This is a genomic window from Paracoccus everestensis (genome assembly GCF_021491915.1).
GTDB classification, from domain to species: Bacteria; Pseudomonadota; Alphaproteobacteria; order Rhodobacterales; family Rhodobacteraceae; genus Paracoccus; species Paracoccus everestensis.
The window spans coordinates 1,075,687-1,132,036 of sequence record NZ_CP090836.1; the positions used below are offsets into that span (position 1 = coordinate 1,075,687).

Sequence of the window (56,350 nt, forward strand, 5' to 3'; positions counted from 1 at the left end):
ATTCCGGGCGAGATCCTGGAGGCGGCGCGGATGGACGGGGCGACCCTGCGCGACGAGATCCTGTATGTGCTGACGCCGATGGCGATCCCCGGCATCGCCTCCACGCTGCTTCTGAACATCATCCTGGCCTGGAACGAGGCGTTCTGGACGATCCAGCTGACCACCACGAACGCCGCGCCCCTGTCCGCCTTCATCGCCAGCTTTTCCAGCCCGCAGGGGCTGTTCTGGGCGAAACTCTCGGCGGCGTCCGTCATGGCGATCGCGCCGATCCTGGTCCTGGGCTGGTTCAGCCAGAAACAACTGGTCCGCGGCCTGACCTTTGGCGCCGTGAAATAAGGGGAACATTCATGGGACAGATAACCCTGCAAGGCGTGGCCAAGCGGTTCGGAGAGGTCGAGGTGATCCCGCCCCTTGACCTGACCATCGAGGACGGCGAGTTCGTGGTCTTCGTCGGCCCATCCGGCTGCGGCAAGTCCACCCTCTTGCGCCTGATCGCGGGATTGGAGGACGTGAGCGGCGGGCGCATCGTGATCGACGGGGCGGATGCCACCGACGCATCCCCCGCCAAGCGCGGGCTGGCGATGGTGTTCCAGTCCTATGCGCTTTATCCGCATATGTCGGTGCGCAAGAACATCGCCTTTCCGATGAAGATGGCGGGGATGCCCAAGGCCGAACAGGAACGCCGGATCGAGGCTGCGGCCAAGGCGCTGAACCTGACCAACTACCTTGACGGCCGTCCCGGCCAGCTGTCGGGCGGGCAGCGCCAGCGCGTGGCCATCGGGCGGGCCATCGTGCGCGAACCGGCGGCCTTCCTGTTCGACGAGCCGCTGTCGAACCTGGACGCCGCGCTGCGCGTGGGGATGCGGCTCGAAATCAGCGAGCTGCACAACCGCCTGAAGACCACGATGATCTATGTCACCCATGACCAGGTCGAGGCGATGACCATGGCCGACAAGATCGTGGTCCTGCAAGCGGGCCGGATCGAGCAGGTCGGAACGCCGCTGGATCTGTATCACAGCCCCTGCAACGTCTTCGTGGCGGGCTTTATCGGCAGTCCCCGGATGAACCTGTTTTCCGGCGCCGTGGCTGCCGAATACGGTGCCACCACCATCGGCATCCGTCCCGAACATCTTCTCATCTCGGACCAGGGCGGCAAGTGGAAGGGCCGGGTTGGGGTCAGCGAACACCTGGGTTCCGACAGCTTCTTCTATGTCGAGCACACCGGCCTTGCCGAAACCGTCACCGTCCGGTCAAGCGGCGATATCGCCCTGCACCACGGCGATGATGTCTGGCTGACGCCGGACGAGGACAGGATTCACCGCTTTGGCCCGACAGGGGACCGTCTGTAGGAAAGGTTCGGCCATGGCCGTGACATTGAACGCATCCACCCTTGCCGACCTGCCCGATGCGGTCGGCCGCCCCGGATACGACCGCGCCGCGCTGCGTCCCGGCATTGTCCATGTCGGCGTCGGCAATTTCCACCGCGCCCACATGGCCTGCTATCTGGACCAGCTGTTCGAGATGGGCGAGGGCCAGGACTGGGCGCTGATCGGCGCGGGCGTCCGCCCCGGCGATGCCGCAATGCGCGACAGACTGGCCGCGCAGGACTGGCTGACCACGGTTGTCGAACTGGACCCGAACGGGCTGAACGCACGCGTGATCGGGTCGATGGTCGATTTCGTGCCGGTCGATCCCCAGGCGGTGATCGCCGCCATGGCCGATCCCGCCATCCGCATCGTGTCCCTGACCATCACCGAGGGCGGATATTACGTCGATGCCAAGACCGATGGCTTCGACGCGGCCCATCCCGATATCGCCCATGACGCGGCCCATCCCGATGCGCCGAAAACGGTGTTCGGCATGATCCTGGCCGCGCTGCGGCGCAGGCGCGATGCGGGGGCCGAGCCCTTTACCGTCATGTCCTGCGACAACCTGCCGGAAAACGGCCATGTCTGCGCGCGCACCGTGACCGAACTGGCGCAACTGTCCGACCCCGCGCTGGCCGACTGGATCCGGCGCAAGGTGGCATTCCCCAATTCCATGGTCGATTGCATCACCCCCGCCACGTCCGACCGGGAACGCGCGCTTGTCAGCGACCGCTTTGGCATCTCTGACGCCGTGCCCGTGGTGTGCGAGCCATTCCGCCAATGGGTGCTGGAGGATCATTTCCCCCAAGGCCGTCCGCCGCTGGAAAAGGTCGGTGCCGAATTTGTCGGCGATGTCAGCCAGCACGAATTGATGAAACTGCGGATTCTCAACGGCGGCCATGCGGCCATCGCCTATCCCTCCGCGCTGCTGGGCCACCACTTCGTCCATGACGCCATGGCCGATCCGCAGATCTCCGCATGGCTGCGAGCCTTGGAGGAACGGGAAATCATCCCGACCCTGCAGCCGATCCCCGGCGTCAGCTATGACGATTACCTGGACCTGATCGTCAGCCGCTTTGCCAATCCCGAGGTCGGCGACACCATCCCGCGCCTGTGCCTGGACGGGTCGAACCGGCAGCCGAAATTCATCCTGCCGACACTGGCCGATGCGCTGAAGAACGACGGCGACATCGACGGCTTGGCGCAAGAGGTGGCCTTCTGGTGCCGGTATTGCGAACGCACGGACGAGGCCGGAAACGAGATCGCGCCGAATGACGACAATAGCGACGCCTTGCGCGAATACGCGATCGCCGCGCGCCACGATCCGCTGGCATTTCTGGCGAATGAAACGGTGTTCGGACCGCTTGCCGCAAATCCGCGCTTTCAGGACGCCTTTGCCCGCAAGCTGAAGCTTGTGCAAACCCAGGGCGTCCGTGCGGCAATCGACGCCTACCTGTCGGGCGCGTGACAGGAACCGGCCCTGCGAAGGGCCGGCTCCCCGGCAATCAGGGCCGCAGGGTCTGGATGGTCACATAGCCCAAGGCAGGGCCGATCCATTGGCGCGACACGGCGATCTGGCCGCCCTGCACCATATAGCTGTTCTGGAAGCTGGTGCCGTGGCCCTCGCAGTTTTCCACTGTCACGCCAGGGTTCGGACCTGCGCCCACCGTGCAGGTGAACTGCAAGGGCCGCTCCAGCCCATCGCCCGAAAGATAGCGCATGATGCGCGTGCCGCTGCCCGATGCGCCCGCACGGATCAGCGCTTCGGTTCCCGGTTCGGCCACGGAAAGGTCGTTGCCCAGCCCCTTGGTGCCGACCAGCATTCCGTTCCGCAGGATCACTGCTTCCTCGGCCGGGGTCATATAGGTGCGCATGGCGCCGTTCTGCCCGGTCATCGCCATGATCTGGGTGCGGTTCAGGTTCTCGAACCCCGCCTGGATCAGCGGGCCTGAATTGATGCGCAAGGCCTCTGCCGCTGCCTCCTCGGGGGACTTCGCGGGCGCCGCCGGCTGATCGGGCGCGCGCCGTTCTGCGACCACTTGGGCGGCGGTCTGGGCCAGTGTTCCCAGCGCCCCGATGCCCCGGTCGTCATTGCCGCAGGCCGCAAGTCCGGCCATCAGGGACGCCGCCAGCGTGATCTTCAACGCGCCGTTCATCATCGCCAGAACCTCCCCCAGCCTTCGTAAAGTTCGACGGAATGGCTTTCGCGAACCCGTTCATGCAGCCGGTCGCTGACATTCAACTGCGCGCCGCCATCGCGCGACAACGACCGCAGATTGGCGTTGACCCGTTCGCGCGACGCCTGCCCGGTTGCCCAGCCCAGAGGGATCGACAGGGTGACGCCCTTATCGAAGCTGCCTTCGCCAAACTCCTCGGCCGAGAGATCCGTCTTGGTCGCATAAGCCCCGATTCGCCAGCCATTCGCGAATTCGCGCGAAACGCTGAAGGTCGCGCCCTTGTCGCCCGCAAGATACTTGCCAACATCCAGTTGCGCGGTGAAGCCCTGGGGAAATTCGTAATAGGCCGAAACGTGGCCCATCGTTACCTCATAGTCGCGGAAGTCGAACAACTGGTCGAAGTCGCGTTTCCTAACATGGTTGATTTCCGCGCCAAGGGCCAGCGGCGACCCTACGGGCTTCCACAACACTTCGGTCGAGACGCCGCCAAAGGCCCGTTCCAGCAGACCGGCAGTGACGCGGGTGTAAACGGTCGGCGTCGGCTTGGCGAAATAGGCAAGGGTCAGTTCCGGGATCACCGGGTCGGTGTTGCCGGAATACATCCGCGTGTCGGACCGCACCCGAGGCACGCCTTCGGGCGTGGTTTCCAGCGACGGATCCGCGAGGTATTCGTCATAGCTGACGCGGTTGCCATCGATGGTGGGGCCGCGCCGTTCGATATTGCCAAAGGCGCGCTGGCGCAAGGCGCCGGTCAGGACCAGACCAGGCACGATCTCGTAACTGGCGCGAGCCTGGGCGCCGGCTTCATACGTCACCCCGTCATTGGCGCTGAAGATGCCGAGGCTGAGATAGGGTTTGATGGACCAGCGGAAACGGGGATAAACCCCTTCGCTGCGCACCAGGCCCGGTGCGCTGGCCGGGGCATCCGTCAGGGTCGAGGCATTGGCGATCTGGCCTGCCTCGGTATTTTCCAGCCGTTCGATATCGGACCGCCGCACGGTCACCGAGGATGTCGGCACGCCGTCTGCGGTCGAGGTGATCACGAACGTCTCGACTGAAGGGGGCAGCGCGCGGGTCATCAGGCGTGCGGTGCGGCCGATGGCCTCGGCCTGGCTGATGAACCGGCGGTTGCGCAGCCGAACCTCGGCCCGGCTGGACGACAGCGCCATGCTTTCGAGGATCTGGCCTTCGTCGGCCATGGCATCGCCAAGGGCGGTCTGGATAGCGGGCTGCGCCGTGGGATCCTGCGCCCAGACGCCCGACCAGCCATCGGGATCGGCCTGCGGCGAGGGACGCGGCCGCACCGGGGCAGGGGCCTTTTCCAGACCCGATGGAAAGGCCGCCTGACGCGGGTTCAGCAGCAACGAGAATTGCGCGCCAAAGGTCTGTCCGCCGATCGTGTAAAGCCCGACCTCGTAATTCTGGCCAAAGCGGTAATAGGCGCCCAGGTTCACATTGCTGCCCGGTTCCTCGCCCTGCTGGTAAACCGCGCCATCGCTGTATTTTGCAAGATAATCGTTGTTCGAATATTCCGCGACCAGGTTCAGCCGGTCATTGACCTGCCAGTTGACCGAGGCAAAGGGCTTTGCCCCGCCCCGGAACCATTCATCGGCATTAAGCGTGCCGCCATTGTCATCGACGGAAATGATGCGGGGCTTGCCAGCCAGAACCCCCCAGCCCAAACCGGCGGATACGCGGACTGTGGGTGTCACCGACTTGGTGGCGACGATGTATTCGCCCGAATATACGCCGGTGCCCAGAAAATCCTGCAAGCCCACTGCGATTGCCGGACGCCATCCCTGTTCGTCCAGCACCTGATAACGCAGGTCCAGCGAACGGTCCGTGATGCTGTCATTGTCCGCCTCGGGAATGCCACGGACCCGCGAATAGCGCAGGACGGTGGTCAGCCTCGGCAGCGCCTGGAACACCACGCTGCTGCGGCGCCCGTAATCCGACCAGGACACCGTCGCGCCCAGCGTGCCGTCGGGCAGCGTTTCCGCCGTCGGCGTGTCGATGCCGCCTGCCAAGCCATAGGTGGACATATTCCGGGCATACATCGGTTCCGCGACCGCGGTCGTGCCAGCCGACCCCAGCACCAGGGCCACGGGCAGGGTCGTCGCCATCAGGCGTCTGATAAGGGGGGATCGGCGCATGGCGTGTCCTCGTTTTAGGCTTTTGGCCGGATCATAGACGGCAAACCGCCCCGCGGACAGCCCGGCAACGCATCATGGCTGCATGGTGCGTCACGGATGCCGCAGGGCGGTCAAACCGTCATTCGGCGGGTTCGGTCGTGGTCGTCGCGCCGGTGGTTCCGGCAGGCGGCAGGGTGCGCAGTTCCGGGACGATGGGCGTGGCCGCCGGGGCGTCGGCGGCAGGTGGCGGCGGCAGGTCAGCAGTGCCTTCGGATGCCGGGGCCGCAGGGGTGCTGCTTGCCGCCGGAGGCGTAGCCGGGGGTGTCGCGGCTTCCGGCGCAGGGGTTGCCGCCGGGCTTGCGGCGGCAGGCGTTTCCGAGGCCGGGGCAGGCGTTGCCGCAGGTGCTGCGGCAGGGCGGGTGGCCGCCGGACGCGTCGCCACGGGCGCTGCACGCGGCGCGGCGGGGGCAGGTGCGCGGATGGCGGCGACTGCCTGAGCGACCTCGGCCGTTGCCGCGCTTGCGCAACCCGTTTCCGAAATGCCCGACACGGTCAGGCGCGCGGTGAAGGGAAAGTCCTGGCCGGACATGCTGTCCTCGCATTTCGCCGCGCGGATGTTCAGCACAAAGGGACGGCCGGCATGAACGCCCACGTATTCGACGCCCTGGGCAAAGGCCAGGCGGTTCACGCGGATCGGGCGGCCCTTTTGGTTGTCGGGCGTCTTGTAGATCGCGGTGCTGCCTGCCACATCGACGGCCCAGAACGGCTCGTTTCCGCGCGCGCTGAAGGCTGCGGTGTTATAGGTGGTGGCCTCGGCCGTGGAAACGGGGCGGATTTCGGCCCCGGTTTCGATGGGCTGTTCCAGCGGCGACACGCCCGGCGGGCCTTTGTGTCCCTGGACCTGAGGCTCGGCCGTGCGGAGGCCGGGAAGGTTCGCGCCATCGCAGGCGGCAAGCGGCAGGGTCATCAGCGCGATGAATGCAAGACGCGGGGTCATCGGTCAGCCTTCTTTGGGGATCACTGTCGCGCCAGCGTTAGCAACCGCCGGGCGGCGGGGCAAGCGCGCGCGGAACGCTGCGGCGACTGCCCGCCGGATTGACCATCAACAATTCGGGACGTTGACCGCCAGGCCGCCCAGGGACGTTTCCTTGTATTTGTCCGACATATCGCGGCCGGTTTGGCGCATCGTCTCGATTGCGGCGTCCAGCGGCACGAAATGCGTGCCGTCGCCGCGCAGCGACAGGCTGGCCGCACTGACCGCCTTGATCGCCCCAAGCCCGTTGCGTTCGATGCAGGGCACCTGCACCAGGCCGCGCACCGGGTCGCAGGTCATGCCCAGATGATGTTCCAAGGCGATCTCGGCGGCGTTTTCCACCTGTTCGGGGATGCCGCCCAGAACCGCCGCCAATCCCGCCGCTGCCATGGCAGAGGCGCTGCCGACCTCGGCCTGGCAGCCCGCCTCGGCGCCGGAAATGCTGGCGTTGTGCTTGACCAGACCGCCGATCGCCGCCGCCGTCAGCAGGAATTCGGGAATGTCGCGTTCGGATGCGCCCGGCACATGGTGCAGCCAATAGCGGATCACGGCAGGCACCGTTCCCGCCGCGCCGTTGGTGGGGGCGGTCACGACCTGGCCGCCGGCCGCGTTTTCCTCGTTCACGGCCATGGCATAGGTCGACATCCAGTCGTTGATGACATGGGGCGCGGTCAGGTTCATGCCGCGTTCGGCCAGCAGCTTTTCATGGATCGCCTTGGCGCGGCGCTTGACCAACAGCCCGCCGGGCAGGATGCCGTCGGTGGTCAGCCCCCGGTCCATGCAGTCGCGCATGACCTGCCAGATGCGCATCAGGCCGTCGCGGATCTCGGCATCGCTGCGGTAAACCCGTTCGTTTTCGTGCTTCATCCGCGCGATGCTTTTGCCCGACGCCTTGGCCATGGCCAGCATCTCGGCGGCGCTTGCAAAGGGAAAGGGCACCGCAGGCGCGTCGTCGCTGCGCTTTTCGTTTCCCTTTCCGGCCAGTTCCTCGTCCGTCAAGACGAAGCCACCGCCGATGGAATAATAGATGCGGTGGAAGATCACGTCGCCCTGTGCGTCCGTGGCGGACAGGGTCATGCCGTTCGCATGGCCGGGCAGCGCATGGTCGAAATCGAAGCGCAGATCGCGGTCGGGATCGAAGACCAGATCGCCCAAGCCTTCGGGCGACAGCACATGGGTTTCGCGGTTCCGCGCCAGGGCAGCCTCGGCAGCCTCGGCATCCAGGGTTGCGGGGACGAACCCCGCAAGGCCCAGGATCGTCGCGCGGTCGGTGGCATGACCCTTGCCGGTAAAGGCGAGGCTGCCATGCAAGCTGGCTTTCAGCCCCTGCGCCCGGAACGGTTGCCGACGCAACTCGTCCAGAAAGCGCGCACCCGCGACCATCGGGCCCATGGTGTGGGACGACGAGGGGCCGACGCCCACCTTGAACAGATCGAAGACCGACAGGAACATGAGTCCCCCTTGTATTTCAGCCACCATCTAAGCATCTGGATGGCCAAAGACCATTCGGATTGCGACAGTTGGATAGGATCTTGGCGACACCTAGTCCCAAGCGGGCATTGCCTATGCAACAGGCAATCTGCGATAAATTCAGGCAATGATGCGGATGGTCGAATATGCGGCATATCCGGTCGGCAACGCCGTCTTGCGGGCGGCTCGGGGCAGGGCGAAGGAACAGGTCATGCAGATTGGCGACCCCATCATTCTTGGCGATACGCGGCTTGGCCCGCCGGTGTTTCTTGCGCCCATGGCGGGAATCACCGATTTGCCGTTTCGCCGCGCCGTTGCACGATACGGCGCAGGGCTGATGGTCAGCGAGATGGTCGCCTCGACAGAGATGGTGACGCCGCGCCCGTCCACGCGCGCCGCGGTTCGCGCCAAGGCGCTGACCGAAGGCGCGCTGCCCGTCAGCGTGCAGATCGCCGGACGCGAGGCCGGGGCGATGGCGGAAACCGCCCGCATTGTCCAGGGGATGGGTGCGCGGATCATCGACATCAACATGGGATGCCCGGCTAAGAAAGTGACGGGCGGGTTGTCGGGCGCGGCGCTGATGCGCGACCTGGATCATGCGCTGACCCTGATCGACGCGGTTGTGGGGGCGGTCTCGGTGCCCGTGACGCTGAAGATGCGGCTGGGATGGGACGACAATTGCCTGAATGCGCCTGATCTGGCCCGGCGTGCGAGCGACGCTGGTGTCAGGATGCTGACGGTGCATGGCCGGACGCGGGCGCAGTTCTACAAGGGCCAGGCCGACTGGACGCGGATCCGGGCGGTGGCGAACCTGCCGGGCCGCCCGCCGCTGGTCGCCAATGGCGACGTGGTGGACGGGGCATCCGCCCGCGCGGCGCTTGCGGCATCGGGCGCGGATGCGGTGATGGTCGGGCGGGGGGCGCAGGGCGCGCCTTGGCGGCTGGCGCAGATCGCCCATGACCTGGTGGACAGCCCCGCGCCGGATGTTCCGCAGGGGAACGCCCTGGCCGATGCGGTGGCCGAGCATTACGAGGATATTCTGGATTTCTATGGCACCGACCTGGGCCTGCGCGTCGCGCGCAAGCATCTGGGTTGGTATGCCGATGCGAACGGGGCGCCCTTGCGCGACCGGATGCTGCGCGCAGGCAGCCCTGCCGAAACCCTGGCCTTGATCCGCCTGTCCTTTGCTGATGCGCCGGTGGCCGCATGACCCGGCACAGCCCGGCCGGGTTTGACGAAGTGCATCCCGGTCCGGGCTGGGACAGCCTGCCGCTGCCCGCCCTGGTGCTGGACGATCAAGGCCGTGTCGCCGCCATGAACGACGCGGCGGAGGTCTGGCTCAATATGTCCCGCAACTCGACCGTCGGTCGGCCGCTGGACGGGGACGAGATGCAGACGCGGCTGCGCATCCATCCGTCCTTGTCGCCGCTGGTCTTTCGCGTCGTCCACAGCGACGAGGCGTTGTATCAGCCCAATGTCCGCTTCGAGATCGGCGACCGCGCGGGTGGCCATCAGGAACGCCGCGCCCTGGTCCATGCAGGGCCGGCGGCGCAGGTGGGCGGGGCCGTCACCCTGTTGCTGGTGCCGCAGGACGAGGCGGGCTTGCAGTCGCAAAACCGCGCCGTGCGCACCGCCGCCCGCAGCGCCATCGGCATGGCGGAAATGCTGGCGCACGAGATCAAGAACCCCTTGGCCGGCATTCGCGGCGCGGCCCAGCTGATCGGCATGAACGCCACGCCCGAGGACCGCGAGATGGCCGAGCTGATCGTCAGCGAATCGCGCCGCATCGTGTCACTGCTGGAACAGGTGGAACGGTTCGGCGACACCTCGGCCCCCAATCTGCGCGCGATCAACGTCCATGACGTGCTGGAAAAGGTGCGCCGGTCCGCAACGGTGGGCTTTGCAAAGTCGATAAGCATCGTTGCGGAATACGACCCCTCCCTGCCCGAGGCGCTGGCGGATGCCGACCAGTTGACCCAGGTCTGCCTGAACCTGGTCAAGAACGCGGCCGAGGCGCTGACGGACACCGACCGCCCGGCGATCCGGCTGCGCAGCTTTTACGACCATACCCTGCGCCTGCCCCCCGACGAGTCTGACCCGACCGGCCGCCCGCTGCCCTTGCAGATCGAGATCGAGGACAACGGTCCCGGCCTGCCCCCCGCCATCGCCGACCAGGTGTTCGAGCCCTTTGTCTCGGGCCGGGAAAACGGCACCGGGCTGGGTCTGGCGCTTGTCAGCAAGATCATCACCGACCACAGCGCGCTGATCCGGGTGGATAGCCGCCCTGGCCGCACCGTTTTCCGCATCTCATTGCCCAAGGCATAAGGACCGACGCCATGGACGGAACCGTTCTGATCGCCGACGACGACCGCACCATCCGCACGGTGCTGACCCAGGCCCTGACCCGCGCCGGCTGCCGGGTCCATGCCACGGGCAGCCTGGCGCAACTGTCGAAATGGGTCGAGGAAGGGCGCGGCGATCTGGTCATCACCGACGTGATGATGCCCGACGGCAACGGCATCGACCGCATCCCCGCCATCCGCGAGGTGCGTCCCGATCTGCCGGTGATCGTGATCTCGGCCCAGAACACCATCGTTACCGCGATCCGCGCGACCGAGGCGGAGGCCTTTGAATACCTGCCCAAGCCCTTTGACCTGCCGGACCTCATGGCCAAGGCGAACCAGGCCTTGTCGCGCCGCCCGCGCAAGTCGGATCCGGTGCCCGACATCACCCTGGCCCCGCGCCCCGCCGCCGATCCCGCCATGCCGCTGATCGGCCACGCACCCGCGATGCAGGCCCTGTTCCGCATGGTGGCCCGCATCCTGAACGCCGACCTGCCGGTGTTGATCGCAGGCGAGCCCGGCGTGGGCAAGACCACCATCGCGCGGTCGTTCCACGACCTGTCGGACCGCCGCGACAATGGCCTGGCGATCCTGACATCCGCGGATGCCGGGGACGAGGCCATCACCCGCGCCGCCGACAAGGCGCGGGGCGGCACGATCGTCATCGAGAATCCGGCGGGCTTCGATCCCGCCGCGCAGGCCCGCCTGATTGGTCTAATCGAATCGCTGGAAAGCGGACCCGACCGCGCCATGGCCCCCCGCATCGTGGCAACTACCGGGCCGGACCCGCAAGCCGACGTTGCGGCAGGGCGGCTGCGGTCCGATCTTTATTACCGGCTGGCAGGGGTGACGGTGACGGTGCCGCCGCTCCGCGCACGGGTCGATGACATCCTGCCGCTGGCGGGCCATCTGCTGGCGCGCGCGGCAACGCAGGGACTGCCCGACCGCACCCTGGGCGACGATGCGGCAGGCCTTTTGCGCGCGCACGCCTTTCCCGGCAACGTGCGCGAACTGGAAAACATGATGCGCCGCCTGGCCCTGACCGCCAGCGGCCCCGCCATCACCGCCCCCGAGATGCGCGAGGCGCTGAGCCAGGGGGGCGGCACCCGCGCAGCCGCCATCCCTGTCACGCCGATGCCGGTGGCGCCTCTGGCGGCCGACAGCCCCGCAGCTGGCTTTCACCTGGGCAGCGGCAACGGCCCCTTGTCGGATTCCGTCGAGGCGCATCTGCAACGATACTTCGACCTGCACGGCGACAGCCTGCCGCCGCCGGGCCTGTATGATCGCATCCTCCACGAGATCGAGCGCCCGTTGCTGCAGGTCGCGTTGGACGCCACCGGCGGCAACCAGCTTAGATGCGCCGATCTGTTGGGAATAAACCGCAATACTCTGCGCAAGAAGCTGACCGATCTGAATATCGAGGTGACACGGCGCCGCAAACTGATGTAAAACCGCCACAGGGGGTAGCGCCAGCGTATCGGCGCTGCAACAGAAAGCCGCGTCAGACGGCAGGTGGGGGCAATGGCAGGCGCCACGTCAGGGCTGAGCTGGGACAGGCTCGCAAGCATCACATTGCCGCGTCACTGGCGCGGGGCCATGGCCGCTGGCGTGCTGGTGATCGGGATGATGCTGGCGGGCGCCACCATGACCGTGCTTGGGCCACTGGCCCAGGGCGCCGAAAGCCGGATGCTGCGGCTGATCCTGCTGCTGGATCTGGCCTATCTGATCGTGCTGATCGGCTTTATCGTCCTGCGTATGGCCCGGCTGATCACCGCGCGGCGCAATACCGCCGCCGGATCGCGGCTGCACGCGCGCCTTGTGCTGGTCTTTGCCGGGCTGGCCCTGATCCCCACGGTGTTGGTCGCGCTGTTCGCGGGCTTTCTGGTCAATATCGGGCTTGAGGGCTGGTTCTCGGGCCGGGTGCAGCAGGTGGTCACGACATCCCAAGCCGCCGCCGAGGCCTATCAGGAGGAACATCGCCGCGACCTGACCCAGGATGCGCGTGCCCTGGCCAATATCCTGACCCAGGCCGGACGCGCCAACCCGATAATCGAGGATGGGGAAATGCGTCAGCTTCTGGTCCAGGGCCAGGGGCTGATCCAGCGGGGCCTGCGCGAGGCCTATGTCATCAGCGGCACCGGCGAAATCCGCGCGCGCGGCGAACGGTCCTATCTGTTCTGGTACGAGGCGCCGGGCAGCGCCGATCTGGACCGCGCTCAGTCCGAGGGCGTCGCGCTGATCGAGGATTGGGACAACAACGAGTTCCGCGCCCTGGTGGCCCTGCCGCCGCTGGCCGACCGTTACCTGTATGTGACGCGCGACGTGGACGGCGCCCTGCTGGGCCTGGTGGACGACACGCGCGCGACCGTCGGCAGCTATCGCCAGTTGGAACAAACCCGCAGCCAGGTTCTGTTCGAATTCTCGCTGGTCTATCTAGCTTTCGCGCTGCTGCTGGTTGCTGCCGCCGTGATGTTGGGCTTGTGGTTCGCATCCCGCCTGTCACGGCCTATCGGGCTTTTGGCGCTTGCCAGCGAACAGGTGGGCCATGGAAACTTGGATGTGCAGGTGCCCGAACCCGACACCGGGGACGAGATCCAGACCCTCGGCCAGTCCTTCAACCGCATGACCCGCCAGTTGAAGGCCCAGCGAGAGGAGTTGATCGACAGCTATCGCATCAGCGACGAACAGCGGCGGCTGTTCGACAATGTGCTGTCTTCCGTCACGTCGGGGGTGATCGGGCTGGACGCAGCAGGGGAAATCGACTTCGTGAACCGGTCCGCCAGCCGCCTTCTGGGCCTGGATCCCAAGCGCGACATCGACGCCCTTCTGTCCGAGCTGGTGCCGGAATTCGAACCCTTGTTCGACCGCTTGTCCGCATCCGTGGCGGAAACCGTCCAGGATGAGGTGCGGCTGATGCGCGAAGGCCGCGTCGAAAGCCTGCTGGTGCGCATGGCGGTCCGGCGCGGCACCGATGGCGATCTTGAAGGCTATGTCGTGGCCTTTGACGACGTGACCGAGCTTGTGACCGCGCAGCGCATGGCCGCTTGGGGCGATGTAGCGCGAAGGGTCGCGCATGAAATCAAGAACCCGCTGACGCCCATTCAACTGTCCGCCGAACGCCTGCGCCGCAAGTTCGGCAAGTTGGCATCGCCCGAGGACAAGGCCTCCCTGGACCAGTACACCGATGTCATCATCCGCCAGACGGGCGATCTGCGCCGGATCGTGGATGAATTCAGCCGCTTTGCCCGGATGCCCGAACCCGACCGCGCGGAAACCGATCTTGCCGCGCTGTTGCGCGAGGTTGCGTTGCTGCAACAGGACGCGTTGAAAGGCGCACTGACCACGCAGATCCCCGCCGGGCCGGTGATCGTCGATTGCGACGCGGGAATGCTGCGGCAGGCTTTCACGAACTTGGTGAAGAACGCGGGGGAAGCCGTTGACGAAGTTCGGGGAAATCCGCCGGAAGGCTGGTCGGCAAGGGTCGCCGTCGCCATGAAGGCCGACCACGATGCAGTGACGATCCGCATTTCCGACAACGGCCCCGGCCTGCCCGCCGACCGGTCGCGCCTGTTCGAACCCTATGTGACCCTGAAATCCGGGGGCACGGGGCTGGGCCTGCCCATTGTCAAGAAGATCGTCGAGGAACACGGCGGCAGCCTGTCCCTGTCCGACAGGCCGGACGGGCAGGGGGCGATGGCCGAAATACGCCTGCCGCGGGAACGCCATCCCGTGCGCGGCGCACAACGCAAGACAAAAACAAAAGAAGATGAGGCAGCACCGATATGAGCGATATCCTGATCGTTGACGACGAACGCGATATCCGCGAACTGGTCGCGGATATCCTGAAGGACGAGGGGTTCGAGACGCGCCTGGCCGCGAACTCGGACGAGGCGATTGCCGCCCTCAATGACCGCCAGCCTGCGCTGATGGTTCTGGACATCTGGCTGAAGGACAGCCGGATGGACGGGATCGACATCCTCAAGCAGGTCAAGCGCAACAATCCCGACGTGCCGGTGATCATCATTTCCGGCCACGGCAACATCGAGATCGCGGTGGCCGCGATCAAGCAGGGCGCGTACGACTTCATCGAAAAGCCTTTCAACATCGACCAGTTGATGGTGGTGGTGAACCGCGCCATGGAAACCAGCCGGCTGCGCCGGGAAAACAGCACCCTGCGGCGCGGCGGCGACCGGGTGGCGGAAATGCTGGGCCATTCCGTTGCCTTCAAGCGCCTGCGCGACGCCCTGGACAAGGTGGCGAAATCAAATGGACGCGTCATGCTGGCAGGCGAGCCGGGCACCGGCAAGGAAATGGCCGCCCGCTATATCCACGCCCACAGCCCGCGTGCGAGCGCGCCCTTTGTCACGGTTCCCTGCGCCACGATCGAGCCGGAACGGATGGAGGAGGTTCTGTTCGGCCGCGAAACGCCCGAGCGCGGGATCGAACCCGGCCTGCTGGAACAGGCCCACGGCGGCGTCATCTATTTCGACGAAGTGGGCGATATGCCCATGGGAACGCAGCCGAAAATCCTGCGCGTGCTGACAGAACAGCAATTCGTGCGGGCAGGCGGCGCGGACCGTGTGCGCGTCGATCTGCGGGTGATTTCATCGACCAACCGTGACCTTCCGGCGGAGATCGCTGCGGGCCGGTTCCGCCAGGAACTCTACGACCGGCTGAACGTGGTGCCGGTGGCCGTGCCGTCGCTTGCCGAACGTCGCGACGACATTGCCCCGCTTGCGCGCCATTTCATCGACATCTGCCACCGCACGCAGGGCCTGACCCCGCGCAATCTGCCCGAGGAAACGATTGCCGCCCTTCAATCCATGCGGTGGCCCGGCAACATCCGTCAGTTGCGCAACGTGATCGAGCGCGTCCTGATCCTGGCCGAGGGGACCGGCCCGATCCAGCCCGCCGAACTGGAACCCCAGGGCGCCACGCCCGACAACAGCGACGCCCTTGCCCTGGGCCCCCAGATCACCGCCATGGCCCTGCGCGAGGCGCGCGAGATGTTCGAACGCGAATATCTCGTGGCACAGATCAACCGTTTCGGCGGCAATATCAGCCGCACCGCGCAGTTCGTGGGCATGGAACGCAGCGCCCTGCACCGCAAGTTGAAATCGCTGGGCGTGGTCGGCGGGATGCGGGCCGAAGATGAAATGCTGATGGGGAAATAGGCGCAGGCGATCCCGCCTGCAGGGCAGTTGCGCGCCGCAGACCATCGGCATAGGCATGGCGTGACGCAGCACTGCGGGCGGCAAGGGAACGGCCATGAAGATCATCATCTGCGGCGCGGGTCAGGTCGGCTGGCAGATTGCCCGGCATCTGTCGGGCGAAAGGAACGACGTCACCGTCATCGACAACAACGCCGACCTGATCCGCCGCGCCACGGATGCCTTGGACGTGCAGGGCGTCACGGGCTTTGCCAGCCATCCCGACATCCTGGACCAGGCAGGCGCGCGCGATGCCGACCTGATCATTGCCGCGACCCATTCGGACGAGGTGAACATGGTCACCTGCCAGGTCGCCCATTCGATCTTCCAGGTGCCGCGCAAGATCGCGCGCCTGCGCAGCAGCGCCTATCTGGATGCGATCTATTCGGATCTTTACAGCACGTCCCATCTGCCCATCGACGTGGTGATCAGCCCGGAAAGAGAGGTCGCGAACGCGGCCCTGCAACGGTTGTCGGCGCCGTCCACCTTTGACGTGGAAACCTTCATGGGCGGCAAGGTGCAGCTTCTGGGCATCCTGCTGGAAGATGACTGCCCCGCATTGAACACGCCCCTGCGCCAGTTGAACGAGCTGTTCTCTACCCTGCGCGCCATCGTCGTGGGCGTGCGCCGCCAGACGCGGCTGTTCGCGCCCGAGCCGGGGGACCAATTGTTTGCCCATGACCAGATCTATGTCTTTGCCCATCGCGAGGATGTGGGCCGCACGCTGGAAATCTTTGGCAAGCCGCCCTTAAAGCAGGAACGCATCGCCATCATCGGCGCGGGCAATGTGGGGCTGGCCGTGGCGCAGGCGTTGGAGGCACGGCCCGACCGAATCCGCGCCAAGCTGATCGAACGCGACCGTTCGCGCGCCGAATATGCTGCCGACCGGCTGGAACGGACCATCGTGCTGAACGGCGACGGCCTGTCCGCCGAATTGCTGGAGGAAGCTGCCGTCCCTACCGCCGACGCGGTGCTGGCGGTGACCGACGACGACAAGACCAATATCCTTGCGTCGGTCCGCGCCAAGCAGGCGGGGGCCAAGCTGGCCATTGCGCTGATCAACGATCCGACGATGGTGCCTTTGATGGATGTGCTGGACATCGACGCCTATATCAACCCGCGCGCCACCACCGTGTCCACGATCCTGCGCCATATCCGCCATGGCCGGGTGCGCGACATCTATTCCATCGGCGATGCCGAGGCCGAGGTGATCGAGGCGCAGGCCCTGTCCACGTCCCCCATATCGGGCCGGGCGATCCGCGACATCGAATTTCCCGAAGGCGTGCTGATCGGCGCCGTGCAAAAGGGCGACCGCATCGTCAAGCCCGCACCCGACACCCGGATCGAGGAGGGCGACGTGATCCTGATGTTCGCCCTGACCAAGGACGTCCCAGAAGTCGAGCGCCTGTTGCAGGTCTCGATCGACTTTTTCTGACCGGCCATGAACGCCTTGCTGCGCCTGCCGCTGTTTGTCCTGCTGGCCGCGATGATCGGGGCGTCGATGATGCTGCCCGCGGCCTACGCCTCGGTCAACAACAACGACGAACTGGCGCGCATCTTCCTTTACTCGGGACTGCTGGTGCTGGTCATGGCGGGGCTGATCGGGCTGGCGACATCCGCTAACCCGCATCAGACGCGGCCGCGTGACGCCCTGCTGACCATGCTGGCGGCTTATGCGGGGATGCCGCTGATCATGGCAGTCCCTTTCGCCGAGGCCATGCCCGACACGGGCCTGTTCAACGCCTGGTGGGAAATGACCTCGGCGCTGACCACAACCGGGGCGTCGCTTTATTCCGCCGACCTGCTGCCCATGCCCCTGCACCTGTGGCGGGCGCTGGCGGGCTGGATGGGGGGGTTCTTCATCCTGGTCGCCGCGACCGCGATCCTGGCCCCCCTGCACATCGGCGGCTTCGAGATCATGGCCCAGCCCTATGGGCGGCGCGAGCATTACGAACGCCTGCCCCGGTCTGCCGATCCGCTGGACAGGAACCCCCACCTGTCGGCCCCCGGTTTCCAGACGGTGCTTGTCCATCCTCATTACCGGCTTATGCGGTCCGCGATCGCGGTCTTTCCCGTTTATGCAGGCCTGACCCTGGCCCTTTGGCTGATCCTGCTGATGCTGGGCGATCCGGGGCTGATCGCGCTGTGCCGGGCCATGGGCACGCTGTCCACCAGCGGGATTTCCCCGGTCCTCGGCCCCCCCGGCACCAGTTCGGGCCTCGCAGGCGAAATGGCGGTCTTTCTGTTCCTGATCCCGGCCCTGTCGCGCCGCTTCTGGCCCGGTGGCGGCGAATTGCGCGCCAGCGACCGGCTGATCGACGATCCCGAGCTGAAGATGGCGGGCGGTTTCGTGGCCTTGGTCGCGCTGTCGCTGTTCGCCCGGCATTTCCTGGGCGCCATCGAAAGCGCCCGCGCGCCGGATGGTTCGTCCGAGATCGTGTATGACCTCAGGAACGGGCTTGCAGCCTTCTGGGGCGGGCTGTTCAACGGTCTCAGCTACCTGACCACCACCGGCTGGACCTCGATCGATTGGCAGGGCGCGCGGGCCTGGTCGGGCCTGACCTCGCCCGGTCTGATCCTGGCGGGGTTGGCGATGATGGGCGGCGGGGTCGCCACCACGGCGGGGGGCGTCAAGCTGCTGCGCGTTTATGCCTTGGCCCGGCATGGGCAGCGGGAAATGGAACGGATCGTCCATCCCAATTCCGTCGCGGGCGGCGGGCAGATCGCGCGGCGGCTGCGGCGCGAGGGGGCATACCTGGCCTTCATCTTCTTCATGCTGTTCGCCACATCCATCGCCGCCGTGGTGGCCCTGGTTTCCATCCAGCGGATCGAGATCGAGACGGCGACGATCCTGTCCATCGCCGCGCTGACCAATACCGGCCCCTTGGCCGCCGCGATCCCGCTGACCCCGGCGTTCCAGGCGACGGCGGGCATTGCCTCTGCCCCGTGGGAAGGGTGGTCCGGGCTTCCCCCCTTTACCAAGGCGGTGCTGGCCGGTGCGATGATCGTCGGGCGCATGGAAACGCTGGCGGTCCTTGCGCTGTTTTCGCCGCAGTTCTGGAGGCGTTGAGCGCCGAAAACCTCGGGCGCTTGCAAGCGTCCCATCAACCGCATAATGGTGAGTTCCGACCGGGACAGTTAAAAACGGAAAAAAAGAATGGCTGGCGACAAGCAAAACTTGCAGGACGCGTTTCTCAATCATGTCCGCAAGGCGAAGGTGCCCGTCACGATCTTCCTGATCAACGGCGTCAAATTACAGGGCGTCATCACCTGGTTCGACAATTTCTGCGTGCTTTTGCGCCGCGACGGCCAGTCCCAACTGGTCTATAAGCACGCCATCAGCACGATCATGCCGGGCCAACCCATTTCGCTTTATGAAGGCGAGGACTGATTGGCGGAACTTACCGCGACCGAGGCACGGCCAACCCGTGCCTATGTGATCCATCCCGATCTGGCCGCCCGCAACCAGCGGCGCGAACCCGAACACGCCCTGGCCGAGGCCGTGGCCCTGGCTCATGCCCTGCCGGGCATCGAGATAACCGGCGATGAGGTCGTGCGCCTGCGCAAGCCCGATCCGGGCCGTTTGTTCGGCAAGGGCAAGCTGGCCGAAATCGGCGAAAGGCTGGCCGCGGCCGAGGTTGATCTGGTGCTGGTCGATGGCCCGGTATCCCCGGTGCAGCAACGAAACCTGGAAAAGGACTGGGGCGTCAAGCTGCTGGACCGGACCGGGCTGATCCTGGAAATCTTTGCCGACCGGGCCCGCACCCGCGAAGGCGTGTTGCAGGTGGAACTGGCCGCGCTGTCCTATCAGCGCACGCGGCTGGTCCGCGCCTGGACCCACCTGGAACGGCAGCGCGGGGGCTTGGGCTTCGTGGGCGGTCCCGGCGAAACGCAGATCGAGGCCGACCGTCGCGCCATCGATGAACAGATGACCCGCCTTCGCCGCCAGCTTGAACGGGTGGTCAAGACCCGCACCCTGCACCGCGCCGCGCGCGCCAAGGTGCCTTATCCCATCGTGGCCCTTGTCGGTTATACCAATGCCGGAAAATCGACGCTGTTCAACCGCCTGACCGGGGCCGAGGTTCTTGCGAAGGATATGCTGTTCGCCACGCTGGACCCGACCATGCGGGCGATCCGCCTGCCGGGCGCCGGGGGCGGGCAGGGGCGCAGGATCATCCTGTCCGATACCGTGGGCTTCATCAGCGACCTGCCCACGGAACTGGTCGCCGCCTTCCGCGCCACGCTGGAGGAGGTTCTGGAAGCAGACCTGATCCTGCACGTCCGCGACATCAGCCACCCCGAGACCGAGGAACAGGCCGCCGACGTGGCCGAGATCCTTGAAAGCCTGGGCGTGGACGAGGACGTGGCCCTGATCGAGGTGTGGAACAAGATCGACGCGCTGTCCGCCGACACGCGCGCCGCGCTGCGCCGCACCGATGCACGCACCCAAGGCATCCAGGCCGTCAGCGCCCTGAGCGGCGAGGGCCTGGACGACCTGGTCGCCGCCATCGACGCGCATCTGACCGAAGCCCTGGATGAGCCGAAGACATCTGCCTTGGTCGTGCTTCCCTTCTCGGACGGCCGCCGCCGGGCCTGGCTGCACGAGGCAGGCGTCGTCGAACGCGAGGAAAGCGGCGAAAATGGCCTGACGCTGCACCTGCTGTGGACCGACCGTCAGAAGACGGGTTTCGAGGCCCTGAGCGCACCCGAGCGGGACGACGACGCGTAGGGTGCGTGCTTGCACGCACCTTTGTTGAGGCGGACCATGGTGCGTGCAAGCACGCACCCTACGGTCGAAAGCGGGGCACCCCTTTTCAGGCGACCCAATCCACCGGCGGGCGGCCCTGCTGTTCCAGCCATTTATTGATCTTCGAAAACGGCTTGCTGCCAAAGAACCCCCGCCGCGCCGACAGGGGCGAGGGATGCGCCGTCGCGATCACCAGATCCTGCGGGCGGGGCAGGCCCGCCATTGCCTTTTGCGCGTGCGCGCCCCACAGCAGGAATGCCAGGGGGCCGTGCTTTTGCGCCTCGGCCACGGCGTCGCGGGCCAGCCGGTCCCATCCCCAGGACGCGTGGCGCCCCGCATCACCCGGCGGCACCGACAGGGATGTGTTCAGCAGCAGCACGCCCTGCCGCGCCCATCCCGACAGGTCGCCCGTGGAAGGGACCGCGCCGATGTCGTCGCGGAGTTCGGCAAAGATGTTCTTCAGCGACCGGGGCAGGGCCACCTCGGGCGCGACCGAGAAGGCCAGCCCGTTCGCATGGCCCGGCGTGGGATAGGGATCCTGGCCCAGGATCACCACGCGCACCTGGTCCGGCGGCGTTGTATCCAGTGCGGCAAAGACCAGGGCGGGGCCGGGCAGCCAGTCGTCCAGTTCCTCCAGCCGGTCGCGGATCGCGGGCCAGTCCTGCTGGAAGAAGGGCAGGCGGTTCCAGGCCTTAGGCGGCTTCATGCCTCGGGCGTCCCGGTGACCTGGGCCAGGCGGGTCAGACGGTCCGTTGCCGCGCCGCTGTCGATGGATTCGGCGGCCATGGCAGCGCCCTCGCGCAGGTCCGCGGCGCGACCGGCAATCAACAGCGCCGCCGCCGCGTTCAACAGAACCGCATCGCGATAGGCGCTGCGTTCCCCGCCCAGCAGCGCACGAAAGGCGGCGGCGTTTTCATGAGGTTCGCCGCCGATGATCGCCTCGAACGGGTGACGGGGCAGGCCGGCATCCTCGGGCGTCACCATAAACTCGCTGATCTCGCCATCCTTAAGCGCCGCGACATGGGTTTCGCCAGCGATGCTGATCTCGTCCGTGCCGTCGGCCCCATGGACCAGCCAAGCGGCGTCGCTGCCCAGCTCCCGCAGCACCTCGGCCATGGGGCGTATCCAGTCGGCACTGAAGGCGCCGGTCAGCTGCCGCCGGACCGAGGCTGGATTCGTAAGCGGTCCCAACAGGTTGAAAACGGTTCTTGTGCCCAGTTCCGCGCGCGGCGGGCCGACATGGCGCATGGCCGGATGGTGCATCGTGGCCATCATGAAGCAGATGCCTGCCTCGTTGATCGCCTGCTGGGACACCTGCGGGCCGATCATCACGTTGATGCCCATCTGCGTCAGGGCATCGGCCGAACCTGATTTCGACGACAGGTTGCGATTGCCATGCTTGGCCACCGGCACGCCCGCCCCGGCCACCACGAATGCCGTCGCGGTCGAGATGTTCAGCGTGCCCTTGCAATCGCCGCCGGTCCCGACGATGTCGATGGCCCCTTCGGGCGCCGTGATGCGGTTCATCCGCTTGCGCATGGCGCGGACGGCGGCGGCGATTTCATCGACCGTCTCGCCCCGCACCCGCAGTGCCATCAGCAGGCCGCCGATCTGGGCCGGGGTTGCAGCACCGTCGAACAGGGCCGAGAACGCCGCTTCGGCTTCGTCCGCCGTCAGGGGCCGGGTTGCAGCGATGCCGATCAGCGGGCGGATGTCGGTCACGCTCATGCGGCCGCCTGTCGCGGGGCGCAGCGGGCCAGAAAGGTGCGGATCATCTCGTGCCCGTGTTCGGATGCAATGGATTCAGGGTGGAACTGCACGCCTTCGATGGGCAGCGCCTCGTGGACAAGACCCATGATGGTACCGTCATCGGATGTCGCCGTGACGCGCAGGCAATTAGGCAGGCTTTCGGGTTCCACTGTCAGCGAATGATAACGCGTGGCGACAAGGGGCGAGGCCAGCCCGGCAAAGACCCCGGTGCCGTCATGGCTGATGGCATCGGTCTTGCCATGCATGATGCGGTTGGCGCGCACCACCTTGCCGCCGAACGCCTCGCCAATGGCTTGGTGGCCCAGGCAGACGCCGAACAGCGGAATGGCGCGGTCGGCGGCCGTGCGGATCAGGTCCAGGCAGATGCCTGCCTGCGCGGGATCGCAGGGTCCGGGGGATATCACGATCCCGTCAGGCTTCATTGCCAGGGCCTCGTCCACGCTCAGGGCGTCGTTGCGGCGCACCACGACCTCGGCCCCGGCCTCGGCCAGGTAATGCACGAGGTTCCAGGTGAAGCTGTCATAGTTATCGATCAGAAGGATCATGATGGGCGCCCTGATATGGTGGCGGTTTCCCCGCCGGAACGGGTCCGCTATAGATGGGCCAAAGCGCGCCGGGGGGTCAAGACCGGCACGGATGCGAAGGGGCACATGGCACGCGGTTTCTGGACAGGTCTTCTGCATGGCGGTGTCATCAGCATCGCCGCCGTGGCCGTGTTGTCGCTGGCCGCGCCCTTGCCACGGCCAGAGGTCGAGCCTGCCGTGGAACCGACACCCCAGGCCGTGACAGTCGAACCCCGGCCAGCGCCGCAAGCCGGCGATGTCCCGCAGGCCGGATCGGTCGATCTGCCGCTCGGGTCCGAATTCGGGCGCGGCGGGGACGCGGCGCCGCGCCTGCCGGCGCCCCTGACGGCCGAGCGTCCCGTCCCCGCCGAGGCGCCTGCCGTCATGGCCCCCGCATCCGAACCGGCACCGGTGGCCGTAACCGCCGCCGAACCGCGCCCCCAACCGGCAGGAGAGCAGGACGGCCCGGTCCAGGCGGCCCCCGACACGGGCGAGGATGCGCCGCAACTGGACCGTCCCGCCGTCCTGGCGCAGCCCAGCCTGCCTGCAGCGCCCGACCGTGCCATGGCCGCCGACGCCCCCGATGCAGCACCCGCGATGCCGCTGGACCTGCCCGGCCGCGCGACACCGGGACCGGCTGTCCCCTCCTTGGACCTGTCGCTGCCCCCCGATCTGTCCGACCTGCAAGGATTGCCGCGTGACTGATATTGCCCGCCTGAACCCCGTCCTTGCCGCGACCGTTGCGCCCCCGGTGATGGAGGCGCGGCGGTGGCTGGCAGGCGTAAGCTTTCCCCCTGACCGCCCCCTGATCAATGTCAGCCAGGCCGCCCCGGTGGATCCCCCGCCGATGGCGCTGCGGCAGGCGATGGCCGAGGCGGCCTTGAACCGTCCCGAGGCGCATCTTTATGGTCCGGTGCTGGGCAACGCGGACCTGCGCGGCGCCGTCGCCGAGGAGTTTTCGCGCAGCTATGGCGGGGCGGTCGGGCCTGCGCAGGTGGCGATCACACAGGGCTGCAACCAGGCCTTTTGCGCCGCTATCACCACGCTGGCGCAAGCGGGGGATCAGGTGATCCTGCCGACGCCATGGTATTTCAATCACAAGATGTGGCTGGATATGCAGGGCATCCAGGCGGTGCCTTTGCCCTGCGGCGACGACCTGCTGCCTGATCCGGACCTGGCCGCCCGGCTGATCGGGCCGCGCTGCCGGGCCATCGTGCTGGTGACGCCCAACAATCCCTCGGGGGCGGAATATCCCGCCGATCTGGTCGCGCGGTTCTTCGATCTGGCGCAAAGCCGGGGCCTGGCGCTGATCCTGGACGAAACATACCGCGATTTCGACAGCCGCAGCGGTTTGCCGCATGATCTGCTGACGCGTCCCGGCTGGGACCGGACGGTGATCCAGCTTTACAGCTTTTCCAAGGCTTACCGGCTGACCGGGCATCGGGTGGGGGCCTTGATCGCGTCCGAAATGCGGATGGCACAGGTCGAGAAGTTCCTGGACACCGTCGCGATCTGCCCGTCCCAACTGGGCCAGATCGGCGCGCTGTGGGGGATGGGGAACCTGCGCGACTGGCTGGAGGGGGAACGGGCGGAAATCCTGGCGCGCCGCGATGCGACGGTGGCCGCATTGTCCGCCTTGCCGGGCTGGCGCGTGAAAAGCGCAGGAGCCTATTTCGCCTGGGTGCAGCATCCGCTGGCCGAATCCTCGACCGATCTGGCGCGGCGGATGGTGACGGATATCGGCGTGCTGGCGCTGCCCGGAACCATGTTCATGCCAGCGGACGATCCCGCCGGTTCCCGCCACCTGCGCATCGCCTTTGCCAATATCGACGCGGTCCAGATCGCTGCCCTGGCTGACCGGCTGCGCGGCCTTTCCGGCTGACAGGCTTGTCGCGGGGCCGCGCGCGCCCTAAAGAAACCCGACACGATCACGAAGGAAGGCCGGGCCATGAAGAACCTGCGGACACACGGGAAATCCACCATCGTCTGGGTGCTGATGGGCCTGATGGTTCTGGGCCTGGGCGGGTTCGGCGTGACCAGCTTTTCGGGCGGATCGACCGCCATCGGATCCGTCGGCGGCACGACGATCACCGCCGATGATTATGCCCGCGCGCTGCGCAACCAGATGAACGCCTATCAGCAGCAGACCGGCCAGGCGATCAGCATGGCGCAGGCCCAGGCCATCGGCCTGCCCCAGGCGGTCCAGTCGCAGCTTGTCACCGCCGCCGCCCTGGAAGAACAGGCCCGCCGGATCGGCGTGGCCGTGGGCGACGAACGGGTGCGCCAGACGATCCTGGACGCCCCTGCCTTCCGCGGACCGACCGGCAGCTTCGACCGCGCCGCCTATGCCGAGGTCTTGCGCCGCGAGAACCTGTCCGAGGCCGAGTTCGAACGGGAAATCCGCATGGACGAAGCCCGGCTGCTGATCCAGCGTGCCGTTGCAGGCGGTGTTGCCGCGCCCGAACCGGCGGTCGAGACGACTGCGAAATGGATCCTGGAACGCCGTGATGTGGCTTGGCGCAAACTGACGGCGGATATGCTGCCCGCCCCCATTGCCGAGCCGGACGAGGCGACGCTGACGGCCTGGCACAGCGCCAATGCCGACCGCTTCACCGCGCCCGAGATGCGCAAGATCACCTATGTCTGGCTGACGCCGGAAATGCTCGCGCCCGATGTGGACCTGGATCAGGACGCCTTGCGTGCGGCCTATGACGCGCGGATCGACGAATTCCAGCGGCCCGAACGCCGCCTGGTCAGCCGTCTTGTCTTTCCCACATCCGATGATGCCCAGGCCGCAAAGGCCCAGATCGACGCAGGCACCGCGCCCTTCGAGGCCTTTGTCCTGCAACGCGGATTGCAGCCCGAGGATGCCGAACTGGGCGAGGTGACCCAGGCCGATCTGGGCGCGGCGGGCGCGGCGGTCTTTGCACCGGGTGAAACCGGGGTCGTCGGCCCGATCGACACCGACCTTGGTTCCGCACTGTTCGCGATCCATGCCATCCTAGAGCCGGTCGACATCGCGTTCGAGGACGCGCAGAACGACCTGCGCGCCGAGGCCGCTTTGGACCGCGCCGCCCGTATCATCGAGGATCGCGCCGCCGAATACGAGGATCTGCTGGCAGGCGGCGCCTCGCTGGAACAGGTGGCCGAGGAAACCGAGTTGCAGCTTGGCACCCTTGAATGGTTTGCCGACGCCGCGCCCGCCGAAGGCAGCATCGCCGGTTACGAGGCGTTCCGCGCCCGTGCGGCGGAAACATCCGAGGCCGATTTCCCCGAACTGGTCAGCCTAGACGACGGCGGCGTCTTTGCCCTGCGCCTGGACCAGGTCGTTCCGCCGACCCTGCGCCCCTTCGAGGACGTGCGCGACGAGGTCGAGGCCGATTGGCGCCGGGCGGAAACGCATCGCCAGCTTCTGGCCCTGGCCGAGGAACAGCGCCTGTCTCCCGCCCCCGACCAGGGCCAGCCCGCCCCCGAATGGACCGAGGTGAAGGATATCACCCGCGACGGCTGGATCGAGGGCGTCCCGGCGGATGCCGTGGCCCGCGCCTTTGCCATCGCCGAGGTGGGCGAGGTCGAGATCGTGGACGCGGAAAACCGGGTGATCCTGCTGCGCCTTGACGCCATAGACGAGGCGGACCTGACGGGCGAGGACGGGCAGCGCATCACCGGCGCGGTCCAGGATCGCCTGGGGCAATCGCTGCAATCGGACATCTTCGACTATTACGCCCGCGCCGTGCAGCGCGAGGCCGGGATTACGCTGGACCAATCCGCCATCAACGCCATCAACGCGCAGGTCCAGTGATGGATCTGACACCCGATTTCGCCGCCTTCGAGGCGGCGTGGAAGGCCGGGCAGAACCAGCTTGTCACCATCCGACTGGCCGCCGACCTGGATACGCCCGTCAGCCTGATGCTGAAGCTGACGGATGCCGCGCCGATGTCCTTTATGCTGGAATCGGTTACGGGGGGCGAGGTTCGGGGCCGCTATTCCATCGTGGGCATGAAGCCCGACCTGATCTGGGACTGCCGCGATGGCCGCGCCCGGATCAACAGGCAGGCGCGGTTTTCGGACGACTTCCAGCCCGACGACCGCCCCGCGCTTGACAGCTTGCGCGCCCTGATCGCCGAAAGCCGGATCGAGGCGATGCCCGACGGCGTGCCGCCGGTGGCCGCGGGGCTGTTCGGATACCTGGGCTATGACATGATCCGGCTGGTCGAATATCTGCCGGACGTGAACCCCGATCCGCTGGACCTGCCCGACGCGATGCTGTTGCGCCCTTCCGTGGTCGCTGTCCTGGACGGCGTGAAGGGCGAGGTGACGCTGTGCGCGCCCGCCTGGCACGACGGGACGGACAATGCCCGCGCCGCCTATGCCCAGGCCGCGGAACGGGTGATGGATGCGCTGCGGTCGCTGGACCGCCAGCCGTCCGAGCCTCGGGCGTTGGGCCATGACGCCCGGATCGGCGAGCCGGTGTCGAATTTCTCCAAGGCCGGTTATCTGGCGGCGGTGGACAAGGCCAAGGATTACATCCGCGCGGGCGACATTTTCCAGGTCGTGCCCAGCCAACGCTGGCGCATGGATTTCCCCCTGCCGCCATTCGCGCTGTATCGCAGCTTGCGGCGCACCAATCCGTCGCCCTTCATGTTCTTCCTGAATCTGGGCGGGTTTCAGATCGTCGGGGCCAGCCCCGAGATCCTGGTGCGCCTGCGCGACGGAGAGGTGACGATCCGCCCCATTGCGGGAACAAGGCCGCGCGGCGCCGACGAGGCCGAGGACCGCGCCCTGGAAGCCGACCTGCTGTGCGATCACAAGGAACTGGCCGAACACCTGATGCTGCTGGATTTGGGCCGCAACGATGTGGGCCGCGTGGCAAGGCCGGGGACGGTGAAACCCACCGAACAGTTCGTGATCGAGCGTTACAGCCACGTCATGCACATCGTCAGCAACGTGGTGGGCGAATTGCGCAACGGAGAGGATGCGCTGTCTGCCCTGCTGGCAGGGCTGCCCGCTGGCACCGTATCGGGCGCGCCCAAGGTCCGCGCGATGCAGATCATCGACGAACTGGAACCCGAAAAGCGCGGCGTTTATGGCGGCGCGGTGGGTTATTTCGCGGCCAATGGCGAGATGGATATGTGCATCGCCCTTCGGACCGGCGTGCTGAAGGAGGGCGCATTGTATATCCAGGCAGGGGGTGGCGTCGTCTATGACAGCGACCCTGAATCCGAGTTCATGGAAACAGTGAACAAAAGCCGTGCCCTGCAACGCGCCGCCGAAGGCGCGGCACGTTTCGTTCGGGGCAACTGAACGACAAACGGCCCCCTCATCGGGGGCCGTCCGCGTCGTGGTAGGGCAAGAAATCAGTTGGCAGGCGCAGGCGTCGTGCCGTCCGCCGCAGGTGCCGCCGCATCGGATCCCATCGGCGGGGTAGCGGGGGTTTCCGCAGTATCTGCCGGGGCAGGGGCGCCGGTCGCGGCAGGATCGGCCATGGCGGGATCGGTGGTCGTGGACGCCGCCGAATCAGGCGTGGCCACGGGGGTTGCTGCCGGATCGCTGGTCATTGCCGGATCGGTGGCAACCGGTGCGCCGGGCATGGGCGCCGTCGTCATCGTGCCATCGGCTGCGGTGCCGTCCGTGGCCATGCCACCACCTGCGGTCGTTCCACCGGCCATGGCATCCGGGGCTGCTTCCTGTTCGCGGAAGACATATTCCGGCGCAGCCTCGGCTTCTTCCTGGGTCAGGTCGCTGGAGATCTGCTGGGCGTCATAGTTGATGGTCAGTTGATCCCACGGAACCGCGATCTGCTTTTCGCCGATCCCCAGGAAGCCGCCCACGCCGATCACGGCAGCTTTCATCGTGCCTGCTTCTGCATCGACGATCACGTCGTTGATTTCACCAATGGCATTGCCGTCGGGAGAATTGACGGTGGCATCGGTGATCCAGTCGATGCGCAGTTCGTTTTCGGCCTGCTGCTGTTCGACCTTGCCACTGGCTGCCACGGCGGCCGCGTCAGCTTCGTCTGCCGCAGCCTCGGTGTTCTCGGACGCGGGGACTTCGGCGGCGGGCGCAGTATCGGCGCCCATGGTGGTCGCATCGGTCGCGGGATCGGCGGGGGCAGGCGTCGTTGCGGTGTCTTGGGCCATCGCCTGGCCCATCATCAACGGCAGAACTAGGGCGGTGCTCAACATCAGCTTGTGCATGTCTTTCCTCCTGAAATGCCGCGCATAACAAGCGATGCGCGATTGAGGAGACAATGCCTTGTGGGCCTGTCGGTTCCGGCCGCAGGCCCAAAAACGCCCTGCCGGACTCTAGTCCTCGCCGCGATAGGGCTGGACGTATTGCAGCGCCATGTCCCACGGAAAGAAGATCCAGGTGTCCTGGCTGACCTCGGTCACATAGGTCTGGACCATCGGCTTGCCCTTGGGCTTGGCATAAACGGTGCCGAAATGCGCCTTGGGATACATATCGCGGATCAGTTCCAGGGTGCGGCCGGAATCGACCAGGTCGTCGATGACCAGAATCCCTTCGCCATCCCCCATCAGGGCGGGGTCGGGATGGTTCAGAACCTCAAGCTGGCCCTGGCCCGCCTCGGCCCCCACGCCCTTGTAGGACCGGATGGAAATCGAATCGATGGTGCGGATGTCCAGTTCGCGCGCGACGATCATGGCGGGCACCAGGCCCCCGCGCGTCACGGCCACGACGGCGCGCCAGTCGGTCCCGTCCAGGCGCCAGGCCAGGGCGCGGGCGTCACGATGCAACTGGTCCCAGCTGACATGGAAACCTTTTTCGTGGGGCAGGCGGTCGATCATGGCGTTCCCTTTCAATGGCGCAGGATCAGCGACAGGCCCAGCAACCCGATTGCCAGCCCCGCCACGCGGTCGATCCAGAGTTTGGCGGCATAATACCTGCGCCGCAGCCAAGGCAAAGCCATCAGCGACGCAAGGACGGTATAAAATGCCAGTTCCACCGAAACCGCCGTCGCATAGATCGCCAGCTTGTCGCCCGCCGACAGCAGCGCGGGGAAGATCGACAGAAGCACGGCCGAATAGAACAGCGCGGGCTTCGGATTCGACATATTCAGCATCATTCCGCCCAGGAAGCCCATTCCCCGGCTGCTTTCCGCCGGGTCGGGCAGGGGGTCGGGGGCGTGGCGCCACATCTTAAAGGCGATCCATGCCAGATAAGCGCCGCCGATCATTTTCAGTGCCACATAGGTCCACGGCAGGGTGCGAAAGACCACCGTCAGGCCCAGCAGCGCAAAGATGCACCATACCGATGCCCCGATCGCCAACCCCCAGCCATAGGGCAGGGCGCGCCTGCGGCCCAAGGCGAAGGCCCCCTGGCTGACCGCGATGACGCCGGGGCCGGGCGACAGGATCGCCACCGACAGGGTGCCCACGAACAAGGCAAGCTGGTCGGCGGTGATGGTCATGGCGCCCGGTCAGTCCTTCTTGACCGTCGCAATGTCGGGCGCGTCCACGGCCTTCATGCCCACTACATGATAGCCCGCATCTACGTGATGCGTTTCCCCCGTGACGCCCGCGCCCAGGTGCGACAGCAGATACAGCGCCGAATTGCCCACATCCTCGGTCGTGACATTGCGGCGCAGGGGGGAATTCAGTTCGTTCCACTTCATGATATAGCGGAAATCGCCGATGCCGCTGGCAGCCAGGGTCTTGATTGGACCGGCGCTGATCGCGTTCACGCGGATCCTGTCCTTGCCCAGATCTTCTGCCAGGTAACGCACCGATGCCTCCAGCGCCGCCTTGGCCACGCCCATCACGTTGTAATGCGGCATCACCCGTTCGGCGCCGTAATAGGTCAGCGTCAGCAAGCTGCCCCCGTCCGGCATCATGGCTGCGGCGTGCCGCGAAACCGCGGTGAAGGAATAGACGGAAATATCCATCGTCATCATGAAATTGTCACGGGTCGTGTCGCAGTAACGGCCGCGCAACTGGTCCTTGTCGGAAAAGCCGATCGCATGAACCACGAAATCGAGGGATTCCCATTCTTGGCGAAGGGTCTGGAACAGTGTCGCGATGGACGCCTCGTCGCTGACGTCGCAGGGCAGAACCAGGGACGATCCCAGTTGGGCTGCCAGCGGATCGACGCGCTTCTTCAGCGCCTCGCCCTGATAGGAGAAGGCAAGTTCCGCGCCCTGGGCCGCCACGGCCCGCGCGATGCCCCAGGCAATGGACTTGTCATTCGCCAATCCCATGATCAGGCCGCGCTTGCCAGCCATCAACCCATGCTTCTGCTCGCTTGACATGTGCGGTCTCTCGCGGTTTCAACCCTTTGTGAAAGGTGCTTAGGCCAAAGGGTTGCAAGCATCAAGCGCAAGGACACGCAGATGGCTGATCGAGACGGACTGTTCGCGGGCGACGACCCGTTCGACATCGCACGCCGCTGGCTGGCCGAGGCGGAAAAGACCGAACCCAACGACCCCAACGCCATCGCCCTTGCAACCGTGGACAGCGGCGGTATGCCCGACGTGCGCATGGTCCTTCTGAAGGACATCGAGGGGCAGGGCGCGGACGGCGGCTTTGTCTTTTACACCAACTATGACAGCGCCAAGGGCCAGCAGATCGCGGCAACCGGGAACGCCGCCTTTGTGATGCACTGGAAATCCCTGCGCCGGCAGATCCGGGTGCGCGGTTCTGTCACCCGCGTCGAGGGCGAACAGGCCGATGCCTATTACAACAGCCGCGCCTTGCAAAGCCGGATCGGCGCCTGGGCATCGCGCCAGTCGCAACCGCTGGAAAGCCGCGCGGCGCTGATGGCCGAAGCCGCCCGGCAGGGGTTGCGCCACGGCACCCATCCGCCCCGGCCCCCGTTCTGGGGCGGGTTCAGGATCGCGCCCCAGCAGATCGAGTTCTGGGCCGATGGCGCTTTCCGGTTGCATGACCGGTTCCGGTGGGACAAAGAGGCCTCCGGTGCATGGTTTGCCAAGCGGCTGTCACCCTAGGGCTTGACGAAAGGGTCTTGGTGGCTGACCATGGTTGATGGGCGCAGATTTTGCGCCGTTGTCTTCCGTGAACGACAGCTGATCGCAGGCGCAGGTATTGAACGGTTGGGTTGGTTGAATTCGGGGCAGGACAAGACGCGCTGAGCGCATGTGGTGGAATGATGACGGATGAGAAGGGACTGAAGCTTGTTTCCGGACTGGTCAAATGGTTTGACCCGACCAAGGGCTATGGCTTCATCCTGAACGAGGAAGGCGGCGCGGACATTCTGCTGCACGCCAACGTTCTCAGGAATTTCGGGCGCAGTTCTGTGGCCGACCAGTCACGCGTGACGGTCTGGATGCAGCCCACACAGCGCGGGCTGCAGGCGACCGAGGTTGTGTCGATCGAACCGCCCATCTCGGACGGGTCGGCACCCATTGCGGATCTGGACAACGGCATCATCGAACATCTCGAGGCGCTGCCGCTGCGGCCGGCCCGGGTCAAGTGGTTCGACAAGGCCAAGGGATTTGGCTTTGCCAATATCTTCGGCCATCCCGACGATGTTTTCCTCCATGTCGAGGTTTTGCGCCATTCCGGCTTTGCCGACCTTGCCATCGGCGAGGCGATCGGGATCCGTGTGGTCGAGGGCCCGCGCGGGCTGATGGCTGCGCAGGTCACAAGCTGGGATCGGGGCACGGAACAGGGCGCAAGCTCTCTTGCGGACGAAAATCTGGGTGACCAAGTCCAGGACATCAAGGATTTCATGGCGCATGTCGCCGAATAGGGCGGCGGTTGCCTTCCTTGTTCTATCGGCGGCTTTTGCAGCCCCCTGCGTCGCCGATATCCTATGCTCCCCCGACCAGGCCATTTTCCAGACAGATGGCGGCCCGGTTGCCTTTCAGGTGGAACTGGCCGACGACGAAGCCGAGCGCGCGCAGGGCCTGATGTATCGCCGCACCCTGGCGCAGGGCAGTGGCATGTTGTTCATCTATGACACGCCGCGCGCGGTCAGCTTCTGGATGCGCAACACCTATATCCCGCTGGATCTCGTTTTCCTGGACCAGGCGGGGGTAATCCGCCACATCCATCCCAACGCCGTGCCGCTGGACGAAACGCCCATTCCGGGCGCTGCCCCCGGCGATCCTGACCCCGACCGCCAGATGATCCTCGAGATCGGCGGGGGCGAGGCGGCGCGCATGGGCCTGGCCGTGGGGCAGCCCATGGCCCATCCCCGGCTGCATCAGGATTTGGCTGCACTTCCCTGCGGCTAGGGCTTTCCCCCGCCGACGCGATCCGCTAAACGGAACGCGTCGGGGCGTAGCGCAGCCTGGTAGCGCGACGGTTTTGGGTACCGTAGGCCGGAAGTTCGAATCTTCTCGCCCCGACCATCTTCCTTACTCGGCTGCCTTGACTGCCATCGGATTGTTCGGATGCGTGGTCCAGTTGGCATAGGTGCCGCGCCGGATGCCGGTGCGCAGGTCCATTTCGCCCACGGCCAGTTCGCGCATGTCGATGCAATTTTCCACCGGGCAGACGTCCAGGCACAGGTTGCAGGCGACGCATTCCTCCTCGATCACCTCGAAGACGCGGCCGGGCTTCATCGCGATGGCCTGGTGGCTGGTATCCTCGCAGGCGGCATAGCAGCGCCCGCATTTGATGCACAGATCCTGGTCGATCCGGGCCTTGGTCACATAGTTCAGGTTCAGTTGGTTCCAGTTGGTGACATTGGGCACCGCGCGCCCGATCAGGTCCGACATCGCCATGTCGTGGCTGTCCAGGTAATCCCGCAGGCCCGAGATCATTTCCTGCACCACCTTGAAGCCATAGGTCATCGCCGCCGTGCAGACCTGCACCGTGCCCGCCCCAAGCGCCATGAACTCGGCCGCGTCGCGCCAGGTCGTCACGCCGCCGATGCCGCTGATGGGCAAACCGTGGGTGGCGGGGTTGCGCGTGATCTCGGCCACCATGTTCAGCGCGATGGGCTTGACCGCCGGTCCGCAGTAGCCGCCATGCGCGCCCTTGCCGTCGATGGTGGGTTCGGGGGCGAACAGGTCCAGATCGACCGAGGTGATCGAGTTGATCGTGTTGATCAGGCTGACCGCATCGGCGCCGCCGCGCATCGCGGCCTCGGCTGGTTGGCGCACATCGGTGATGTTGGGGGTCAGTTTCACGATGCAGGGCATCCGGCTGTATTGCTTGACCCACCGCGTCACCATCTCGATGTATTCCGGCACCTGGCCCACGGCGCTGCCCATGCCGCGTTCGGACATCCCGTGGGGGCAGCCGAAGTTCAGTTCTACGCCATCGGCGCCGGTATCCTCGATCCGGGCCAGGATGTCGCGCCAGGATTGTTCGTCGCAAGGCACCATCAAGGAAATGACCAAGGCGCGGTCGGGATAGTCGCGCTTGACCGACTTGATCTCGCGCAGGTTCACCTCGAGCGGGCGGTCGGTGATCAGTTCGATGTTGTTGATCCCCAGGACGCGGCGGTCGGGTCCGTGGATCACGCCGTATCGAGGCCCGTTCACGTTGACGACGGGCGGGCCTTCGGAACCAAGCGTCTTCCACACCACGCCGCCCCAGCCGGCCTGAAAGGCGCGGCGGACGTTGTATTCCTTGTCCGTGGGGGGCGCTGATGCCAGCCAGAAGGGGTTCGGGGACTTGATGCCGATGAAATCGCTGCGCAGGTCTGCCATGATGAAAACTCCTCAGCCGGGGATTTCGACCGGGCGTCCGGTCAGGTGGGCGTCGATGTCTTCGGCGGCGTTGCGCCCTTCGGCCACGGCGGTGACGGTCAGGTCGTCGCCGCCCGTCGCGCAGTCGCCGCCTGCCCAGACGCCGGGGATGCTGGTGCGGCCCGGACCGGCCACGCCGATCTTGCCGCCATCCAGTGCCAAGGTGTCGGGCACGCCGTCCAAGCGCTGCCCGATTGCGCGGAACACCTGGTCGGCCTTGAGGCGGAAGCGATCGTCGGTCAGGTGCAGACCGCCATCGGGATCAACGGCGGTATAGGCGAACTCGGCCTCGACCACCGCGCCATTGCCGTGGATATTGACGGGGGCGGCATTGCAGACAAGCCGCACCCCAGCCTTGGTGGCGTGGTCCTGTTCGTGGCGGCTGGCGCCCATCTGCGACTGGTCGCGCCGATAAACGATGGTGACGTTTTCCGCCCCCAGCAGGCGTGCCTGAACGGCGGCATCCACCGCTGTCATGCCTCCGCCGATCACCACCACGTCGCGGCCCACCGCCAGGGCGGTCAGGTCACTGGCTTGGCGCAGGTCGCGGATAAAGCTGACCGCATCAAGGACATTGCGCCGTTCCTCGCCCTCGGCCCGCAGGGCGTTGACGCCGCCCAGGCCCATGCCCAGGAAGACCGCATCATATTCGGCCCGCAACGCTTCAAGCGTGATTTCTTGTCCAAGCCGGTGGTTGTGACGCAACTCGATCCCGCCGACGCCCAGGATCCAGTCCACCTCGGCCTGGGCGAAGCCGTCCACGGCCTTGTAGCTGGCGATACCGTATTCGTTAAGCCCCCCCGGCTTGGGCCGCGCCTCGAAGATCGTGACCTCGTGGCCCTTGGCGGCCAGGCGATGGGCGCAGGACAGGCCCGCCGGACCGGCGCCGACCACGGCAATCCGCTTGCCAGTGGGCGCGGCGCGGCGGAAGGGATGTGCGCCCTGGGCCATCAGCCCGTCGGTGGCATAGCGTTGCAGGGCGCCGATTTCCACCGGGTCGCCTTCGGCATCCATGCGGACGCAGGATCCCTCGCACAGGTTTTCCGTCGGGCAGACGCGGGCGCACATGCCGCCCAGGATATTGGCGTGAAAGATGGTCATGGCCGCTGCATCCGGCGTGCCGGTGGCGATCTGGCGAATGAACAGCGGGATGTCGATGCTGGTCGGGCAGGCCGTGACGCAGGGCGCGTCGTGGCAGAAGTAACAGCGGTCTGCCGCGACGCGGGCTTCGTGATCGGTCAAGGGCGGCGCGACATCGACGAAATTCGCCGCAAGTTCGTAGGGTGTAAGGCGACCGGGGACAACGCCCGGCGCCAGTCTTGCTTGGGACATTTGCGTCTCCTGGCTCACCTGTTGGCAAGAATCAGGCTGGCACAGGTCCAATTTTTTATCAAATGGTAAAACTTGCGCCGCCAGGCCTTGCGGATATTTCAGGCAGACGGGGGCCGTCGGCAAACCTGCAGCGCAAATGGGTGAGGCTGGACCGGACCACCAACGGAGGTGACCCGCGAAACCGCGCTGAGGAATGCGCAACGGGTCGGTCAGCAGCCCCCTTGCGTTCAGGCGATATAGCGGTCCTTGCGGTGGTTGACGGCAATCGTCAGGTTCAGGATAACCGCGCCCAGAAAGCTCCACCCCACGGTGATGGGGTCGCGCAAGGACAGGGCGACCAGAAACAGGCACGCATCGAAGATCAGCTGCACCCAGCCCGCCCGAAAGCCGGTTGCGTCCTGGACATACAGTCCCACGATGCCGATGCCGCCGAGGGACGATCCATGGCGGAACAGCGCGATCAGCCCCACGCCGGTCAGGCAGCCCACCAGCACGGCCCCCACGGCGGGATGGGTTTCCCCGAAATGCAGGTATTCGGGCAGGACCATCGACAGCGCCGACAGGATAGCAACGGCCAGAAAGCTTTTGGCGACAAAGGTCGGGCCGAAGCGTTTCCAGCCCAGCCAGTAAAAGGGCAGGTTGATGACAAAGAATACCGGGCCGAAGGCCCATCCGGTGCCATAGCAGATCAGGATCGCCAGCCCCGCCGTCTGCCCGGTGACGAATCCCAGATGCGTCAACAGCACCACGCTGACGGCGGCCATAAAGCTGCCAAAGGCAATGCCCTGGGCGTCCTCGGAAAAGCTGTGTCTGGGGGATGGCAGGCTCATGCAAGGTGCTATGGCGTGCTGTTTCACCGCTTGCAAGAAAGAAGGGGGGCTGTCTGCCCCCCATCTCCTTCGGAGATTCCCCCGAGGATATTTGCATGAAGAAGAAGCCCTAGTCGAAGGCGCGATCGGTGATGATGTGGTTGAATGCCCCTTCCGGTGCTTTCGAGATCACCGGATCGGATCCGCCCGCCATCAGCGTGTCCACGGTGCGCTGATAATCGGCCTCGTCCAGGGTGCCGTTGGACCCTGCGGTCAGCTTGCCGATTTCCGTGACCATGCGGACTTGGTGGTCCAGGGTCTGGGCGCCGGTCTCGTCGTTGTCCAGAACGATCTGGGCGGCTTCCTCGGGGGTTTCCTCGGCGTATTTCCAGCCCTTCATGCTGGCGCGGACGAACTTGACTAGGTCGGTGACCATGGCGTCGTCTTCCAGCGTGCTTTCCAGGACATAAAGGCCGTCTTCCAGCGTGGCGACGCCTTGGTCCTCGTATTTGAAGGTCACCAGATCGTCGGGTGCGATGCCGGCGTCCAGAACCTGGCCGTATTCGTTATAGGTCATGGTGCTGATGCAGGCTGCCTGCTTTTGCAGCAGGGGATCGACGTTGAAGCCTTGCTTCAGGACGGTCACGCCATCCGGCCCGCCCTCGGTCGAGAGGCCAAGCTGGCTCATCCAGGACAGGAAGGGGTATTCGTTGCCGGAAAACCAGACGCCCAGGGTCTTTCCCTTGAAGTCCGTTTTGGGGTCGGTGATGCCGCTTTCCTTGAGGCAGGTCAGCATCATGCCAGACGCCTTGAACGGCTGCGCGATGTTGACCAGCGGCAGGCCCTTTTCACGGGCTGCCAAGGCAGCGGGCATCCATTCGACGATCACGTCTGCGCCGCCGCCCGCCAGCACCTGGGTCGGCGCGATGTCCGGGCCGCCGGGCAGGATGGTGACGTCCAGGCCCTCTTCCTCGTAGAATCCCTTGTCCTTGGCGACGTAGTAGCCCGCGAACTGCGCCTGGGTGACCCATTTCAGTTGCAGGGTCAGTTCCTGCGCACCGGCGGAACCGGCGGCCAAGGCGATGGCGGTGCTCAGCATCAGTGTCTTCATCTTCCCTCTCCTGTGTTGGGGCTTACCCCCGTTGTCGGCGCTGCGACGGGTGCCAGAACGTCACCTTCTTTTCGATCAGCGCCACGATGCCATAGAACAGCGACCCGGCAATGGCCGCCACAAGGATTTCCCCCCAGACCAGCGGCAGATCCAGACGCCCCACCGCGGTCGAGCTGCGAAAGCCCATGCCCTTGGTCGGGCTGCCGAAGAACTCGGCCACGATGGCGCCGATCAGGGCCAGCGTGGTGGTGATCTTCAGGCCGTTGAACAGGAAGGGCATCGCGGCGGGCAGGCGCAGTTTCCAAAGGCTGGCCCCGTATGGCGCGGCCCAGGTCGCCATCAGGTCGCGCTGCATGGGATCGGTCGCGGCAAGGCCCGCCACCATGTTCACCAGGATCGGGAAGAACACCATCACCACGACCACTGCGGCCTTGGATTGCCAGTCGAAGCCGAACCACATCACCAGGATCGGCGCGATGCCGACGATGGGCAGGGCGGCGACGAAGTTGCCGATGGGCAGCAGCCCGCGTTGCAGGAAGGGGCTGCGGTCGATGACGATGGCGGTCAGCACGGCGGCAAGCGCACCGATCAGCCAGCCGGTCAGCGCGCCCTTCAGGATGGTTTGCACGAAATCGGTCCAGAGGATGGCGGTATTGGCAGCGAAGCTGGCGCCGATCTGGCTGGGGGCGGGCAGGATCACGGGCGGAATGGCATAGATGCGGACGATCATCTCCCACAGGATCAGGATCGTGGCGCCGAAGATCAGTGCCACTGCAAGGCGGGTCGCGCGGGTGTCAAAGCCCGACAGCCAGGTATTCAGGGCCAGTGCGCCAAGCCAGAGGGCGATGACGGGCAGCGCGCTCATCGCGCCAGTCCCATGCGGTGCAGCACTAGGCGTTCCAGCACGCCGATCAGCATGACGAGGATGGCGGCCAGGATTGCGGCGGCGAACAGCGCCGACCAGATCTGCACCGTCTGGCCGTAATAGCTGCCCGAAAGCAGCCGCGCGCCAAGCCCCGAGGTCGCGCCGGCGGGAAGCTCTCCGACAATTGTGCCGACAAGGGCGGCAGCAATGGCGACCTTGAGGCTGGCAAACAGGTAGGGCAGTGAACTGGGCAGGCGCAGCCGCCAGAATTGCTGCCTGCGGGACGCGTTCCAACTGTGCATCAGGTCCAATTGCATCGCGTCGGGCGTCCGCAGCCCCTTGACCATGCCGACCAGCACCGGAAAGAAGGACAGCCAGGCCGCGATCATCGCCTTTGGCAGCAGCCCGGTCACGCCCATGCTGGCAAAGACCACGATCACCATCGGCGCGATCGCCAAGATCGGCACCGTCTGGCTGGCGACCGCCCAGGGCATCACCGACTGGTCCATGGCGCGGTTGTGGACGATGCCCACAGCCAGCAGGATCCCCGCCGCCGTTCCGATGGCAAAGCCCGCCAGGGTGGCCGACAGCGTGACCCAGCCATGCCATACCAGACTGCGCTTGGAGGTGATCTTCTGCCCTGCGACGCCTTCCCACAAACCCATTGCCACCTGATGCGGCGCAGGCAGCACCGGACGTTCCAGGGTCAGGGTTTGGCGGACAAGATCCCCAGTGGTCAGAACGGTATCGGCCCGCGCCGCCTGGTCCTGAACCCAGGTCGAATTCATCCAGACCGCGGCCAGATACCAGATCGCGACAATGGCCAGCAGCACGGTCAGGATCGGCAGGACGCGCCCCAGGGCGCCCGGTCCAAAGAGGATCGCGGCCTCAGTCATAACTGTGCCCTTCGCGCAGGCCCTCGCGCACCTGCTGGGCAAGCGCGATGAATTCCGGCGTGTCGCGGATCTCCAGCGGGCGGTCGCGGGGCAGAGGGCTGTCGATCACCCGCGTGATCCGGCCCGGACGCGGCGACATGACGACGATCCTGGTGGACAGATACACCGCCTCGGGGATCGAATGCGTGACGAAGCCGATGGTCTTGCCGGTCTTCTTCCACAGATCCAGCAGCGCCTCGTTCAGGCGGTCGCGCACGATCTCGTCCAGGGCGCCGAAGGGTTCGTCCATCAGCAGGATGTCTGCGTCGAAGGCCAGGGCACGGGCGATGGAGGCGCGCTGCTGCATCCCACCGGACAACTGCCAGGGATACTTGGCACCGAAGCCGGTCAGGTCCACCAGATCCAGCACCCGCGCGATCCGCTGCGCGCGGTCGGGCCGGGAAAAGCCCATGATCTCCAACGGCAGGCTGATGTTTCCCGCAATCGTCCGCCAGGGATAAAGCCCCGGCGCCTGAAAAACGTAACCATAGGCCCGCTGGCGTCTTGCCTGATCGGGCGTCATGCCTGCGACCGCCAGAGTGCCGGCGGTCGGCGCCTCGAGTGCGGCAATGGCGCGCAAGAGGGTCGTCTTGCCGCAGCCGGAAGGGCCGATAAAGCTGACGAAGTCGCCCCGCTCTATGGTCAGGCTCACATCCTTCAGTGCGTGGACCGGACCGTCGGCCGTGTGGAAAGTCAGGGAGACGTCGCGGGCCTCGATGGCGGTCAACTCACACCCCGCTTGCCGGAATGCCGGACCGCTCTACCGGGCGCGGCGCGGTCAGTTCCTTCCAGGCCGAGAGCGCCCGGTTCACCGTGCCGCGCGGTTCCCGGGCGACGAACTCGCCGTGGCCCTCGCGGCTGTCCAGCGTGCCATCCGTCACCGCGACAACCCCCCGCGTCAGGACATAGCGCGGCAGGCCCTTGACCCGCTGCCCCTCGAACACGTTGTAGTCGATGGCCGATTGCTGGCTTCCGGCGCTGATGGTTTTCTCGGCCTCGGGATCCCAGACGACCAGATCGGCATCGCTGCCCACCAGCACCGCGCCCTTGCGCGGATACATCCCCAGGATCTTGGCAATATTGGTCGAGGTGACGGCCACGAATTCGTTGGGCGTCAGCCGCCCGGTCGCGACCCCATGCGTCCACAGCATCGGCATCCGATCCTCGAGACCACCCGTGCCGTTGGGGATCTTGGTGAAATCGCCCACTCCGGTCCGCTTCTGCGCCGTCGTAAAGGCGCAATGGTCGGTCGCCACCACAGACAAAGACCCCGATTGCAACCCGGCCCAAAGACTGTCCTGGTGCAGCTTGTTGCGGAAGGGCGGAGACATGACCCGCCGTGCCGCATGGTCCCAGTCCGCGTTGAAATACTCGCTTTCGTCCAGCGTCAGGTGCTGGATCAGCGGCTCTCCCCAGACGCGCTTGCCCTGCGACCGCGCCCGACGGATCGCCTCATGGCTGTCTTCGCAGGACACGTGGACGACATAAAGCGGCACTCCCGCCATGTCGGCCACCATGATGGCGCGGTTGGTGGCCTCGCCCTCGACCTGCGGGGGGCGGGAATAGGCATGGGCCTCGGGTCCGGTATTGCCCTCGGCCAGCAGGCGGGCGGACAGTTCGGCCACTACGTCGCCGTTTTCGGCATGAACCAGGGCCACGCCGCCCAAGTCGCCCACCCGGCGGAAGCTGCTGAACAACTCGTCGTCGTTCACCATCAGCGCGCCCTTGTAGGCCATGAAGTGCTTGAAGCTGGTGATGCCACGATCGACCACCGCCGCCATCTCGTCGAAGACCTGCTGGTCCCACCAGGTCACCGCCATGTGAAAGCTGTAATCGCAATGCGCGCGGCCCGACTTGTTGTCCCACATCTGCAGCGCGTCCAGAAGCCCCTGGCCGGGGGACGGCAGTGCGAAGTCCACCACCATCGTCGTCCCGCCCGCAAGCGCGGCGCGGGTGCCGCTGTCGAAATCATCGGCGGAATAGGTACCCATGAAGGGCATCTCCAGATGCGTGTGCGGGTCGATGCCGCCCGGCATGACATAGCAGCCCGTGGCGTCCAGCACCGTGTTTCCGGTCAGCCCCTGGCCGATGGCGGCGATGCGCCCGCCCTCGACCAGCACATCCGCCTTGTAGCTGAGATCGGCGGTGACGACCGTTCCGCCTCGAATGACCGTGCTCATCGTCGTCCCTTTCACTTTGGTCCAAATATCCCGGGGGTCCGGGGGCTGGCCCCCGGCCTTCGATCTCACCCCACCACCTCGGCCGCATCCAGCACAGCGTGCAGCAGCACATCCGCCCCGGCGCTTGCCCATTCCGGTGTGATCTCCTCGGCCTCGTTATGGGACAGGCCGTCCACGCAGGGGCACATGATCATCACGGTGGGCGCGACGCGGTTGATCCAGCAGGCGTCGTGGCCCGCGCCCGAGACGATGTTCATGTGGCTGTACCCAAGCCGCTCTGCCGCAGCCCGAACCGTCTGAACCAGGCCCGGATCGAAGGCCACCGGGTCGAAGTGACCGACCGGTTCGATGTCGATCCCCAAGCCCAGGTCGGCGGCGATCCGGGGCGCCTCGTCCTCCAGCCGGGCGCGCATGGCGGTCAGCTTGGCAAGATCGGGCGAACGGAAATCGACGGTAAAGACCGCGCGGCCCGGGATCACGTTGCGGCTGTTCGGCCAGACATTTGCCTGGCCCACGGCCCCCACCGCGTCGGGCTGGTGGTCCATGGCGATGCGGTGGACGGCCTCGATGATGCGCGCCATGCCCAGGCCCGCGTTGACGCGCATGGTCATGGGGGTCGATCCGGTATGCGCGTCCTTGCCGGTCAGCGTCACTTGCAGCCACCACAACCCCTGGCCATGGGTGACGACGCCGATCTGCTTGTTTTCCGCCTCGAGGATCGGGCCTTGTTCGATATGGTATTCGAACATCGCATGGATGCGGCGATCGCCCGGAGCCTCGGTCCCGCGCCAGCCGATGCGGTCCAGTTCGTCGCCGAACCGCTTGCCCTCGGCATCGGTGCGGCCGTTGGCGTAATCCTCGGTCAGGACGCCGGCGAACACGCCAGATGCCAGCATGGCAGGCGCAAAACGGCTGCCTTCCTCGTTCGTCCAGTTCACGACCACGATGGGGCGCCGCGTGGTCAGCCCCATGTCGCGGATCGACCGGATCACCTCCAGCCCCGACAGCACGCCAAGCACGCCGTCGTATTTGCCCCCCGTTGGCTGCGTATCCAGGTGGCTGCCGATATAAACCGGATCCAGGTCGGGTTCCGCGCCTTCAAGGCGCATGAACATATTGCCCATGCGGTCCAGATCCATGGCCATTCCCGCATCTTCGCACCACCGCTGGAACAGGGCGCGGCCTTCGGCATCGGCATCCGTCAGGGTCTGGCGGTTGTTGCCCCCCGCCACGCCGGGGCCGATCCCGGCCATCTGCATCAAGCTGTCCCACAGCCGTTCGCTGTCGATCCGCATATTGGCGGTCGCAATAGCCCCGCTGGCATCGCTCATCCGCTGTCCTTCCTGTCTGGCTGCCCCGTTCTGGCGCGGGGTTGGCGTGATTGGCCCGGGCACGGGCATTCACCCGTAAGCCCTTCCTTTATTGACCAAATGGTCAGGATCACGCTAGCACGGGGCAGGGTTCAGTCAAGCGTCCCGAACGGGGTGGCCTGCCTGCTGCCGAAAAACGCGCCATGGGGGAAGACATCGGAATGGCAGATCGCGTGCAGCCGCCCCTGACCCGCATCCAGCAGAAGAACCGCGACCTGATCTTGGAAGGGGCGCTGTCGGTTTTTTCCGTGAACGGCTTTCGCGGCGCAACCATCGACCAGATCGCCGAGGCTGCGGGCCTGTCGAAGCCCAACGTGCTGTATTACTTCGCGTCCAAGGACGACATCCACAAGACCCTGCTGACGACCCTGCTGGATATGTGGCTGGCCCCCATGATCCGCATCGACCCCGCGGGCGACCCGCTGGAGGAGGTGATGGCCTATGTCCGCGCCAAGCTGGAGATGTCGCGCCGCTTCCCCCGTGAAAGCCGCCTGTTTGCCTATGAAATCCTGCAAGGCGCGCCGCATCTGACCGAAATACTGGGCGGGGGCTTGCGCGACATGGTGGACCGCGCGGCAGAAATTCTGCAAGGCTGGATGGACGAGGGCCGCCTGGCCCCCATGGAGCCGCGCCACCTGATCTTTTCGATCTGGGCGCTGACCCAGCATTACGCGGATTTCGACGTGCAGGTGCGCGCCGTTCTTGGACCCGGCCATGATCCGTTCGTCGAAGCCGAGCCTTTCCTGGACAATCTTTACCGCATGATGCTGCGCGTCTAAGCCGGGCGTTGCGTCAGCATCCCTGCGGCGGGCTGGATCAGAGACAGGTTTTCACGCGCGGCAGCAACGAAATCGTCAACCTCTCCGCTGGCCCAGTCCTTAGTGGCGGCATTTGTGGCGGCGACGATGGCGGCAGCCAGGATCTCGATCTGGGCGGGCTTTGCATCGGGGCAGCGGCGGCGCAGCAGGTCGCGCATCTGCGCGCGGCGCGACAGGATCGTCGAATTGCGCAACGCGTCCAGTTTCGGGTCGGTGTTGGACAGCGCCAGGATATGAGCCAGCAATTCCCGTTCATCCAGAAAACGCGTCAGATGCACGGTGATCAGGCGGTCCAGATCCTCGATCATCGTGCCTTGGCCGTTCACGAATTGCTCGGACGCATCGGCCGGGTAATCGGGCGGCGGACCCATCATGGCCGCTTCCTTGTAGGGGTAATAGTTGAAGAACGTGCGGGTGCTGATCCCGGCTTCCTTTGCAATCGCCTCGGTCGTGACGTTTGCCAGCCCGTCGCGCACCGCCAACTGGATCGCTGTTGCCTGGATCTTCTTGGCAGTTCGATAACGACGGGTCATGTGCGGCATCTGCAGCTTCCGGTTGTCGCTTATTGCAATGAAATGGTGTCAGTAATAACGCGCCGCCGTCAAGGCGCTTCCCTCATGCGATTGATTCGGCAAGGCGCATGACGAAAAACGCCGCGCGCGCAGGGGCGGGCGGCGTTGAAGGCGGGCGGGTTCGGACGGTTGCGTTTCAGGCGCCCCAGTTGCGGACCGGGCCGCAATCCATATGGACGAAGTTCGACCGTGAATACTTGCCCACGCCCCCGGCGCGGCAGGACATCGCGGCGTTGTACATCTGGCCGACCGAGCGAGACTTCAACCGCAGGTCGGCGGCCTTGCCCACCATGTGCAGTGAATTGCGCGCAACGCCGCCCGAGGACCGCCGCAGCATCGCGTTCGTGCGCGGAGAGCGATAGCCCGACAGCATCATGTAGGGTTCGTTGGTTTGCAGCAGCCGGTGCGAGGCGGCGGCCACGTCGACCGTGCGGGGGTCGATCCCGATCACTTCCCCACTGCGCCAGTCACGCATGAAAATGTTGATCTCGTTCAGGGATTCCCGGATGTACTTGCCATCGACCCAGTAAACGGTGTCGAGGCTTTCTCCGGTTCGGCCGGAATACATGCGAATGCGGCGCATATCGCCCGCGCCCCGCAGCAATCCAAAGGCGTTGCCCATAACCGGTGCTGCCGCCACGGTTGTAGCCGCGAACACACCAAGAATGCCGCGACGTGAAAGAAGGTCGAATGTCATGTCAGATCGCCTGTCCCGCTTCGTCTTTTTTCCGCCACAATCCTTGCGACGCCGCCAAGGTTATCCTCGGTTAGCTAACAATATGTCAAAAGCCCGTGGGGTCAGAAACAGATTCCTGTATTCATCGGCATAATTTCAGAAAGTTAGGCGAAATCCTGCCGATGTCCACGCGCTGTGGCGCGATGGTCGCGACCCTGTGGCGCGGCTGCAACCATTGCCGGACAGTGCCCGTTCATTGTCCTGCATTTGCTGGTGGAAGCCTTTCCAAACTGGCAGAATCCAAGTCAATCAAGGGAAGATCATTGATGCGCGGTTGGGGATTTTTTGCTGCTATTGTATTGATCTTGGCTGGACAATCGGCGGTTGCACAGTCGCAGGTCGGATTGGCCCCGGCCGTGGGTGTTGCCGCCGCACCACGCCTGGATTTCAGTGCGCAGGACATGGAATTGGCCGGCCAAGCGGCGGCTGTTCCAGAACTGGCGGCCTATTACGGATCGCATGGGCTGCGGCCGATCTTCTTGGGAGAACGGGCGGGCGAATTGCGCGCGGCCCTGATCCAGGCGACTGCAACCGCCCCCCGGCACGGCATCCCGGCGGGGCGCTATGCTGCTGCATCCCTCTCATCCGATGCCGCCGACGTGACCGCCGAGGTCGGACAGGCGCGAATCCTTGTCCGCTATCTGCGCGACATGACCGGGGGAATGGTCCGCCCCGCGTCTGTCGATCCGCTGATCAAGCGAGAGGTGGCGCGTCCCCCGATCGACCGGCTGATCCGCGATTTTACCCTGGCCCCCGATCCCGGACAGTTCCTGCTGGATTTGCAGCCGCGCCACCCGGCCTATCTGGCGCTGCAGCGTGCCTTGGGCGCGGACAGCGGGCTGGCCGCCCCCGCCCATCTGCCGCGCGCACCCGAGGGGCTGTGGCGGCCCGGAATGCGCGATCCCGGGATCGTTTCGCTGCGTGCGCGCCTGGAATCCATCGGCTTTGGCGCCCCTGCGGCGGATCCCCATGCCTATGATGCCGCACTGGCCGACGCTGTCGCCCGCTTTCAGGCCGCAGCGGGCTTGCCGTCCGACGGCGTGGCTGGGCCGAAGACCATCGGCCATCTGAACGGGGACGTGCCGTCCGATGCCCGCAACCGCGCGATCGTCGTGGCCCTGGAACGGATGCGCTGGATGGGGTCCGAGGATCTGTCTGCCCGTCATGTCTGGGTCAACATCCCCGAATACACCGCCCGCATCGTGGAAAACGGGGCCGAGGTATTCCGCACCCGCGTCGTCGTGGGCCACACCGATCACGACCGGCAAACGCCCGAGTTTTCGGACGAAATCGAATATGTCGTGGCAAACCCCCGCTGGAACGTGCCCCGTTCCATCACGGTCAAGGAATACCTGCCGAAATTGCAGGCCAACCGCAATGCGGTGTCCCATCTGGATGTCGTGGACGGCAACGGCAATGTGATCGCCCGCGACCGCATCGACTTTGGCCGCTATACGGCGGCGAATTTCCCGTATCGGATGCGGCAGAAGGCCAGCGACGACAATGCCCTGGGGCTGGTCAAGTTCATCTTTCCGAACCCTTGGAACATCTATCTGCATGACACGCCCACCAAGCATCTGTTCGCGAACGCGGCCCGCGCCTATTCCCACGGCTGCATCCGCATCGGCGATCCCTTTGACCTGGCCTATGCGCTGCTGTCGAAACAGACCGCCGATCCGCAGGCCATGTTCCACCGCGCCGTGGATCGCGGCAAGGAAGCCTGGCTGAAGCTGACGCCTGCCGTCCCGGTGCACCTGGTCTATTTCACCGCCTTTCCCGATGCCGACGGCACCATCCGCCGGTTCGAGGATGTTTATGGCCGCGAGGCGCCCTTGTGGGACGCGATCCAGAAGGCCGGGCTGGATTCATAGGCTCGAAAAGTCTAAGCCCCATTCCGACAAGGGGGCGATCATGGCATTCACCATCGGGCAACTGGCGCAGGCACTGGACGCAAGGGGCTGGGGCGACCTGGATCTGCCGGTGACGGGCGCGGCCGAACCGCAGGCCACCGGCCCGGTCGGCCCCGAGGGCGGGGTGATCGCCATGGCCATGTCCCCGAAATATGCCGCGGCCCTGCAACCCGGCGGCATGGCGATCCTGGCCGAAGGAATGGACCCCGAGGCGCTCGGCCTCAGGGCCGCGATCTTTGCGCCGCGCCCGCGGCTGTTGATGGCGGGGTTGACGCGGGCGTTTGATCCCGGTCCCGACATCGCACCCGGCATCCATCCCACCGCGGTGATCGACCCCTCGGCCCAGGTCGGGGCAGATGCGGCCATCGGGCCGTTCGTGGTGATCGGCGCGGATGTCCAGATCGGGACGGGCGCCCGGATCGGGCCACACGTATCGATTGGCCGCGGGACGCATCTGGGCGATGATGTGCTGTTGCACGCGGGTGTGCGCATCGCGCATGGCGTCACCGTGGGCCACCGGCTGATCGCGCAATCGAACGCGGTGATCGGGGGCGATGGTTTTTCCTTTGTCACGCCCGAGGAATCGGGGATCGAGGAAATCCGCCGCACCCTTGGCGCACGCGAGGCCATCAAGCAGCAGCACTGGACGCGGATCCATTCGCTTGGCGGGGTTGAGATCGGCGACGACGTGGAGATCGGCGCGAACTCTACCATCGACCGGGGCACCATCCGCGCGACCCGCGTCGGCAACGGCACGAAGATCGACAACCTGGTGATGCTGGGCCACAATGTCTCGGTGGGCGACGATTGCCTGTTGTGTTCGCAGGTGGGCATTGCCGGGTCGGCGCGCGTCGGCAACCGCGTGGTTCTGGCCGGCAAGGTCGGGGTCAACGACAATATCGACGTGGGCGACGATGTGATCGCCGGCGGGGCCAGCAAGATTTTCACCCGTGTCCCGGCTGGCCGCGTAATCCTGGGCAATCCGGCGGTCAAGATGGAAACCCAGCTGGAAATTCAGAAGGCCGTTCGCCGCCTGCCGCGTTATGCCGAGCAACTGGCGCGGCTTCAGGAAACTGTTACACGATTGTTGGAAAAGGGCTGAGCAGGAGGCTTCATGACCGACCGGACCCAAGACCGCATCAGGGCAATCATCGCCGAACAGGCGATGCTGGAGCCCGACCAGATCAGCGACGATTCGACCCCGGAGGATCTGGGCATCGACAGCCTGGGGCTGGTCGAGGCGATCTTCGCGATCGAGGAGGAATTCGACATTTCCATCCCCTTCAACGCAAATGAACCCGACAAGTCGGATTTCGACATCTCGACCATGGGCACGATCATTGCCGCCGTCGAACGGCTGGTGGCGCAGAAGGCCGCATGAGTCCGAAAAAGGCGGGAAAGAAGGCCGAGGCATCGATAAGGCCGGACGGGCTGCGGCGGGTGGTCATCACCGGTGCGGGCACGATCAACGCGCTTGGCCATGACGTGCCGACAACGATGGCCGCGTTTCGCGACGGGCGCTGCGGCATCGGACCCTTGGAATTTCGTGACGTGGACCGGCTGTCGATCCAGATCGGCGCGCAGGTCCATCCCTGGCGGGCCGAGGATTACTTCAACCGCCAGCAAATCCTGCTCTATGACAAGTTCACGCAATTCGCCCTGCTGGCCGCCAAGCAGGCGGTGGCGCAGTCGGGACTGGATTTCCAGGGGGCGCTCGGGCTGCGGGCGGGCGTCATCTTGGGCACGGCGGGCGGCGGGCTGAACACCTGGGACGAAAATTACCGGACCGTTTACGAAGAAGGAAAGAACCGCGTCCATCCCTTCGTGGTCCCCAAGCTGATGAACAACGCCGCCGCCAGCCATGTCAGCATGGAGTTCGGCCTGCGCGGCCCGGCCTTTACGGTCGCCACCGCCTGCGCCAGTTCCAACCACGCGATGGGCTTGGCGTTCCAGATGGTTCGGTCTGGCGCCGCACAGGTCATGCTGTCCGGCGGGTCCGAGGCGATGCTGTGTTTCGGCGGCGTCAAGGCCTGGGAAGGGCTGCGCGTCATGTCCAAGGACGCCTGCCGCCCCTTTTCCGCCAACCGCAACGGCATGGTCCAGGGTGAGGGCGCGGGCGTCTTTGTCTTCGAGGATTACGAAAACGCCCGTGCGCGCGGTGCGGACATCCTGGCCGAGGTGGTGGGTTTTGCCATGTCGTCGGATGCCCAGGATATCGTCATGCCCTCCGCCCAGGGTGCCGAACGGGCCATCACGGCAACCTTGCAGGACGCAGGCCTCAATCCCGAGGATGTGGGCTATATCAATGCCCATGGCACCGGCACGGCCGCCAATGACAAGACCGAATGCGCCGCCGTTGCCCATGCCTTCGGCCACCACGCCGACCGTTTGATGATATCGTCCACCAAGGCGATGCACGGCCATATCATCGGCGGCACGGGGGCGGTGGAACTGCTTGCCTGTATCATGGCGCTGCGCGACGGGGTGATCGCGCCGACCATCGGTTATCAGGAAGCCGATCCCGAATGCGCGCTTGATGTGGTTCCAAACGAGGCACGGCAAGCGCGGGTCGATGCGGTGCTGTCCAATGCCTTTGCCTTTGGCGGACTGAATGCGGTGATCGCGCTGCGCCGAGTCTGAACATCAAAAAACCGCGCCCAAGAATGGGCGCGGTTTGCAATGCCGTCAATCGGATCAGTTGGCCGGTGCTTCCACAGGTGCTGCCGTAGGGGCCGGGTCAGCGGCAGGCGCGGGCGCCTCGGCATAGGCGGCCAGGGCGTCAAAGGCTGCGGTGAATCCCGCCAGAGACAATTTTAGTTGCACCGGGTTTTCACGGTCGCCCCCAAAAGGAAGCAGCGAGATCGTTGCGTCCTTGCCGCCCTTCAGGCTGGCAAGTTCGGCCTGGGTAAAGCCCATCCGCGAAATGCAGCCGACCGGCGCGCAGAAATTGAAAGGATAGCCGCGCGCCTCACCCGTGCCGACGGCAAAGCCCAGGCCCTGGACCAGATCGGTTTCCAGCGGGGCGATCATGGTCGCGCCTGCCGCAACCTCGCCATTGCGCAGCGGAATCAGGGTCATCTCGGCCACGGAATTGCCCTCGGAATCCTTCAGAAGCTGATACAGCTCGCACGGATCCTTGCCCTGCTCTGCCTTCAGGCAGCGGGTGGTCCAATCCTGGTGGGTTTCCTTGGCATAATACTGACCGACCTGCGGCCCCGCATCGGCGGCTGGGGCTGTCGCAGTGGGTGCCGCTGCCGGAGCGTCTGCCGCAGGGGCTTGCGGCGTTGCCGCGTCAGCGGCAGGCGCCGGGGCGTCGGCGGCCGGAGTTTCAGCAACTGGGGTTTCAGCAGCTGGAGTTTCAGGCGTGGTGGGGGCGGTGCTGTCCTGCGCGAAGGCCGGGGCCGCAATCAGGGCAAGCGCGGCCAAAACTGCCTGCGAGGGTTTGATAGGCATGGTTGTTTCGTCCCTTTGCTCAAAGCGTCGGGCGGGCGTATCATGTCCGATTTCATTTGTCAGGCGGCAACGGAAATCCCCGCGTTCACCATGGCTTGACTCCAAGGGAATGTGGCGAACTTCTGCCTGATCAGGCGTAAGAAGGTGAATGAAATTCAAAGGGTCGTGGCGCGAACCACGACCCTGACGCCTGACGGCGAACCTTTCCCTGCCGGACTGGCCGGTCATCATTGATCTGCACGCTAATCGCGGCGGCGTGATCCGTCAACTGTCCAGATGGTCAGGGCTCATCGCCAAAAAAAAGCCGCGCCCGAAGGCGCGGCAGTTCAACAGGGAGGAAGGTTCGCGCATCGACGACCTTGATGCCGAACGATTCCGATACTGGCATAAGGGGTTTAACATTGTATTGTCGGACCGAACGCCGCAACGGCGCGTGGCGCAACACAAGGCGGGGGCAGGCATGGCAGGCGTGGTGGACAGCCAGGCGAATACGGTTTTCCTGGGCGGCGGCGGTCCCGGCCATGCCGTCCCGCAAACCCTGCTGCTGAAATACGCCAACCGTCATGGCCTGATTGCCGGCGCGACCGGCACCGGCAAGACCGTCACCCTGCAAACCTTGGCCGAAAGCCTCTCGCTGGCGGGCGTTCCGGTGTTTCTGGCCGATGTGAAGGGCGATCTGGCGGGCCTGTCGCGCGCAGGTGATGCGAACGGCAAGCTGCATCAAGCCTTTGCCGAACGCGCGGCGCAGATCGGGCTGACGCTGGAATACCAGGCCTTTCCCGTCACGTTCTGGGATGTCTGGGGCAGGAAGGGCCACCCCGTCCGCACCACGCCCGCCGACATGGGACCGCTGCTCTTGTCGCGGCTGATGAACCTGACCGATGCCCAGGAAGGGGTGATGAACATCGCCTTTCGGGTGGCCGACGAACAGGGGCTGGCGTTGCTGGATTTGAAGGACTTGCAGGCGATGCTGGTCTGGGTGGGCCAGAACGCCGCTGATCTTTCGTTGCGCTACGGCAATGTCAGCACCGCCAGCGTGGGGGCGATCCAGCGGGCCTTGCTGGTTCTTGAAAACCAGGGCGGCGACAGCCTGTTCGGGGAACCCGCCCTGGACCTGTCCGACATCATCCGCCAGGACGCATCGGGCAAGGGGATGATCAACATCCTGGCCGCCGACCGGCTGATGCAGTCGCCCCGGTTATACGCGACCTTCCTGCTGTGGCTGTTGTCCGAACTGTTCGAGCAATTGCCCGAGATCGGCGATCCGGACCGCCCGCGCATCGCATTCTTTTTCGATGAAGCGCACCTGCTGTTCGACGACGCCCCCAAGGCATTGGTCGAAAAGGTCGAACAGGTCGCGCGGCTGATCCGGTCCAAGGGCGTCAGCGTCTGGTTCATCAGCCAGAACCCGACCGACATCCCCGAAGGCGTCCTGGGACAGCTTGGCACCCGCATCCAGCACGCGCTGCGCGCCTTTACCGGCAAGGACCAAAAAGCCCTGCGGATGGCTGCCGAAAACTATCGCGCCAATCCCGAATTCGACACCGCCGATGCCATCCAGAATGTCGGCACGGGCGAGGCGGTGACGTCGCTGCTGGAGGCCAAGGGCATCCCGGGCATGGTGCAGCGCACCCTGGTCCGCCCGCCTTTCAGCCGGATCGGCCCGGTCACCGAGGCCGAACGGGCGCAGGTCATGGACGCCTCTCCCATGGCGCTGAAATACGGACAGGCGATGGATCGCGAATCCGCCCACGAGGTGCTGGCGCGGCGTGCGGAAGATTCCGCGAAGGCAGGCGCCGCAGCCGAAGCAAAGGCCAGGGATACCGATGCCCTGTTCGACATGAGCCGCGACGAATACCGCAATGCCCGAAGGTACAAGCCGCGGGACGAAACACGCATCCGGTCGTCCCGCAGCGATTCGATCGTGGAAACCTTTGGCAAAAGCCTGGCCCGCCAGCTTGGCACGAAATCCGGCCAGGCCATCGTCAGGGGTGTGCTGGGATCGCTGTTCCGGGGGCGCTGAACCCTGCGCCCATCTGCGCCACCATCGCCGCACCGATTCGCGTGCCCGTCGTAACCGGCACCGGCGCATCGGCCACGGCCGCCCGCATTTCGGCCAGGATGGCGATCATCAACAGCACATGGCGGTGCATATCATAATCTGCCGTGCGTTGCAGGCGTGCATCGTTCAGCAACGTCTCCTCGGCCCGCAGGCGGGGCAGGGCGTTGCCCGCGGCAGGGCTGTGATCCAGGCGCAGCAGGCGCTTCAGGTCGCGGTCGCGGCGCCAGCCGGCCTGACCTTCGCGCGCGGCGCGGATCAGGATGCTGGGACGGCGCAGCGGTTCCGACACGGTGCGGGGGCGGAAGGCGATCACATTCGGCATATAGCTCATTTTTGAACTGTCCCATTCAGGTTGGCGAAATCACCTTCACACAACCATGACGGGTGTTGCCTTTGCCTTTATCGCAGCGTGCGCTGAGGCAACGTATCTTTAGGGTTTGTTAGGGAATGTTGCGGCTATCTGCTGATAGCAGCCGTTCATTAACCACGCTTAACGCAACCCAAGGTAGTTAGTTCCCCCGCTGCTGCCGAGGATGACAAGGGAAACGACATGACGCTTTTGACCGGTGATTTCGCCATCGACAGCCTTTCCGCGGAGCACCGTTCGCTGACCGAGGCCATAAGCAAGCCTGCGGCCGATCTGCCCGACGATGCGCGCCTGTACCTGCGCCATGTCGAGGAAGGCCAGTCGATCCGTGCCCTTGCGCGGTCCGAGGGATGCCACGCATCCACCATCCTGCGCCGCATCCGCCGGTTCGAGGCACGGCGCGACGATCCCCTGGTCGACGGCGCCCTGACTGACGGCGCGGACCGCCCCCGCCAGCTGGACGACCGCCAGGTGCTGCGCATTCTGCGCCGCCTGGCCGAACCGGGTGCCGTTGTTGTCACGGCGGACAGCATGGACAAGGCCATCATCAGCCGCGACGACATCAGGACCGCCGTCCTTGACCGCTGGATCGCCGAGGTCATGGCCTTGAAGGGCTGGGTCGTGCCATCCGCCGCGCCGGGCCGGGTCCAGCGTTACGCCATTGCCCCTGCAGGGCGTGACGCATTGCGCGGGATGCTGCGATCCCCCCGGCAGCGCAAGGCGGTCCCCGGTCCCGCCGATTTCAGCGAAGCCAGCCCCGTGATGCAGGGGGTGGCCAATGACAATGCCCCCGGCATGGCCGAGGCGCCTGCCGGTTTCGATCATGCCGACCGCCATCGGGTCTGGGAAAAGCGCGTCATCGAAGACCCCGAGGATGGCCGCCGCCGCCGCACTCGCGTCAATATTGCCGAAAGCCCCCTGCTGCTGCTGGCGCGGCGGCGCGACGGGGCGGGCAAGCCCTTTCTGTCCACCGGCATGGTGACGGCGGGTGAACGCCTGCGCGAGGATTTCGAACTGGCCCAGCTTGGGCCGCGCATCACGCAGAACTGGACCGGCTTCATGACATCGGGCATCGATGTCAGCCACAATGGCGGGGGGTATCGCGGTGGATCGGAATCGGCGCGCGACCGGGTTGCCTTGGCGCTGCGCGACCTTGGCCCCGGCATGGGCGACATCGTCCTGCGCGTCTGCTGTTTCCTGGAGGGGATCGAACTGACCGAACGCCGCCTGGGATGGTCGGCGCGGTCGGGCAAGATCGTGCTGCGTCTGGCACTGATGCGACTGGAACGGCATTATCAGGAAACCTATGGCAGCGGATCGCGTCTGATCGGATAAAGAAATAGGGGCGCCATTCGGCGCCCCTTTCCATAGCAGGTCACTGGTTAACGAAACGCATCCAAAGGGATCATTCGGCGGCGTGACGATGCGCTGCCTTTTCCGCACGCGCGGCGCGAATTCCTGCCGCATAGGCCGGGTTGATCCGCTCGAAGTGGACAAGTACCCGTTCCAGCACGTCTTCGTCCGCGCCCTCCATGGCGGCGGCAAGGTTCCTGTAAAGCCGTGCCCGTTCGTCATCGTTCAGCACCCGGTCATGCAGCGCACGGGGCTGTTCGTAATCGTCGATCAGCTGGCGGTGCGGCTGGCGCGCGGCCACGCCTTGCAGGCGCAGGGGGGGTTCGGCAAAGGACGGATCCTCGGTTGCGCCGCCACGGCTGTTGGGCTCGTAATAGGCGTCCCCGCTGCCCGTGACCTGGCCGAAGAAGTTCATCTGCCCGTCCTTGTGATAGTGATGGACCGGGCATTTCGGCGCGTTCACCGGCAGGTGTTCGTAATGCGTGCCCAGGCGGTAACGATGCGCGTCGGCATAGCTGAAGACGCGCGCCTGCAGCATCTTGTCAGGGCTATAGCCGATGCCGCGCACCTTGTTCGAGGGGCTGAAGGCCGCCTGCTCGATCTGCGCGAAATAGTTGTCGGCGTTGCGGTTCAGTTCGAACTGGCCGACCTCGATCAGCGGGTAATCCCCATGCGGCCAGACCTTGGTCAGGTCGAAGGGATCATAGGGGGTCTTTTCCGCGTCCAGTTCAGGCATGATCTGGACATACATGGTCCAGCGGGGGAACTCACCACGCTCGATCTTGCCGAACAGCGCCTCTTGATAGCCTTCGCGGGTATGGCCGATGATCTCGGCGGCCTCGCCATTGGTGTAATGGCGGTGGCCCTGCTGGGTCTTGAAGTGGAACTTGATCCAGAAGCGTTCCCCGTCCTTGTTCCAGAAGGAATAGGTGTGGCTGCCGAAGCCGTCCATGAAGGTCGGATCCTGCGGCAGGCCGCGGTCGGACATCAGGATCGTCACCTGATGCAGTGATTCGGGCACCTGGCCCCAGAAATCCCACATGGCCGTGGCGCTGCGCAGGTTGGTGCGGGGATGACGCTTTTGCGTATGGATGAAGTCGGGGAATTTCAGCGGATCGCGTACGAAGAAGACGGGCGTGTTGTTGCCCACCAAATCCCAGTTGCCCTCGTCGGTATAGAATTTCAGCGCAAAGCCGCGCACGTCGCGTTCATGGTCGGCCGCGCCCATTTCCCCTGCGACGGTCGAAAAGCGTGCCAGCATCGGGGTCGCCTTGCCAACCGCGCCAAAGATCGAGGCACAGCTGTATCGGCTGATGTCCTGCGTGACGGTGAAGGTGCCAAAGGCGCCCCAGCCCTTGGCATGGACCACGCGTTCCGGGATCCGTTCGCGGTTCTGATGCGCTAGTTTTTCCAGCAGCTGGTAATCCTGCATCAGCACCGGGCCGCGGTCGCCTGCGGTCTCGGTGTTCTGGTTCGACGCGATCGGTGCGCCTGCCGTTGTCGTCATCCGAGGGTTGCGGGTGGTATCCTGGCTCATGGTCCGGCTCCTTGCTTGGCTTGCTTGTTCCTTGCACACGGTCGGAATAATGAGAAATTGGATGATCCGATCCTATGAATAAGGTTTCCTGATGAACATCACCTTGCGGCAACTGCGATATTTCCTGTCGCTTGCGCAGCAGGGGCATTTCACCCGTGCGGCCGATGCAATGCACGTGACCCAGCCAGCCCTCTCGATGCAGATCCGCACGCTGGAGGAGCAGGTCGGCAGCCTGTTGGTCGAACGCACGCCGTCAGGCGTGGTGCTGACCCCGCAAGGGCGTGCGCTGGAAAGCCATGCGCGGCAGGTCATGGGGGCAATGGCGGGGCTGGAACAGGCGATGCGCCAGCCGGGGCAGGGCGGGCGGCTGATGCTGGGAATGATTCCCACCATCGCCCCCTATCTTCTGCCCGAGGCCTTGCCGCTTTTGCGGGCCCGCGACATTGGCCGCG

The 56,350-nt window shown here is 65.6% G+C and carries 52 protein-coding genes and 1 tRNA gene (2 of these 53 running past the window's edge); 28 read left to right on the forward strand and 25 right to left on the reverse strand.

Translation table 11 applies throughout. The features are described 5' to 3' along the window. The 3 genes in view from LZ585_RS05305 to LZ585_RS05315 are tightly spaced (at most 13 nt apart) and all read left to right on the forward strand, a layout consistent with a single transcriptional unit that may run on beyond the window. Positions 1–336, forward strand: the 3' end of a protein-coding gene (locus tag LZ585_RS05305) for a carbohydrate ABC transporter permease (protein ID WP_234855379.1). 489 nt of this gene lie to the left of the window's left edge; only the last 336 of its 825 coding nucleotides appear in the window; the start codon falls outside the window, past its left edge; the stop codon is at positions 334–336. 11 nt (positions 337–347) lie between these two features. Next, a complete protein-coding gene (locus LZ585_RS05310; RefSeq protein WP_234855380.1) occupies positions 348–1,349 on the forward strand; it encodes an ABC transporter ATP-binding protein in 1,002 nt (333 codons plus the stop codon). A 13-nt stretch (positions 1,350–1,362) separates the two neighbouring features. Beyond that, positions 1,363–2,835, forward strand: a complete 1,473-nt coding sequence (locus tag LZ585_RS05315) for a mannitol dehydrogenase family protein (protein ID WP_234855381.1) — start codon at positions 1,363–1,365, stop codon at positions 2,833–2,835. Positions 2,836–2,872: 37 nt separating this feature from the next. On the opposite strand, the gene LZ585_RS05320 is transcribed toward LZ585_RS05315, so the two are convergent. The 4 genes from LZ585_RS05320 to LZ585_RS05335 all read right to left on the reverse strand — a co-directional run bounded on the left by LZ585_RS05320 (position 2,873) and on the right by LZ585_RS05335 (position 8,161). Further along, entirely contained in the window at positions 2,873–3,526 is a 654-nt protein-coding gene (locus tag LZ585_RS05320; RefSeq protein ID WP_234855382.1) for a YjbF family lipoprotein, read from the reverse strand. Beyond that, positions 3,523–5,697 carry a YjbH domain-containing protein gene (locus tag LZ585_RS05325; protein ID WP_234855383.1) on the reverse strand — a complete coding sequence of 725 codons (2,175 nt, stop codon included), beginning with the start codon at positions 5,695–5,697 and terminating at the stop codon, positions 3,523–3,525. The genes LZ585_RS05320 and LZ585_RS05325 overlap by 4 nt, the downstream gene beginning before the upstream one ends. A 118-nt stretch (positions 5,698–5,815) precedes the next feature. Further along, a complete protein-coding gene (locus tag LZ585_RS05330) occupies positions 5,816–6,673 on the reverse strand; it encodes a COG3650 family protein (protein ID WP_234855384.1) in 858 nt (285 codons plus the stop codon). A 105-nt stretch (positions 6,674–6,778) separates the two neighbouring features. Further along, positions 6,779–8,161 carry an L-serine ammonia-lyase gene (locus LZ585_RS05335; protein WP_234855385.1) on the reverse strand — a complete coding sequence of 461 codons (1,383 nt, stop codon included), beginning with the start codon at positions 8,159–8,161 and terminating at the stop codon, positions 6,779–6,781. A 229-nt stretch (positions 8,162–8,390) separates the two neighbouring features. On the opposite strand from LZ585_RS05335, the gene dusB reads away from it, so the two are divergent. The 9 genes from dusB to hflX all read left to right on the forward strand — a co-directional run bounded on the left by dusB (position 8,391) and on the right by hflX (position 20,460). After that, positions 8,391–9,389, forward strand: a complete 999-nt coding sequence (gene dusB, locus LZ585_RS05340; RefSeq protein WP_234855386.1) for a tRNA dihydrouridine synthase DusB — start codon at positions 8,391–8,393, stop codon at positions 9,387–9,389. Next, positions 9,386–10,504 carry a two-component system sensor histidine kinase NtrB gene (locus tag LZ585_RS05345; protein ID WP_234855387.1) on the forward strand — a complete coding sequence of 373 codons (1,119 nt, stop codon included), beginning with the start codon at positions 9,386–9,388 and terminating at the stop codon, positions 10,502–10,504. Before dusB ends, LZ585_RS05345 begins: the two co-directional genes overlap by 4 nt. 11 nt (positions 10,505–10,515) lie before the next feature. Then, the gene (locus tag LZ585_RS05350) at positions 10,516–11,970 is read left to right on the forward strand and encodes a response regulator (RefSeq protein ID WP_234855388.1); all 1,455 of its coding nucleotides are present in this window, start codon (positions 10,516–10,518) and stop codon (positions 11,968–11,970) included. Positions 11,971–12,042: 72 nt separating this feature from the next. Further along, a complete protein-coding gene (locus tag LZ585_RS05355) occupies positions 12,043–14,307 on the forward strand; it encodes a sensor histidine kinase NtrY-like (RefSeq protein WP_234855389.1) in 2,265 nt (754 codons plus the stop codon). Then, the gene (ntrX, locus tag LZ585_RS05360) at positions 14,304–15,695 is read left to right on the forward strand and encodes a nitrogen assimilation response regulator NtrX (protein WP_234855390.1); all 1,392 of its coding nucleotides are present in this window, start codon (positions 14,304–14,306) and stop codon (positions 15,693–15,695) included. Before LZ585_RS05355 ends, ntrX begins: the two co-directional genes overlap by 4 nt. A 94-nt stretch (positions 15,696–15,789) precedes the next feature. Further along, a complete protein-coding gene (gene trkA, locus LZ585_RS05365; protein WP_234855391.1) occupies positions 15,790–17,166 on the forward strand; it encodes a Trk system potassium transporter TrkA in 1,377 nt (458 codons plus the stop codon). A 6-nt stretch (positions 17,167–17,172) separates the two neighbouring features. Beyond that, entirely contained in the window at positions 17,173–18,801 is a 1,629-nt protein-coding gene (locus tag LZ585_RS05370) for a potassium transporter TrkG (RefSeq protein ID WP_234855392.1), read from the forward strand. Between the two features lie 87 nt (positions 18,802–18,888). After that, positions 18,889–19,122 carry an RNA chaperone Hfq gene (gene hfq, locus LZ585_RS05375; protein ID WP_020949330.1) on the forward strand — a complete coding sequence of 78 codons (234 nt, stop codon included), beginning with the start codon at positions 18,889–18,891 and terminating at the stop codon, positions 19,120–19,122. Further along, positions 19,123–20,460, forward strand: coding sequence for a GTPase HflX (gene hflX, locus LZ585_RS05380; protein WP_234855393.1), 1,338 nt, complete (start codon positions 19,123–19,125; stop codon positions 20,458–20,460). 85 nt (positions 20,461–20,545) lie between these two features. Here hflX and LZ585_RS05385 read toward each other — a convergent pair whose 3' ends face one another. Genes LZ585_RS05385 through LZ585_RS05395 form a run of 3 tightly spaced genes read right to left on the reverse strand, consistent with a single transcriptional unit; the run spans position 20,546 to position 22,793 of the window. Beyond that, the gene (locus LZ585_RS05385) at positions 20,546–21,184 is read right to left on the reverse strand and encodes a uracil-DNA glycosylase (RefSeq protein ID WP_234855394.1); all 639 of its coding nucleotides are present in this window, start codon (positions 21,182–21,184) and stop codon (positions 20,546–20,548) included. Further along, positions 21,181–22,206 (reverse strand): anthranilate phosphoribosyltransferase, encoded by a 1,026-nt coding sequence (gene trpD / locus LZ585_RS05390; RefSeq protein WP_390625098.1) that lies wholly within the window; start codon positions 22,204–22,206, stop codon positions 21,181–21,183. Before trpD ends, LZ585_RS05385 begins: the two co-directional genes overlap by 4 nt. Beyond that, complete coding sequence (locus LZ585_RS05395; RefSeq protein ID WP_234855395.1) at positions 22,203–22,793, reverse strand: anthranilate synthase component II; 591 nt, start codon at positions 22,791–22,793, stop codon at positions 22,203–22,205. Before LZ585_RS05395 ends, trpD begins: the two co-directional genes overlap by 4 nt. Positions 22,794–22,898: 105 nt before the next feature. On the opposite strand from LZ585_RS05395, the gene LZ585_RS05400 reads away from it, so the two are divergent. The 4 genes from LZ585_RS05400 to trpE all read left to right on the forward strand — a co-directional run bounded on the left by LZ585_RS05400 (position 22,899) and on the right by trpE (position 28,115). Continuing rightward, positions 22,899–23,516, forward strand: coding sequence for a hypothetical protein (locus tag LZ585_RS05400; RefSeq protein WP_234855396.1), 618 nt, complete (start codon positions 22,899–22,901; stop codon positions 23,514–23,516). Continuing rightward, complete coding sequence (locus LZ585_RS05405; protein ID WP_390625099.1) at positions 23,509–24,693, forward strand: aminotransferase; 1,185 nt, start codon at positions 23,509–23,511, stop codon at positions 24,691–24,693. The genes LZ585_RS05400 and LZ585_RS05405 overlap by 8 nt, the downstream gene beginning before the upstream one ends. Positions 24,694–24,759: 66 nt before the next feature. After that, the gene (locus tag LZ585_RS05410; protein WP_234855397.1) at positions 24,760–26,613 is read left to right on the forward strand and encodes a peptidylprolyl isomerase; all 1,854 of its coding nucleotides are present in this window, start codon (positions 24,760–24,762) and stop codon (positions 26,611–26,613) included. Further along, complete coding sequence (gene trpE / locus LZ585_RS05415; protein ID WP_234855398.1) at positions 26,613–28,115, forward strand: anthranilate synthase component I; 1,503 nt, start codon at positions 26,613–26,615, stop codon at positions 28,113–28,115. Before LZ585_RS05410 ends, trpE begins: the two co-directional genes overlap by 1 nt. 53 nt (positions 28,116–28,168) lie before the next feature. Here the strand turns inward: trpE and LZ585_RS05420 are convergent, their stop codons facing one another. The 4 genes from LZ585_RS05420 to fabI all read right to left on the reverse strand — a co-directional run bounded on the left by LZ585_RS05420 (position 28,169) and on the right by fabI (position 31,077). Beyond that, on the reverse strand, positions 28,169–29,008 hold the full coding sequence (locus LZ585_RS05420) for a PRC-barrel domain-containing protein (protein WP_234855399.1): 840 nt from the start codon (positions 29,006–29,008) through the stop codon (positions 28,169–28,171). Between the two features lie 108 nt (positions 29,009–29,116). After that, positions 29,117–29,617, reverse strand: a complete 501-nt coding sequence (gpt, locus tag LZ585_RS05425; protein WP_234855400.1) for a xanthine phosphoribosyltransferase — start codon at positions 29,615–29,617, stop codon at positions 29,117–29,119. 11 nt (positions 29,618–29,628) lie between these two features. Then, the gene (locus tag LZ585_RS05430) at positions 29,629–30,240 is read right to left on the reverse strand and encodes a LysE family translocator (protein ID WP_234855401.1); all 612 of its coding nucleotides are present in this window, start codon (positions 30,238–30,240) and stop codon (positions 29,629–29,631) included. 9 nt (positions 30,241–30,249) lie between these two features. After that, the gene (fabI, locus tag LZ585_RS05435; protein WP_234855402.1) at positions 30,250–31,077 is read right to left on the reverse strand and encodes an enoyl-ACP reductase FabI; all 828 of its coding nucleotides are present in this window, start codon (positions 31,075–31,077) and stop codon (positions 30,250–30,252) included. 81 nt (positions 31,078–31,158) lie between these two features. Between fabI and pdxH the strand changes: the two genes are divergently transcribed. From pdxH to LZ585_RS05455, 4 genes are all read left to right on the forward strand, one after another. Beyond that, entirely contained in the window at positions 31,159–31,773 is a 615-nt protein-coding gene (pdxH, locus tag LZ585_RS05440; protein WP_234855403.1) for a pyridoxamine 5'-phosphate oxidase, read from the forward strand. Positions 31,774–31,931: 158 nt separating this feature from the next. Continuing rightward, entirely contained in the window at positions 31,932–32,537 is a 606-nt protein-coding gene (locus LZ585_RS05445; RefSeq protein WP_234855404.1) for a cold-shock protein, read from the forward strand. Further along, positions 32,524–33,024, forward strand: coding sequence for a DUF192 domain-containing protein (locus tag LZ585_RS05450; RefSeq protein WP_234855405.1), 501 nt, complete (start codon positions 32,524–32,526; stop codon positions 33,022–33,024). Before LZ585_RS05445 ends, LZ585_RS05450 begins: the two co-directional genes overlap by 14 nt. A gap of 40 nt (positions 33,025–33,064) precedes the next feature. After that, positions 33,065–33,141: transfer RNA gene (locus LZ585_RS05455), tRNA-Pro, on the forward strand. A 6-nt stretch (positions 33,142–33,147) separates the two neighbouring features. Here LZ585_RS05455 and preA read toward each other — a convergent pair. The 9 genes from preA to LZ585_RS05500 form a co-directional block, all read right to left on the reverse strand. Then, a complete protein-coding gene (gene preA / locus LZ585_RS05460) occupies positions 33,148–34,449 on the reverse strand; it encodes an NAD-dependent dihydropyrimidine dehydrogenase subunit PreA (protein WP_234855406.1) in 1,302 nt (433 codons plus the stop codon). A 12-nt stretch (positions 34,450–34,461) separates the two neighbouring features. After that, positions 34,462–35,820, reverse strand: a complete 1,359-nt coding sequence (locus tag LZ585_RS05465) for an NAD(P)-dependent oxidoreductase (RefSeq protein ID WP_234855407.1) — start codon at positions 35,818–35,820, stop codon at positions 34,462–34,464. A gap of 227 nt (positions 35,821–36,047) precedes the next feature. Next, positions 36,048–36,650, reverse strand: coding sequence for a YitT family protein (locus LZ585_RS05470; protein ID WP_234855408.1), 603 nt, complete (start codon positions 36,648–36,650; stop codon positions 36,048–36,050). Between the two features lie 109 nt (positions 36,651–36,759). Further along, positions 36,760–37,740: an ABC transporter substrate-binding protein gene (locus LZ585_RS05475; protein WP_234855409.1), complete on the reverse strand. Its 981-nt coding sequence runs from the start codon at positions 37,738–37,740 to the stop codon at positions 36,760–36,762. 22 nt (positions 37,741–37,762) lie between these two features. Next, a complete protein-coding gene (locus tag LZ585_RS05480) occupies positions 37,763–38,605 on the reverse strand; it encodes an ABC transporter permease (protein ID WP_234855410.1) in 843 nt (280 codons plus the stop codon). Further along, complete coding sequence (locus LZ585_RS05485) at positions 38,602–39,501, reverse strand: ABC transporter permease (protein ID WP_390625100.1); 900 nt, start codon at positions 39,499–39,501, stop codon at positions 38,602–38,604. The genes LZ585_RS05480 and LZ585_RS05485 overlap by 4 nt, the downstream gene beginning before the upstream one ends. After that, positions 39,494–40,267, reverse strand: coding sequence for an ABC transporter ATP-binding protein (locus LZ585_RS05490; RefSeq protein WP_234855411.1), 774 nt, complete (start codon positions 40,265–40,267; stop codon positions 39,494–39,496). Before LZ585_RS05490 ends, LZ585_RS05485 begins: the two co-directional genes overlap by 8 nt. Position 40,268: 1 nt before the next feature. Beyond that, entirely contained in the window at positions 40,269–41,720 is a 1,452-nt protein-coding gene (gene hydA / locus LZ585_RS05495; RefSeq protein WP_234855412.1) for a dihydropyrimidinase, read from the reverse strand. 65 nt (positions 41,721–41,785) lie between these two features. Continuing rightward, positions 41,786–43,051 (reverse strand): Zn-dependent hydrolase, encoded by a 1,266-nt coding sequence (locus LZ585_RS05500; RefSeq protein ID WP_234855413.1) that lies wholly within the window; start codon positions 43,049–43,051, stop codon positions 41,786–41,788. A 200-nt stretch (positions 43,052–43,251) separates the two neighbouring features. Between LZ585_RS05500 and LZ585_RS05505 the strand changes: the two genes are divergently transcribed. Continuing rightward, positions 43,252–43,869, forward strand: a complete 618-nt coding sequence (locus tag LZ585_RS05505) for a TetR family transcriptional regulator C-terminal domain-containing protein (protein ID WP_234855414.1) — start codon at positions 43,252–43,254, stop codon at positions 43,867–43,869. Here LZ585_RS05505 and LZ585_RS05510 read toward each other — a convergent pair. Beyond that, positions 43,866–44,441, reverse strand: a complete 576-nt coding sequence (locus LZ585_RS05510; RefSeq protein ID WP_234855415.1) for a TetR/AcrR family transcriptional regulator — start codon at positions 44,439–44,441, stop codon at positions 43,866–43,868. The genes LZ585_RS05505 and LZ585_RS05510 overlap by 4 nt on opposite strands. 175 nt (positions 44,442–44,616) lie before the next feature. Beyond that, a complete protein-coding gene (locus LZ585_RS05515; RefSeq protein WP_234855416.1) occupies positions 44,617–45,177 on the reverse strand; it encodes a YcbK family protein in 561 nt (186 codons plus the stop codon). A 344-nt stretch (positions 45,178–45,521) separates the two neighbouring features. Here LZ585_RS05515 and LZ585_RS05520 point away from each other — a divergent pair, with 344 nt between their 5' ends. Genes LZ585_RS05520 through LZ585_RS05535 form a run of 4 tightly spaced genes read left to right on the forward strand, consistent with a single transcriptional unit; the run spans position 45,522 to position 49,766 of the window. Then, a complete protein-coding gene (locus LZ585_RS05520; RefSeq protein ID WP_234855417.1) occupies positions 45,522–47,087 on the forward strand; it encodes a L,D-transpeptidase family protein in 1,566 nt (521 codons plus the stop codon). Positions 47,088–47,127: 40 nt separating this feature from the next. Continuing rightward, entirely contained in the window at positions 47,128–48,228 is a 1,101-nt protein-coding gene (lpxD, locus tag LZ585_RS05525; RefSeq protein WP_234855418.1) for a UDP-3-O-(3-hydroxymyristoyl)glucosamine N-acyltransferase, read from the forward strand. A gap of 12 nt (positions 48,229–48,240) precedes the next feature. Further along, the gene (locus LZ585_RS05530; protein ID WP_234855419.1) at positions 48,241–48,507 is read left to right on the forward strand and encodes an acyl carrier protein; all 267 of its coding nucleotides are present in this window, start codon (positions 48,241–48,243) and stop codon (positions 48,505–48,507) included. A 50-nt stretch (positions 48,508–48,557) separates the two neighbouring features. Next, entirely contained in the window at positions 48,558–49,766 is a 1,209-nt protein-coding gene (locus LZ585_RS05535; protein ID WP_234855764.1) for a beta-ketoacyl-[acyl-carrier-protein] synthase family protein, read from the forward strand. Between the two features lie 54 nt (positions 49,767–49,820). On the opposite strand, the gene LZ585_RS05540 is transcribed toward LZ585_RS05535, so the two are convergent. Beyond that, positions 49,821–50,579 (reverse strand): invasion associated locus B family protein, encoded by a 759-nt coding sequence (locus LZ585_RS05540; RefSeq protein ID WP_234855420.1) that lies wholly within the window; start codon positions 50,577–50,579, stop codon positions 49,821–49,823. A 460-nt stretch (positions 50,580–51,039) separates the two neighbouring features. Between LZ585_RS05540 and LZ585_RS05545 the strand changes: the two genes are divergently transcribed. After that, positions 51,040–52,602, forward strand: a complete 1,563-nt coding sequence (locus LZ585_RS05545) for a helicase HerA-like domain-containing protein (RefSeq protein ID WP_234855765.1) — start codon at positions 51,040–51,042, stop codon at positions 52,600–52,602. Here LZ585_RS05545 and LZ585_RS05550 read toward each other — a convergent pair. After that, positions 52,565–52,972: a DUF6477 family protein gene (locus tag LZ585_RS05550; RefSeq protein WP_234855421.1), complete on the reverse strand. Its 408-nt coding sequence runs from the start codon at positions 52,970–52,972 to the stop codon at positions 52,565–52,567. The genes LZ585_RS05545 and LZ585_RS05550 overlap by 38 nt on opposite strands. 219 nt (positions 52,973–53,191) lie before the next feature. Between LZ585_RS05550 and LZ585_RS05555 the strand changes: the two genes are divergently transcribed. After that, complete coding sequence (locus LZ585_RS05555) at positions 53,192–54,343, forward strand: DUF6456 domain-containing protein (protein WP_234855422.1); 1,152 nt, start codon at positions 53,192–53,194, stop codon at positions 54,341–54,343. Between the two features lie 70 nt (positions 54,344–54,413). Here LZ585_RS05555 and LZ585_RS05560 read toward each other — a convergent pair whose 3' ends face one another. Further along, positions 54,414–55,898 (reverse strand): catalase, encoded by a 1,485-nt coding sequence (locus LZ585_RS05560; RefSeq protein WP_234855423.1) that lies wholly within the window; start codon positions 55,896–55,898, stop codon positions 54,414–54,416. Positions 55,899–55,989: 91 nt separating this feature from the next. Between LZ585_RS05560 and LZ585_RS05565 the strand changes: the two genes are divergently transcribed. Further along, on the forward strand, positions 55,990–56,350 hold the start of the coding sequence (locus LZ585_RS05565; protein WP_234855424.1) for a hydrogen peroxide-inducible genes activator. The gene runs 545 nt beyond the window's last position; the window shows 361 of its 906 coding nt (coding positions 1–361); its start codon is at positions 55,990–55,992; its stop codon lies beyond the right edge, outside the window.

Excerpts from the sequence above, each read along its gene's own strand:
- LZ585_RS05310 (WP_234855380.1), top strand. The coding sequence starts at position 348 with ATGGGACAGATAACCCTGCAAGGCGTGGCCAAGCGGTTCGGAGAGGTC.
- LZ585_RS05315 (WP_234855381.1), top strand. The coding sequence starts at position 1,363 with ATGGCCGTGACATTGAACGCATCCACCCTTGCCGACCTGCCCGATGCG.
- LZ585_RS05320 (WP_234855382.1), bottom strand. The coding sequence starts at position 3,526 with ATGATGAACGGCGCGTTGAAGATCACGCTGGCGGCGTCCCTGATGGCC.
- LZ585_RS05325 (WP_234855383.1), bottom strand. The coding sequence starts at position 5,697 with ATGCGCCGATCCCCCCTTATCAGACGCCTGATGGCGACGACCCTGCCC.
- LZ585_RS05330 (WP_234855384.1), bottom strand. The coding sequence starts at position 6,673 with ATGACCCCGCGTCTTGCATTCATCGCGCTGATGACCCTGCCGCTTGCC.
- LZ585_RS05335 (WP_234855385.1), bottom strand. The coding sequence starts at position 8,161 with ATGTTCCTGTCGGTCTTCGATCTGTTCAAGGTGGGCGTCGGCCCCTCG.
- dusB (WP_234855386.1), top strand. The coding sequence starts at position 8,391 with ATGCAGATTGGCGACCCCATCATTCTTGGCGATACGCGGCTTGGCCCG.
- LZ585_RS05345 (WP_234855387.1), top strand. The coding sequence starts at position 9,386 with ATGACCCGGCACAGCCCGGCCGGGTTTGACGAAGTGCATCCCGGTCCG.
- LZ585_RS05350 (WP_234855388.1), top strand. The coding sequence starts at position 10,516 with ATGGACGGAACCGTTCTGATCGCCGACGACGACCGCACCATCCGCACG.
- LZ585_RS05355 (WP_234855389.1), top strand. The coding sequence starts at position 12,043 with ATGGCAGGCGCCACGTCAGGGCTGAGCTGGGACAGGCTCGCAAGCATC.
- ntrX (WP_234855390.1), top strand. The coding sequence starts at position 14,304 with ATGAGCGATATCCTGATCGTTGACGACGAACGCGATATCCGCGAACTG.
- trkA (WP_234855391.1), top strand. The coding sequence starts at position 15,790 with ATGAAGATCATCATCTGCGGCGCGGGTCAGGTCGGCTGGCAGATTGCC.
- LZ585_RS05370 (WP_234855392.1), top strand. The coding sequence starts at position 17,173 with ATGAACGCCTTGCTGCGCCTGCCGCTGTTTGTCCTGCTGGCCGCGATG.
- hfq (WP_020949330.1), top strand. The coding sequence starts at position 18,889 with ATGGCTGGCGACAAGCAAAACTTGCAGGACGCGTTTCTCAATCATGTC.
- LZ585_RS05385 (WP_234855394.1), bottom strand. The coding sequence starts at position 21,184 with ATGAAGCCGCCTAAGGCCTGGAACCGCCTGCCCTTCTTCCAGCAGGAC.
- trpD (WP_390625098.1), bottom strand. The coding sequence starts at position 22,206 with ATGAGCGTGACCGACATCCGCCCGCTGATCGGCATCGCTGCAACCCGG.
- LZ585_RS05395 (WP_234855395.1), bottom strand. The coding sequence starts at position 22,793 with ATGATCCTTCTGATCGATAACTATGACAGCTTCACCTGGAACCTCGTG.
- LZ585_RS05400 (WP_234855396.1), top strand. The coding sequence starts at position 22,899 with ATGGCACGCGGTTTCTGGACAGGTCTTCTGCATGGCGGTGTCATCAGC.
- LZ585_RS05410 (WP_234855397.1), top strand. The coding sequence starts at position 24,760 with ATGAAGAACCTGCGGACACACGGGAAATCCACCATCGTCTGGGTGCTG.
- trpE (WP_234855398.1), top strand. The coding sequence starts at position 26,613 with ATGGATCTGACACCCGATTTCGCCGCCTTCGAGGCGGCGTGGAAGGCC.
- LZ585_RS05420 (WP_234855399.1), bottom strand. The coding sequence starts at position 29,008 with ATGCACAAGCTGATGTTGAGCACCGCCCTAGTTCTGCCGTTGATGATG.
- gpt (WP_234855400.1), bottom strand. The coding sequence starts at position 29,617 with ATGATCGACCGCCTGCCCCACGAAAAAGGTTTCCATGTCAGCTGGGAC.
- LZ585_RS05430 (WP_234855401.1), bottom strand. The coding sequence starts at position 30,240 with ATGACCATCACCGCCGACCAGCTTGCCTTGTTCGTGGGCACCCTGTCG.
- fabI (WP_234855402.1), bottom strand. The coding sequence starts at position 31,077 with ATGTCAAGCGAGCAGAAGCATGGGTTGATGGCTGGCAAGCGCGGCCTG.
- pdxH (WP_234855403.1), top strand. The coding sequence starts at position 31,159 with ATGGCTGATCGAGACGGACTGTTCGCGGGCGACGACCCGTTCGACATC.
- LZ585_RS05445 (WP_234855404.1), top strand. The coding sequence starts at position 31,932 with ATGATGACGGATGAGAAGGGACTGAAGCTTGTTTCCGGACTGGTCAAA.
- LZ585_RS05450 (WP_234855405.1), top strand. The coding sequence starts at position 32,524 with ATGTCGCCGAATAGGGCGGCGGTTGCCTTCCTTGTTCTATCGGCGGCT.
- preA (WP_234855406.1), bottom strand. The coding sequence starts at position 34,449 with ATGGCAGACCTGCGCAGCGATTTCATCGGCATCAAGTCCCCGAACCCC.
- LZ585_RS05465 (WP_234855407.1), bottom strand. The coding sequence starts at position 35,820 with ATGTCCCAAGCAAGACTGGCGCCGGGCGTTGTCCCCGGTCGCCTTACA.
- LZ585_RS05470 (WP_234855408.1), bottom strand. The coding sequence starts at position 36,650 with ATGAGCCTGCCATCCCCCAGACACAGCTTTTCCGAGGACGCCCAGGGC.
- LZ585_RS05475 (WP_234855409.1), bottom strand. The coding sequence starts at position 37,740 with ATGAAGACACTGATGCTGAGCACCGCCATCGCCTTGGCCGCCGGTTCC.
- LZ585_RS05480 (WP_234855410.1), bottom strand. The coding sequence starts at position 38,605 with ATGAGCGCGCTGCCCGTCATCGCCCTCTGGCTTGGCGCACTGGCCCTG.
- LZ585_RS05485 (WP_390625100.1), bottom strand. The coding sequence starts at position 39,501 with ATGACTGAGGCCGCGATCCTCTTTGGACCGGGCGCCCTGGGGCGCGTC.
- hydA (WP_234855412.1), bottom strand. The coding sequence starts at position 41,720 with ATGAGCACGGTCATTCGAGGCGGAACGGTCGTCACCGCCGATCTCAGC.
- LZ585_RS05500 (WP_234855413.1), bottom strand. The coding sequence starts at position 43,051 with ATGAGCGATGCCAGCGGGGCTATTGCGACCGCCAATATGCGGATCGAC.
- LZ585_RS05505 (WP_234855414.1), top strand. The coding sequence starts at position 43,252 with ATGGCAGATCGCGTGCAGCCGCCCCTGACCCGCATCCAGCAGAAGAAC.
- LZ585_RS05510 (WP_234855415.1), bottom strand. The coding sequence starts at position 44,441 with ATGACCCGTCGTTATCGAACTGCCAAGAAGATCCAGGCAACAGCGATC.
- LZ585_RS05515 (WP_234855416.1), bottom strand. The coding sequence starts at position 45,177 with ATGACATTCGACCTTCTTTCACGTCGCGGCATTCTTGGTGTGTTCGCG.
- lpxD (WP_234855418.1), top strand. The coding sequence starts at position 47,128 with ATGGCATTCACCATCGGGCAACTGGCGCAGGCACTGGACGCAAGGGGC.
- LZ585_RS05530 (WP_234855419.1), top strand. The coding sequence starts at position 48,241 with ATGACCGACCGGACCCAAGACCGCATCAGGGCAATCATCGCCGAACAG.
- LZ585_RS05540 (WP_234855420.1), bottom strand. The coding sequence starts at position 50,579 with ATGCCTATCAAACCCTCGCAGGCAGTTTTGGCCGCGCTTGCCCTGATT.
- LZ585_RS05545 (WP_234855765.1), top strand. The coding sequence starts at position 51,040 with ATGGCAGGCGTGGTGGACAGCCAGGCGAATACGGTTTTCCTGGGCGGC.
- LZ585_RS05550 (WP_234855421.1), bottom strand. The coding sequence starts at position 52,972 with ATGAGCTATATGCCGAATGTGATCGCCTTCCGCCCCCGCACCGTGTCG.
- LZ585_RS05555 (WP_234855422.1), top strand. The coding sequence starts at position 53,192 with ATGACGCTTTTGACCGGTGATTTCGCCATCGACAGCCTTTCCGCGGAG.
- LZ585_RS05560 (WP_234855423.1), bottom strand. The coding sequence starts at position 55,898 with ATGAGCCAGGATACCACCCGCAACCCTCGGATGACGACAACGGCAGGC.